This window comes from Kitasatospora sp. NPDC088779 (assembly GCF_040685395.1).
GTDB lineage: Bacteria > Actinomycetota > Actinomycetes > Streptomycetales > Streptomycetaceae > Kitasatospora.
This window is the reverse complement of sequence record NZ_JBFBHW010000057.1, coordinates 1-53,490: the sequence shown is the minus strand read 5'-3', so window position 1 is coordinate 53,490 and position 53,490 is coordinate 1. Positions and strand designations below refer to the sequence as shown.

Here is a 53,490-nt window from a genome sequence, read left to right as displayed (position 1 = left end):
GTCCAAGCACACCTACTCGAACTCCTCGGCATAGACGAAACCCGACCCCGCTGGCTGGAGACCTAAAACCCCATGTGCGAAGTCCGGGCCTAGACTGGCGGTGGATCCCCTGGTCCGCCCCGACCGGCGGCCCCCGCGCGGGAGGTTCCCCATGCGCCAGCGGTACAGCTTCCACTTCGACCAGGCCGGGCACTCGGTCACCGTCAACGTCCGCTCCGGCTGGATCACCGAGACCGAGTTGCTGGTGGACGGCAAGGAGTGCGCCTTCCACCGCGTCCACGGGCACGGCGTCTACCCGCTGACGCTCGCCGCCCAGCTCGCCGAGGAGCCGCCGCTGCCGCTCTCGGTGCGGCTGGACCGCACGGGCGCGGCCGAGCACCCGTACTCCTGCGTCCTGGAGGTCGCGGGAGCCGAGCACCCGATGCCGGAGCGCGCGGCGCGCTGAGCCCTCCGCCCGCCCGCTACAGGCGCTGCGCCACGATCTCCTCGATCGCTTTCCGGGCCCGCTCGGCGTCCTCGGCGACCAGGCCGATCCTGGTCCGGCGGTCGAGCACGTCGGCGGCGTCCAACGCGCCCTCGTGCGTGACGGCGTAGGCGACCTCGGCACGCGTCACGTCCAGGCCTTCCGCGATCGGCGTCAACTCCCCGGCGGCCACCACCTCCTGGGACGATCCGCCGTGGCGGGCGAGCAGCGAGCCGGGCACGGCGCCCGCCGGGAGCGGGCGGCTGTCCCGGTGGGCCGGGGCGCCGACCAGCGGCAGGCGGGCCGTCCAGCAGGCCCGGGCCGGCAGGCCGCGCAGCCGCACGGCGGCGTCCACCGCGTCCTCGGCCATCCGCCGGTAGGTGGTGAGCTTGCCGCCGACCACCGTGACCAGCCCGGACGGCGACTCCAGCACCGCGTGCTCCCGGGAGATGTCGGCGGTGCTGCCGCCCCCGGTGTCGATCAGCGGCCGCAGCCCCGCGTACGCGCCGCGCACGTCCGCCCTGGTCAGCGCGGTGCTCAGGGCGGCGTTGACGGTGTCGAGCAGGAAGGCGAGCTCCCCCTCGGCGGGCTGCGGCTCGTCCGGGATCGGACCGGGCGCGTCCTCGTCGGTCAGCCCGATCGCCACCCGGCCGAGTTGCTGGGGCAGCGCGAAGACGAAGCGGCTGGTCGAACCGGGCACCGGCACGGTGAGCGCCGCGGTCGGGTGGCCGAGCGCGGCGGCGTCCACCAGGAGGTGGGTGCCCCGGCTGGGGCGCAGCCTGATCGACGGGTCCACCTCGCCCGCCCAGACGCCGGTGGCGTTGACCACCGCGCCGGCTTCGACGGTCAGCGACTGCCCGGTGACGGTGTCGGTGAGCCGGGCGCAGCTGCCGGTCACGGACTCCGCCCGCACCCTGGTCAGCACGGTGGCGCCGTACTGCGCCGCGGTTCGCGCCAGCGCCACCACCAGCCGGGCGTCGTCGACGAGTTGGCCGTCGTGCGCGACCAGCGCGCCGGACAGCCCGGCGGTCCGCACGCCCGGCACCAGCTGCCGCGTCCGCGCGGCGCCGATCCGGCGCACCCGGGGCAGCAGCGCGCCCGGCGTCCCGGCGCCGATCCGCAGCGCGTCCCCGGCGTGGAAGCCCACCCGGATCAGCGAGGCCTGCCCGGGGCGCAGCAACCCCGGGAGCAGCGGCACCAGTTGGGGCAGCGCGCGGATCAGGTGCGGGGCGGTGCGGGTCATCAGCACGCCGCGCTCGATCGCGCTCTCCCGGGCCACCCCGATCCGTCCGGAGGCGAGGTAGCGCAGGCCGCCGTGCACCAGCTTGGAGCTCCAGCGGCTGGTGCCGAACGCCAGGTCGCGGGACTCGACCAGCACCGTGCGCAGCCCGCGCGAGGCGGCGTCCAGGGCCACCCCGGCACCGGTGACGCCGCCGCCGATCACCAGCAGGTCGACCCGCGGGCGGTCCCCCAGCGCTTCGAGTTCCGCCTGGCGCCGGCCGGCGTCGAGTCGGCTGGAGCCGGCGAAGGGAGCGGCGGAGTGAGCGGCGGAGGATCCGGCGGGCGTCGAGGTCATGGCGCGAGGTATCCGTTCAGTGCTCTGGTCAGTTCGCGCCGCCAGGCGGCCTCCGACAGCAGGGAGGCGACCATGCGGTGCGACTGGACGGTGGACTGGGCGATCAGCAGGACCATGGCGGCCAGTTCGACCGGCTCCCCGGCCCGGATCGAACCGTGCGCCTGCCCCTGCTCGATGCCGGCCCGCAGCGCCTCCAGCAGGCCGCGCTGGCTGGTGCCGAGCCGCTCGACGACGTACTCCAGCAGCAGGTCGGAGTCGGAGGAGCGCAGCAGCGCGCCGAGCACCGGGTGGTCCCGCAGCCGGACGGCCACCTCGACGACCCCGTCGACGAAGGCCTCCCGGCCGATCGGGGCGCCGTCGCCCCCGAGCGTCAGGGCGACGCCCTCCCGGGTGGCCCGGATCTCCCGGGTGAGCAGGGCGCCGATCACCGCCCGGACGTCCGGCCAGCGCCGGTAGACGGTCGGCCGGCTGACCCCGGCGCGGCGGGCGATCTCCGCCAACTGCGTTCGGCGCACGCCGAGATGGACGATCAGGTCGGCGGCGGCGTCCAGGATCGCGTCGTCGGTGCTGCGCGCGGGACTGCCAGGGGACTCGGCGTTACTACTTGACATGATGTGTGAAACTGTAACGCATGGCACCTGAGACGCAAGCGGGACCGGCCGGCGCCGCGCTGCCGCTCCCCCCGATGAAGTGGGACGCCTGGGGCGACCCGGCCCTCGCCAAGGAGCTGTCCGCGGACATCAAGGGGCTGCTCGCCGCCGCCCTCGGCGTCACCGGCGACGCCGCCCCCGGACCGGCCGCCGACGAGGTCCTCCTGTACCCCTCGCGGATCACCGCCGACGACCTCAAGGCCCTCGCCGCCGCCGTCGGAGAGACCAACGTCAGCGCCGCCGACGCCGACCGGCTCCCCCGCGCCGGCGGCAAGTCCACCCCCGACCTGCTGCGCCGCCGCAGCCGCGCTCCCCAGGACGCGCCCGACGCCGTCGTGCTGCCCGGCGACGAGCAGGAGATCGCCGCCGTCCTCGCGCTCTGCGCCGAACGCCGCATCGCCGTCGTCCCGTTCGGCGGCGGCACCAGCGTCGTCGGCGGCCTCGACCCCGAACGCGGCGGCCTCACCGCCGTCATCTCGCTCGGCCTGCGCCGCCTCGACCGGCTCCACGACCTCGACGAGACCTCCGGTGAGGCCGTCCTCGGCGCCGGCCTCACCGGCCCCGCCGCCGAGGCCCTGCTCGCCGAGCGCGGCTACGAACTCGGCCACTACCCGCAGAGCTTCCGCTACGCCACCCTCGGCGGCTTCGCCGCCACCCGTTCCTCCGGCCAGGACTCGGCCGGCCACGGGCGCTTCGACGAGATGGTCCGCGGCCTGCGCGTCGTCACCCCCGCCGGGGTGCTCGACCTCGGCCGCGCCCCCGCCTCCGCCGCCGGCCCCGACCTGCGCGAACTCTTCCTCGGCTCCGAAGGCACCCTCGGCGTCATCACCGCCGTCCGGCTCCGCGTCCACCCGCTGCCCGCCGTCAAGGCCTACGAGGCCTGGAGCCTGCCCGACTTCGCCACCGGCAGTGCCGCCCTGCGCGCCGTCGAGCAGGCCGGCACCGGCCCCACCGTCATCCGGCTCTCCGACGAGGCCGAGACGATGGTCAACCTCGCCATGACCGAGCAGATCGGCGGCGCCCCCGCCGTCACCGGCTGCCTCGCCGTCACCGTCTTCGAAGGCACCGCCGAACAGGTCGCCACCCGCCACCGGCTCACCCGCGACACCCTGCTCGCCGCCGGCGCCACCTCCCTCGGCGAAGCCCCCGCCCGGGCCTGGGAACACGGCCGCTTCAACGCCCCCTACCTGCGGGACTCCCTGCTCAGCGCCGGCGCCCTCTGCGAAACCCTGGAGACCGCGGCCAGTTGGAGCCGGCTCCCGCGGCTGCGGACCGCCGTCACCGAGGCCCTCACCGCCGCCCTGCCCGGCGCCCTCGTCCTCTGCCACGTCTCGCACGTCTACCCGACCGGCGCCTCGCTCTACTTCACCGTCGTCGCCGCCCTCGGCGAGGACCCGCTCGCCCGGTGGGCCGCCGCCAAGCGCGCCGCCGGCGACGCCATCGTCACCGCCGGCGGCACCATCACCCACCACCACGCCGTCGGCGCCGACCACCGGCCCTGGATGAGCGACGAGATCGGCGAGCTCGGCGTGCGCATCCTGCGCGCCGTCAAGGCCGAACTGGACCCGGCGGGCATCCTCAACCCCGGCAAGCTGATCCCGTGACCGGCGGTCCGCGAGCCATCAGGCGAGTGGCCGTCCTCAGCAACCCGGCGGCGGGCGCCGGCCACGCCGCGCCCGCCGCCCACCGGGCCGTCGCCCGTCTGCACGCCCTCGGCCTCCACGTCGACCGGCACGCCGGCCGCGACCCCGAGGACGCCGTCCGCCTCGCCCGCCGGGCCGTGGCGGACGGCGTCGACGCCGTCGTGGCCGTCGGCGGCGACGGCATGGTCAACCTCGCGCTCCAGGCCGTCGCCGGCACCGCCGTCCCGCTCGGCGTGATACCCGCCGGCACCGGCAACGACCACGCCCGCGCGTACGGCCTCCCGCTCGCCACCCCCGAAGCCGCCGCCGACGTCGTCGCCGCCGGACGCACCAGGACCGTCGACCTCGGCCTGGTCACCGCCGCCGACGGCACCACCCGCTGGTACGGCTCCGTCCTCGCCACCGGCTTCGACTCGCTGGTCAGCGACCGCGCCAACCGCCTGCGCTGGCCCCGCGGCCGGATGCGCTACAACCTGGCCATCCTCGCGGAGTTCGCCAACCTGCGCCCGCTGCCCTTCCGCATCACCCTCGCCGACGGCACCGTCATCGAACGCGACCTCACCCTGGCCGCCGTCGGCAACACCCGCAGCTACGGCGGCGGCATGCTCATCTGCCCCGACGCCCTCCCCGACGACGGGCTCCTCGACCTCACCCTCGTCGCCGCCATGCCCCGTCTGCGCATCGCCCGCTTCTTCCCCACCCTCTTCAAGGGCACCCACACCGCCCACCCCGAAGTCACCACCCACCGCACCGCATCCCTGCGGATCGACTCCCCCGCCATCACCGCCTACGCCGACGGCGAGTTCATCGCGGCCCTCCCCGTCGACGTGAGCGCCGCGCCCGGCGCCCTCCACCTCCTGGTGCCGTGACCCACCCGCCTCCCCGCCGGAGCCACGGGCCTCACCCGGCCAGGCGGCGGCGCCAGAGGAGGGGGCGGATCTCCATCGCGCGGGAGGGGTCGGCGTTCCAACGGGCGGGCAGGCCGGCGTCGGTGAGCGCGGCGGCCACCTCGTGGCCGATGGCGGTGGTGGTCAGCGGGGAGGCGTCGAAGCCGCCGTAGCGGAGGGTGAGGCCGTGGCCGGCGGCGGCGGAGTCGGTGGCCTGGGTGTGGAAGTAGACGTAGCCGCGGGCGTCCGGTGCCCCGGCGGCGGCGATCTCGGCGTCGCCGCAGGAACCGCAGCAGCTGAAGTGCTCCCGGGCGGTGATGCCGGCCTCCTCCAGGGCGGCGAAGGCCCGGGTGAGGCGTTCCGGGTCGGTCTCGCCGATCCAGCCGGTCTGCTCGCCGACGCGCTCCAGCCAGAGCCGGTCGGCCAGTTGCTCGGCCTGGTCGCGGGAGAGCGGGCGGTGGTCGCCGGAGACCAGGTGGTCCTCGGCGAGTTCGGCGAGCTCGGCGCGGGTGGTGTAGCCGCCGGCCAGGGTGAGGCGCAGCCGGTCGTGCAACTGCCGCAGGTCGTCGGCGGGCACGTCGAGCGGCGGGGCGGGCTCCGGCTGCGGGCCCAGGTCGAGCGGCTGCCAGTCCAGGCCGTCGCCCCAGCCCGGCTCGTGCTGCGCCCAGCCCGTCATCGCGGCGATGACCGCCTCGGGACCGTCGGTGCGCACCTCGAAGTGCCGGGCGGCGGAGCCGTCGCGGTGTTCGAGCGTGTACTCGCCGCCTTCGGCGTGCCACACCTGGATGAAGACGTCCGGCAGGTCCGGTATCCGCTGGGCGACCAGGAAGCGGTCGCCCTTCGCGCCGATCCGCCGCACCAACCGCGCCAACTCGGCCGCCTCCACCCGGAGGTGGCGCGTCCCGTCGTTCTCCTGCACCCCGATCGCCAGCATGTGGATCACCCAACCACACGCCACTGACAACGGCGCCGAGCCCCGGGACGCGCCCGCCGTCGGCCCGTTCTCGGCCCGCGGTCGGCCCGCCGTCAGCCCGCCGTTCAGCCCGCCCGCTGCTCGCGGCGGAGGCGGAACAGCACGTTGGGACGCAGCGGGCCCTCGGGGGCGGTCGGGTCATCGAAGTCGTCGGCGGGGTCGGACGTCATGCCGAGGCGGCGCATGACGGCCTGCGAGCGGTGGTTGGTCGCGGTGGTGACGGCGAGGATCTCGGGGAGGCCGAGGGTGTCGAAGCCGTGGGCGAGGACGGTGCGGGCCGCCTCGGTGGCGTAGCCGTGGCCCCAGGCGGCGCGGGCGAGGCGCCAGCCGATCTCGACGCCGGTGAAGGACAGGCCCTCGTCGACCTCGTCGAGGCCCGCCAGGCCGACGAACTCGCCGGTGGCGCGCACCTCGACGGCCAGCCAGCCGTATCCGCGCGCCGCGCTCTCGGCCTCGAAGCGCGCCACCGAGGCGTCGCACTGCTCGCGGGTGAGGACGTCCCCGAGGTGCTCGCGGACTTCGGGGTCGGCGTTCATCGCGGCCCAGGGTGCGAGGTCGGTGTCCCGCCAGGGGCGCAGGAGAAGGCGGTCGGTGCGCAGTTCGGTCATGCGGGCCAGCCAACGCCGACCGCGCCTGCCGGGGCAACCCGTTTTCCGCACCCCCCACCCCGCACCCCCGTACCCCCGGCCCCGGAGCGCACCCGCCGGGAGGCGCGCCGTGCTCAGACGCCCGGGGTCGCGACGATCCGGCCGGCGTCGATCGCGGCGACCAGTTCGGCGTGGTCGAGCGCCGTCTGGTCGGCGTACCGGACGGAGAAGTCGGCGATCGCCTCGGCGAAGGCGTCCGCGCCGCCCAGGTAGCCGGCGATGGCGAGGCGGTCGCCGGTGCGCGCGTGGGCGCGGGCGAGGGTGCGGCCGCACAGGTCGGCGTAGGCGCGCAGGCCGGACGGGGTGAGGTCGGCGACCTCGACCGAGCCCTTCATGTCGCGCAGTTGGCGGCCGTAGAAGTGGCGCCCGGCGGGGCCGGTGGTCCAGCCGAGGAAGATGTCGCTGGCGGCCTGCATGAGGTGCTGGCCGGTGACGACGCGGCGCCCGCCGTGGTGGACGGAGACCTCGGCGTCGACCCGGGTGGGCGGCAGGTGGTCCTCCAGGACGGACCGTCCGGCCTCCTTGAGCTGGAGGAACAGCGGGTCCCGGGTGTCCCGGCCCTCCAGCAGGACGATGTAGCAGCGGGTGCCGACGCTGCCGACACCGACGACCTTCATCGCCGCGTCGACGAAGCGGTAGCGGTCGAGGAGGACGCGACGGTCCTCGGCGAGGGTGGCCCGGTAGTCGCTGAACACCTTGCCGATGTCGAGCAGTTCGTTCTTCTTCAGCGGTTCGATGAGCGGTGGCGCGCTGATGATGCGCCGCTGCCCGTCGCGTTCCTCGGTGAGCTTGCCGAAGGCGTGCAGGCTGGTGCGGCGGCGGGCCTGGGCGAGGTCGGCCTCGGCCTGCTTGCGCTGCCGGGGTTTGCGGAGCGGCGCCAGCAGGTCGCCCGCGTCGATCCGGGAGTACCAGACGTCGAGTTCGCCGAGCCCGGCGAGGCGGCGCATGGCGGTGGCGTAGCCCTGGACGGCGGTGCGGGCGGCGCGGTGGGCGCGGTCCTCGTCCTGTCCGTGGTCGCGGGCGGCGACGGCGATGCTGGCGGCCAGCCGTTTGACGTCCCACTCGAAGGGGCCGGGGTGGGTCTCGTCGAAGTCGTTGACGTCGAAGAGCAGGGCGCGTTCCGGCGAGGCGAACAGACCGAAGTTCACCAGGTGGGCGTCGCCGCACAGTTGGACGGTGAGGCCGGTGTCGGGGACGGCGCCGAGGTCGGCGGCCATGACGGCGGCGGCGCCGCGCAGGTAGGCGAAGGGGGTGTCGGCCATCCGCCCGTAGCGGATCGGCAGCAGCCGGGCGACCCGGTCCTCGCCCTGGCGCACCAGTACCTCGACCGGGTCGGGCCGGTCGGCGGCGGGGATCCACCGCCCGTGGGCGGAGCGGGAGACGCGGTCGCGGGCGGCCCGGCCGTGCCGGCGGCGTTCGGCGGGGGTGGTCATGCGCGGCGGCTCCTCGGTCGGCGGGACAGCGGGACAGCGGGTCGGCGGGAGGACGAAACGGCGGGCGGCGGGCGGGGTACGTCTCCCCGCGACGCTAGGCCACGAGTGCCGGAGCGCGCACCGCGCGCCCTCCGACACTCGGCCGACCGGATGAAGCCGACCGGATGAAACCCCCAGGCCCTGCTCACTGCACGGTGAAGTCCGCCATCATCGCCATGTCCTCGTGCTCCAGGTTGTGGCAGTGCATCATGTACGTCCCCCGGTAGTCGGTGAAGCGCACCAGGACCTCGACCGCCTCGGCCGGACGCAGGTCGACGGTGTCCTTCCAGCCGCCGTCGTACGGGCCCGGGTCGCGACCGTTGCGGCTGAGCACCTGGAACTGGTTGAGGTGGACGTGGACGGGGTGGTGCAGGTCGGAGGTGAAGCGCCACCGCTCGGTGCTGCCGAGGGCGGGCCGGGCGAGGTCGTGGCCGGGCCGGTACAGGTCGCCGTTGATGGTCCAGCCGTAGCTGCCGCTGCGCCGGAAGATGAACTTGCGGGTGACGTCGACGGCGGAGGCGTCCAGTTCCTCGATCGTGGACAGCTTGTCGGGCACGGTCGAGTCGTCGCTGACCTTCTTGCCGGAGACGTCGAAGCGCATCACCTCCGCCGTGCGCCCGCTGCCGAAGAGGTTGAGCAGCCGCACCGAGGTGCCCGGGGCGTAGCGGGAGAAGTCGACGACGATGTCGAAGCGCTCGGCCGGGGCGATCTCCAGCACGTCGTGGGCGACCGGGGCGGCGAGCAGGCCGCCGTCGGAGCCGATCTGGACGAGGGCGTCGCCGCCGGAGGGCTGCGGGTCGAGCCGGAGCCGGTAGGGGCGGGCGTTGGAGGCGTTGAGCAGGCGCAGCCGGTAGCGGGCGCGGTCGACGTCGAGGCGGGGCCAGGGGGCGCCGTTGACGAGGATGACGTCGCCGAGGACGCCGTTCATGTAGTCGTCGGTGACGCCGGGCGAGGCGAGGTCCTCGTCCAGGGCGGGGTAGCGGAAGGAGCCGTCCCCGGCGAAGGAGCGGTCGGCGAGCATCAGCGGGAGGTCGCGGTCGCCGCGCGGCAGCGGCAGGGCGCTCTCCTCGTCGTCGTGGACGAGGTGGAAGCCGGCCAGGCCGCGCCAGACGCCGGGGCCGGTGAAGCCCATCCGGTGGTCGTGGTACCAGAGGGTGGCGGCGCGCTGCTTGCCCGGGTAGGTGTGGGTGCGCTCGCCCTCGGCGGTGCGCCCCGCCTCGTGGCCCATCCCCTGCATGCCGGGCATGTCGGACATCCCCGGCATGCCCGGCGCCCCCCGGCCCGCGCCGGAGGAGCCGACCGGCAGCAGCAGGTCGACGGGGTAGCCGTCGCTGTCGGCCGGGGTGTGGCCGCCGTGCAGGTGGACCACGGACGGCACCGGCAGCTCGTTGCGGTGCTTGACCACCGCCGCCCGGCCGGACCGGGTGACCACCGTCGGCCCGGGGAAGGTGCCGCCGTACGTCCAGGCCTCGGTCCTGACGCCGGGCAGGATCTCCAGCTCGGCGACCCGTTGGGTGATCTCGTAGTAGTCGGCCGTCGCGTCGGTGCGCACCGGCTGGAGCACCGTGGGCACCGGCAGCGGGACCTGGAACGGCTCGGGCAGGTCGAGGCCGCTGCTGAGCAGCCGGCCGGGGTGGCCCTCGGCGAACAGCCGGGCGGCGGCGGGGCCCGCGACGGCGGCCAGCGCGCCCGCGCCGAGGACGGAGGCGCCGACGCCCAGGAACCGGCGACGGTTCACTTGGACACCTCCAGCGGCCCGCCGGGGCGCGGCAGGCGTCCGCTGCCGTCCGGCTCGGGCAGGTGGTCCGCGCGGGCGGGCAGCGGCAGCCGCCAGGCGCCGACCAGCCCGAACAGGACCCCGCTGACCAGCAGCACCCCGAGGGTGACGTGCACGCTGATCGACCGCGCGTAGCCGGCCGCCATCTGGCCGACGACGGCGACGGTCAGCACGGCGGTGGTCCACAGCGGCCAGAGCGGGCCGCGGCCGGGCCGGCGCACCAGCGCGGCCACCACCAGTTGGCAGAGGACCACGGTGGCCAGCGTCATCGCGTTGCCCTCGTGGTCCTTGAGGGACTCGTAGGTGCCGTTGAGGAAGCTGCCGGCCAGCATGACCTGGAGCAGGGCCAGGACCGCCAGGGTGGTCGCGGTGGTGCGCAGCAGGATCAGCGGCCAGCGGGGCGCGGCGGCCGCGGGAGGACTGCTCATGTCGGGCTACTCTCTGCTTCGGCGGGTCGGGCGGGACGGGCGGGGCGGGCGAGAGCGTAGCTGATCCGACATCACGATCAGCTCCAATAAAGGGGTTTGGAGTTTCCCGGCTACCCCATTGCGCCTACTCGGCCCGGCTTTTGTCACCCGTACGAGCGAGGCTCTGGTGTGCCCGTCCAGCGATCCTCGAGCAGGTGCCGCGCATGCTCGAAGGGCCCCGTCCGGCGGTACCGGACGGGGCCCTTCGAGCATGCGCGGGCCTCCGCTACTGCCGGGCGGCGCCCAGTGCCACCGGGCGGGTGCGCAGCAGGGCCCGGGCGGGCAACCCGGTCGCGCCGAGGCAGAGCAGGACGGCTCCGGCGGCCAGCGGCAGGGCGAGCGCCGGCGGGATGTACGGGGAGGAGTTGGCGACGCCCCGGGCGATCGGGACGAGGGCGACCCAGGCGATCCCCCCGCCGATCACCAGGCCGGTCGCGGCGACCAGCAGCGCCTCCCAGCGCATCATGCCGCGCACCTGGCGCCGGGTGGTGCCGGCCAGCCGGAGCAGGGCGACCTCGCGGCGCCGGTCGAGGACGGTCATCACCAGGGTGTTGACGGCGGTGACGGCGGCGAACCCGCCGAGCACGCCGGCCATCACGGTGTTGGCCCAGGCGTTCAGCTCCATCATCTTGTCGGACTGGGCGACGAATCCGGCCCGGTCGGTCACGGTCGCCCCGCCGGGGCCCGCGAGGCCCGCCAGCGCGGCCGCCACCGCCGCGCGGTCGGCGCCCGGCGCGTCGGCGACCAGCACCTGGCTGTCGTACCCGGCGGTGACGTGCCCGGCGACGACCGCCCGGGGCAGCAGCACCTGGCCGAAGCCGAGCCCGCGGTCGTAGACGGCGACCACGGCGGGCTGCACCGGGGTGCCGTCGCCGAGCCGCAGCGGCACCCGGTCGCCGACCTTGACGTCCAGGGCGTCGGCCAGCGTGGCGTCCAGGGCGACGGTATCGGCGGCGCGGCCCAGGTCGGCGAGCGAACCGCTGCGCACGCCCAGGTCGAGCACCCGGGACAGCCGGGCCGGGTCGCCGTCGACGCCGAGCGCGGTGGCGGAGCCGAGCTGCATGTCGTGGGTGTACACGGCGGCGGTGCGCAGCACGCCGACCGCGGCGTCCACACCGGGCACCTTGGCGGCCCGCCCGGCGGTGCCCGCGGGCAGGCCGGGGCCGGTGGAGCCGATCACGTGGTCGGCGACGATGCCGTCCCGCACGTTCGCGCCGGTGGCGTGGCTGATGGTGCTCTGGAGGAACAGCAGGGTGCCGCAGAAGGCGGTGACCAGCACGATCGGGGTGATCGCGGAGGCCAGCCGGCGGGCGTTGGCGCGGGTGTTGTCGGCGGCCAGCGAGCCGGGGGCGCCGCCGGCCCGCAGCGGGGCGCCGAACACCGTGGCGGCGACCCGCGCCACCCAGGGGCCGAGCAGCGCGACGGCCAGCATGAAGCACATGACCACGCCGAGCGCGGTGTTGGCGGCGTTGATGCCGTCCAGGGCGGCCGCGAAGGCGGCGGCCACCACGCCGCCGGCGGCGAAGAGCAGCCCGATGACGGTCCGCACCTTGCCGGGGTGGCCCGGTTCGACGGCGGCCGCGCCGAGCGCCTGACCGGGGCGCAGCTTGGCGGGGCGGCGGGCGGCCAGGAATCCGGCGGTCAGCGCGGCGAGGGTGCAGATGAGGACGGCGGCGAGCATCGGCAGCGGGCCGACGTCCAGCCGCACGCCCTGCGGCACGGCGCCGCGCGAGGTCAGTTCGTCGAACCACCAGCGGGCCAGGGCCAGTCCGGGCAGGATACCGAGCGCCCCGGCGACCGGCGCGACCAGCATCGCCTCGGTGGCGATGGTGCGGCGGATCTGCCGCGGGGTGGCGCCGATGGCGCGCAGGAGGGCGAACTCGCGGGCGCGCTGGCCGGTGGCCAGGGCGACGGTGCTCATCACGACGAAGATCGCGGTCATGGTGGCGTAGCCGCCGAAGCTGCCGCCGAGCCCTATCAGCAGGGTGCGGGCCTCGCCGATGGCGGGCTGTTCGACGGTGCCGCGGCCGTCACCGGTGAAGACCTTGGCGCCGCCGCTCTCGGCCTTGGCCTCAAGGCCGAGGGCCGGGGTGCCGGCGGCCTTGGCGTCCGCGGCCCGGGTGTCCGCGGCCTTGGCACCGAGGGCCTGGGCGTCGAGGGCCTGGCGGACCTGCGCGACCAGCGCGGCGCGGTCCACGCCCTCGCGCGGCTGGACGGCGATCGCGTCGATCCGGCCGGGGTGGCCGGAGAGGCGGTCGGCGGTGGCGTCGGCGAACCAGGCGGTGGGGCCGGCCGGTTGGGCGGCGGCCAGGCCGGAGATCCGGTAGTCGCCGGTGCCGCCGGGGGCGGTGAGGGTGAGCTTCGCGCCGGGCGCGAGGTGGGCGGCGCGCGCCGTGTCGGCGTCCAGCACCACCTCGTCGGCGCCGGGCGCACGGCCCTCGACCAGCTGGTCGGCGGGGCCGGCGATGCCGAGCGCGGCGAAGCCCCGGCCGGTCAGGGCGGGGGTGCCGGTGCCGGCCGGCAGCGGGAAGGCGCTGTCCGGGCGGGCGGCGGCGACCCCGGGCAGTGCGGCGATCCGGCCCACCAGGGCGGCGTCCGTCCGGGCCCGCTCGGGGGTGGTCTGCTCCCTGGTCTCGGTGTCGCGGCCGACCTTGGCGGTGATCCGCACCACCGGGTCGGCCGCGACCACCACCGGGGCGCCCGCGTACCGCTGCGGTGCGACGCTCGCGGTCACACCGGTCTGCAGCAGCACGCCGCAGGCCACCACCACGGCGGCGCCCAGCAGCAGGGCGACCAGGGTGCCCACGAAGGAGGCGGGTCGAAAGCGCACCGAGGCGCGCGCCAGTCCGTTGCTCATGCCCCTGCCCCGTTCCACTCGTCGATCGGTCCACGCCGCCCGTTCACGCCGCGACCCCCACCGGGCGGGCGGTGAGCGAGACCATCCGGTCGGCGACGGCCTGCGCCTGCGGGTGGTGCAGCTCGTCGACGAGCGCGCCGCCGGCCAGGAACAGCGCCCGGTCGGCGAACGAGGCCGCCACCGGGTCGTGGGTCACCATGACCACCGTCGCGCCCAGGTCGTCCACGGCGCGCCGCAGCAGGCCCAGCACCTCGTGCGCGGTGCGGGTGTCCAGCGCGCCGGTCGGCTCGTCGGCGAACACCACGTCCGGGTCGGTGATCAGCGCGCGGGCGATCGCCACCCGCTGCTGCTGGCCGCCGGAGAGCTGGCCGGGCCGCCGCTTGGCGTGCTCACCGAGGCCGACCTGGGCCAGCAGCTCCCGGGCCCGGGCGCGGTCCTGGCGCTCGCCGGCCAGCCGCTGCGGGAGCAGCACGTTCTGCTCCACCGTCAGCGAGGGCAGCAGGTTGAAGGACTGGAAGACGAAGCCGATCCGGCTGCGGCGCAGCTTGGTGAGCCGGTCCTCGCTCAGCCGGGTGATGTCCTCGCCGCCGAGGCGGATCTCCCCCTGGTCGGGCTTGTCCAGGCCCGCCGCGCACTGCAGGAAGGTCGACTTGCCGGAGCCGGACGGGCCCATCACGGCGGTGAAGCTGCCCCGGGCCAGCGCCAGGTCGATCCCGCGCAGCGCGTGCACGGTCTCGCCGCCGCGGCCGTAGGTGCGGCGCACCCCGCGCAGCTCGATCGCCGGACGGGCGCCCTGCTCGGGGTACGGGCCGCCGCCGTACGCCCCCGTCGCGTACGGGCCGGCGGCGTACGGTCCGGCGGCGTACGGCTCGGTCGATGGGCGGTCGTGGCGGCGTGCCATGGGTGGGCCTTCCCTCGGGGATCGTCGGTGGTCGTCGACGGGTTCCACGCTAGAAAAGGCCAGGCCGGCGGACCATGGAGGCCGCTGGCGGACCGGGGGTGGGGATATCCCCACCCCCCTCCGGGGGCCTGCGGGCCCGCGCCGGGCGGGCTCACACCGGGTCGGCGGTGATCTCCCCGTAGGCGGTGGCGAGTTCGGCGAGCACGGGGTGCGCCGGGTCGAAGGCCGTACCGTCGACCGCTGCCAGCGGCCGGACGCCGACGCCCGCGTTCGCCGCGAACGCCGCCGTGTAGCGGCCCAGCCCGGACGCGTCCACCCGCTCGCGCGACTGCGGCCCGCCGTACGCGTCGGCCAGCAGCGCGGCGGTCACCCCGGGCAGGCTCGGGCCGTCCGGCCAGACCAGTCGGCGGCCGTCGAGGAAGCCGACGTTCCAGGTGGCGCCCTCGACCACCCCGCCGCCGCCCGGATCCACCAGCAACACGTCGTCGTAGCCATCGAGTTGGGCCCGCCTGCGGTGGTGGACCAGGCCGAACAGGCCGACGTGCTTCACCTCCGGCAGCTCCCGCCGGTACCCGACCGTGCGCACCCGCAGCGGGCCCGGCGCCGCTGCCGCCGCCGGGCGGGTGGTCAGCAGCAGCCGGGGCACCGCCGGGGCGCCGGGGCGTTCCAGGCCGAGCGCCGGGTCGTACACCGTCACCCGGACGATCACCGGCGCGCCGTCGGCGGGCAGCACCGCGCGGATCCGCTCCCGCACCGCCTCCCGGTCCAACTCGGCGGCGAACAGCACCCGGCAGTCCCGGACCAGCCGGTCCAGGTGCAGCGCCAGGCCCCGGACCCGGCCCGCCTCGGCGCGCAGCGTGGTGAAGTGCCCGTAGTTCAGCAGCCCCAGTGCGGCCAGCCGCGCCGGGTCGGCCGGCGCGCCGTCGATCTCGATCTCAGCCATCCCCCGAGTCTGCCAGCCCCGGCGCCGCCGCCACCGGGGCCTCCGCTCTCGGCGCCGGCGCCGGTGCCGGGGACTGGGACTGGGACTGGGTCGGGGGCGGGGGCGGGGTTTCAGACGCCGCCACCGCCGGGCGGTACGGACTGACCACCTGGCGGCCCGCCGCCAGGGCCAGCTGCTCGAAGTGCTCGATCTTGTAGGCCAGCCCCTCCGGCTCCCCGGCGTCCGACCACCGCCACGCCTCCGCCCACCACTGCGGGCCGCGCACCAGCGGCCGGCCCGCGAGCGCCAGGTGCAGCGCCAGCGTCGAACGCGCGTACTCGTGCACCCAGCCGTCGGCCGCCCGGTAGTCGGGCGTCTCGTCCAGCCGCAGCCAGCGACCCTCGCAGCCGGCAGCGAGCATCGGCACCCAGCCCCACCCCCGGTCCGCGACCAGCAGGTGCAGCCAGCCTCCCTCCTCGCACACCCGGTACGGCGGGAGCTGCGGCATCCGGGCCAGGGCCAGCGAACGCTTCCAGCCGACCACCCAGAGGCCGCGGCGCAGGTAGTAGCGGACGGCGTGCTGCCAGGCCCAGTGCGCCTCCAGCCGGAAGCCGGGCAGGCCCTCCGCGGCGGACGCCGCGTACACCTCGTCCAGCGCCCCGGCGGCCAGCCCCCGGCCACGCGCCTCCGGGATCAAGTAGAGGGAGGAGACGGCGAGTTGGCCGGGTCCCTTGGTCCAGTTGTCCACCGCCACCGTGCCGGCCGCGGCTCCGTCCTCGTCCAGCACCCAGTAGCGGCGCCGGTACAGCTCGCCGCCGGGCCACTCCCGGCCGCTCTCCCCCAGCCGCTCGCGCCACCGGCGCTCGGCCTCCGGCGTCAGCTCGTCCGGGGCCACCAGCTCCCCCAGCTCACCTTCCACCAGGGACGCCAAGTCCCAGAGGGCGAACCGCCGTTCGTCCCCCTCGGCGACCGCCCGCAGCCGCGGCCCCGCCGCCAGCCGGTCCTGCGCCCGCTCCACTGCCGCATCCCACGACCTCACCACGCCGACACGATAGCGGGAGCGCGGGCACTTTCCGTAATCCGACGAACACCGAACGTCAGATCGGATGCGAAGGTCGCCGGGCGACGGCCCCGACGGATGGTAGGGGAAACCCGACCAGAGGACTCGACCTGACCGTGATGACCAGGCTGACCTGCGACGATGCAATGAACGGGTGATGAATCGGCACGACTCCCCAGACCGGCGACACGCCGCCGCGTGGTGCGGCGGATGGCTCCTCGCGGCCGGATGGGCCGGGGCCTTCCCGCTGCTCTCCGACCTCGGCCCGCACCGCACCTGGGGCACCTGCGCCGCCGTCGGCTACCTGCTGGCGGCGCTCGCCGCCCTCCTGCCGACGCGCCGGGGCCGGCCGCTGTCCATCGCCCTCGCACTCACCGGGGCCGTCGCCGTGCCGCTGCTCGCCCTCGTGCTGACCAGCCGGGGGCAGAGCGAGGTCGGGGTGATCGAACGCTCCGGGGCCCTGCTGCTGCACACCGGAACGCCGTACCTCGCCGAGCCCCGGACGGTGGCCGAGTACACCCCGTACCTGCCCGGAATGGCGATCCTCGGACTCCCCCGGGCCCTGCTCGACGGACTGCCGCTCGGCGGCCTGTCACTCGACGGCCTGTCACTCGGCGGTCTGCCGCTCGCCCGGGTGGCGGGCGACGCACGGCTCTGGTGCGCGGCCGCGTTCCTCGCCTGCCTGCTGCGCTCCGCGCCCGCCGGGCGGCGGACCGCCCTCCCCACGCCGACCACCCCACCCCTCGGCCCGCGGACCGCCCTCGCCGCGCTGACCGCCTCGCCCGTCGTCGCGCTGCCGCTCTGCGTCAGCGGCGTCGACCTGCCGATGACCGGCCTCTGCTGGCTCGCCCTCACCCTCGCCGCCCGACGGCGCCCCGCCCCCGCCGGACTGGCCCTCGCCGCCGCCTGCTCGCTCAAGTGGACGGCCTGGCCGGCCGTCGCCGTGGTCACCGCGCTGCTCGCCGCCACCGCCGGACGGCGCCCCGCCCTGCGCGCCGCCGCCGTCGCGGTGGGCGGCACGGCCCTGCTCGTCCTGCCCGGCGCCCTGCGCTCGCCCGGGCCGATGCTCCACCAGGTGTTCGCCTTCCCCACCGGCCGCGGCGACCTGCCCACCCCCGCCGCCAGCCCGCTGCCCGGACGGCTGCTCGCCGACCTCGGCCCGCCCGGCTGGTACGCGGCCGTCGGCCTGCTGCTGCTCGCCGCAGCCGCCCTCGCGGCCTCCCTGCTCACCCACCCGCCCCGGCACGCGGCGGACGCCGCCGACCGGCTCGCCCTCGGGCTCGCCCTGGCCTTCCTGCTCGCCCCCGCCGGGCGGTTCGGCTACCTCGCGCTGCCGGTCCTCCTCGTCCTGCTCGCCCGGGTCCTCCCGCCGGCCCTCCCCGTCTCCCCCGCTCCGAGCCCCTCCCCGACGCCTCCTCCGATCCCTTCCCCGGCCGCTTCTCCGACACCGAACCGAGGTCCCACCCGCCCATGGGCAGCACACTCATCGTCACGAACGACTTCCCGCCCCGCCAAGGCGGCATCGAAACCTTCGTCCACGCCCTGGCCACCCGGCTGCCCCACTCCGACGTCGTGGTCTACACCTCCGCCGAACCGGGCGCCGATCGGCACGACGCCGCTCTCCCCTTCCCGGTGATCCGCGACCGGGCCCGCACCCTGCTGCCCACCGCCCGGGCCACCCGCCGCGCCGCCGAGATCGCCCGTGCCCACGGCTGCGACCGGGTCTGGTTCGGCGCCGCCGCCCCGCTCGCCGCGATGACCCCAGGCCTGCTCCGCCAGGCCGACGGCATCCGCCGCACCGTCGCCACCACCCACGGCCACGAGATCTGGTGGGCCCGCACCCCCGGCGCCCGCCGCCTGCTGCGCCGGATAGGCCGCAGCGTCGACGTCGTCACCTACCTCGGCGAGTACACCCGCGCCCGGATCGCCCCCGCCCTCGGCCCGGACGCCCGGCTGGCGCGCCTCGTCCCCGGCGTGGACCCGGACCGCTTCCGGCCCGGTGCCGAGGGCGCCCGGCGGGCCCGCACCGGGCCGGTGATCCTCTGCGTCGCCCGGCTCGTCCCGCGCAAGGGGCAGGACGTCCTGATCCGGGCCCTGTCGGCGATCCGCCGGGCCGTCCCCGGCGCCGTCCTCGTCCTCGTCGGCCAGGGCCCGTACGAGGACCGTCTGCGCGCGCTCGCCCACCGGTGCACCGAGCCCGGCAGCGTCGAATTCGCCGGCGGTCTCGACCACGCGGCCACCGCCGCCCACTACGCCGAGGCCGACGTCTTCGCCATGCCGTGCCGCACCCGCCGGGCCGGCCTCGAAGCCGAAGGCCTCGGCATCGTCTACCTGGAAGCGGCCGCCGCCGCCCTGCCCGTCGTCGCCGGCCGCTCCGGCGGCGCCCCCGACGCCGTCCTCGACGGCGTCACCGGCACCGTCGTCGACGGGCGCGACCCGGCCGACGTGGCCGCCGCCCTCACCCGCCTCCTCCTCGCCCCGCCGGCGGACCGCGCCCGGATGGGCGCCGCCGGCCGCGACTGGGCCGCCACCCACTGGTCCTGGACCGCCTCCGCCCACCGCCTCGCCCACCTGCTCGACCCCACCCGGTCCGTCACCGGCGCTCCCGCCGAGCTCCCCTGACACTTTCGGACCCGCCAACGCCGTTTTTTTCAATGGGAGTTCGAGCAGAAGTGACACCCACTCACCAACATGCGGGCGATCATCGAGTCAGGGGGGGTGAAGGCTTCAGAATCCGCCCGCAGGATGCGCCTTCAGCGCGCGAAGTCCCGTACGCGCAGCGGGCGCACCCTTTTTCATCATATGAATATTTGCCTTCCGTTTTTCAATCCGACCGAATGGTGGAAACCCCAGGAGTAGAGCCGGAATCACGAGGAGGTGGGCACCATGGTGGAGGTCGAACGATTGCTGGCCGACTGCCTCCGGGACGCTCGCGACATTCCGTGGGGAACGGTACCGGTCGATTCCGCGGGCCCCGAGTACGAGACCGCGCGCCGCGCGTTCCTGACGGCCGGGCTGTCCGCGCTGCGCGACGACCGGCCCGAGGACGGCTGGGTGCAGATCAACCTCGCGCCGGGCCCGGCCACTTGGCACCGGACGTACCGCGCCGTCGCAGACACGGCCCGCGACCTGATCTCCGCCGGCGCGGCGCGCTCCTTCTTCTTCATGCACAAACCGCCCGGCCTCCGGGTCCGGTTCGAGGCGGGCCGGTCCGATGTCGGGGCACTGCGCGAGGAACTGACGCGCCGCTTCCGCGCGGTGGACGGACAGCCGCAACCGCCGCTGTGCGGGCGGTACGAGCCGGAGACCTACCTCTTCGGCGGCCCGCGATCGATGCGGCACGTCCACGACCTGTTCACGGTGGATTCCCTGGCCTGGCTCGATCACCACGACACCGTCGCGGCACCGGGCCGACCGGAGGCGGTCGCGGACTGGCGGTTGTCCCTGTACCTCCTCGGTGAACTCCTCGACGGCCTCGGCATCGTCGGCTGGGAGCACCGCGGGGTCTGGCAGGTGCTCCAGGACGACGCCGGCCGCAGGCTGGGCACCGAGCCCGACGAGGACACCCGGCGCGCCGCCGCGGGCATCCTCGCGGCCTGGCGAGCCGGCGGACGGAGCCTGCTCGATCCGCTGCCGCCGCAACGGCGGGCGGCGGTCGAGGTGCACGGGGACGCCGTGCGCCGGGCCGCCGAGGGCTGGCGTACCGGCTACTTCGAGTCCGGTGAAGCGGTGATCGGCCCGCGCCGCGCCGCCGCCCACTACGTCGTCTTCCACTGGAACCGGGGGCGGTTCTCCCTGGCCCGGCAGAGCCTGCTGACCCACGCGCTCACCGGTGACGGGAGGTCCTGACGTGGACGAGGACCGGGAACTGGGCGCTGCGGCGCTGCTCCGCGTGGCCGGCATGCCCTTGGCAGCGTGGGCGGCGGCGGGCAACCCGGAGCTGTTCGCACAGGTCGCCGACCACGCCCGACGGGACGAACGGCGGGCGGAGCACGCCCGCCGACTGGCCGAGCAGCTGGGCATCGTGGTCGTGCCGCACCCCGCCCTCACCGCCGCCGACCGCCGCGCCGTGCTGGCCGTGCGCCGTCGGCTGCACTCCGGCGCCGCACCGGGCCCGGCCGACTGCGGGCTGCTGGGGCGGCTGCCCGCCGCCGGCGGCCTCGTCGCGGACGCCGCACGGCTGTCCGGCGAAGCCGAGTCCGCGGCCGTCGCCCTGCGGCGGCTGGAGGCCGCGGTGGCGGCCGAGCGCGAGCGCGTGGGCGCCCTGGGCTGGTCCCTGGTGTGCGCGTCGCCCGTCATGCGGGCCTTCCTGGACGAGGTGGAGCCCGGAGCGGCCGCAGACGTGGCCGGCCGGCTGGCCGCGGGCGAGTCCTGGAGCGGGAAGCGGCTGCGCAAACGGGCGGCATACGTGTGGCGGGCGCTCGGTCGGGCCGCGGCGAAGACCACCCCGCGCGGCTGGGTCGGCCAGGTCACCCTGCTGCCGGTCACCCCGACGGGCGCGAACGGCGGCGGGAACGGCGGCGGGAACGATGACGGGAACGGCGGCGGGGCCGACGGCACCCTGCTGCGGCTCGTCCCGCCGGGCACGACCCTCGGCGAGGTGGCGGCCCAGGCCGTGGAGAACGTCCACGGGGTGCGGGCCCGGCTCGGCGCCCTGGACCTGCGGGCGGCGGACCCGGCCACGGTACTGGCCCTGGCTCCGCTGCACTTCCCCCAGCCGGCGGGCACCGCACCGGGCGCCGGCGTCCTGCGCTGCTGGGTGACCGACCCGCACGACCGGGGTCGGTTGCGGCAGGTCGACCTGCGGCGCTCCCTCCCCCTGGATCACGTGCTGGCTCAACTGGCCGGCGGCCCTCGCCCGTTGGGCGACCTCGAAGCGGCTCTGCTGGGCACGGCGACGACCGTCGCAGCGGCGGCCGGGGCGGCGGCTTCCGCCCCCACGGTGCTGCGCGGCTTCCTCGCGCACCTGCTCGGACTCGGCGTGCTCCAGGCCTGCGCGGCCCCGCGCCGCCGCACCACGGGCTGGCTCGCCGCCGAGGACGTCCACGCGCGCGGCACCCTTCCGCAACCGGCGCCTCCTCCGACACCTGCACCGAGCGCCAATTCCGCCGCACCCGCGCCCATACCCGCCCCCGCCCCCGCCCCCGCGTCGGCGCTCCGCACCACCGGCTCCGCCGCCCCCGCCGACGACTCCCGGCCGTGGTTCACCGACTCCTACCGCACCATAGCCTCGGCCGTCTCCGGAGCGGCCGCCCGCCAGGTGCAGCAGGGCCTCGGCACCGCCGCCCGCGTGGCGTGGCTGCGGGAGGCCGACCGGCTCGCGGGGCCGGACCCGCACCGGCTGCCGGCCGAGCTCGCGGAGCTCACCGAACGGCCGTGCCCGCTCGGCGAGATCCTCGCGCGCCACCTGCCCGACGGCAGCTGCCCGCCGCCGCCTCAGCCCCCGCGCCGGTACGCGGGCTGGCACCCCGCCGAGACCTCCGGGTCCGGCTACGCCGGGCTGCTGGCCCACCTGTCCGCCCGGGCCGGCAGCGGACCGGTGGACCTGGACGACGACCTGCTGGACATCCTCGGGGCGCCCCCGGCCGCGACCGCGCTGCCACCCTGGCCCCTGGACTGCCTGCTGCGTCCGCTGCCGGGCCCCGGACCGGTCGCGGTACTGGAGACCGCCTCACCGGCGGGCGTGCTGGACGCCCGGTTCGCCGACGCGCTCCACACCCTGCACGGCGGCTACGACAACCTCCGGAGCTACCGGGCCTTCCTCGCCTCCGTCGAGCGGCTGTCCGGGGCCCGCTTCGTCGAACTGCTGGTGCCGCCGCTGGCCGGACGCGCCGCCAACGCCGTACGGCGGCCGGTCATCACCGGCTGGTGGACGGGCGATCCCGATCCCCTGCCGTACCAGGGAGCGGACGGCCTGACGGCCCGCTACCTGCCGCTGGAGCGCATCACCCTGCGACGGGTCGGCCCGCGGATCATCGCCGAGGCCGACGGGTGCCGGCTGCTGCCCGTCCACCACGCCACCCGTACGCCCCTGCCCCCGTACGACGTCCTGGTCCGGCTGCTGCTGGCCGCCGGCCACCCGGCGGGCTCGCGCCTGATCCGCCTGGACGGCCTGGCCGAGGCGTTCCCCGACACGGACCGACTGCCCCGGGTGACCGTCGGCGGCGGCGCCCTGGTCATCAGCCCCGCGGTCTGGCGCGTGCCGCCGGCCCAGCTGTGGCGGCCCGGCGACGGCGACCTGACCAAGGTGCGCGCCCTCGCCGCCCTCGGGCGCTCCGCCGGACTGCCGCGCTTCGCGTTCGTCCGGGCCGTACCCCAGCCGAAACCGGTGCCCGTGGACTTCGCGGCGCTGACCGCCGTCGCCCTGCTGGAGCGGATCTGCGCGCGCCACCCCGGTGCGGACCTGCTGGTCGAGGAGATGCTTCCCGACCCGGGCGGCCTGCTGCTCCACGACCCCGTGCACGGCGGTGCCGCCGTCGCCGCCCAACTGCTGCTCAGACTTCCGTTCGACCAGGGCGCCGAGGAACTCGCGGAGCCCGCCGCCGCCGCACTGCGCGGCGAACCCGACGTCCCCGGTGCGCCCGCCCCTCGCGGGCGGGCCACCGGGGCGGTCTCCACCCATCACCGCTCCTGAAGGAGGACAACCATGCCCGACATCACGGCGCTCACCGACCTCGACGCCCTCATCGGCGACCTGGACGCGCGCATCACCGAGACCACCCTGCCGACCCCCGAGGCCAGCAGCGGCGGCTGCAGCGGCGTCTGCACCGTCCTGATCTGCGACACGGTGCTGCTCTGTAGCGGCGTGTTCTGCTGATCTCCCGTCAGGCCGTCCGAGGGCACGCCCTCGGACGGCCACCCGGACAGCGGCCCCTGACGGCCGCCACCACCGGCACTCCGCCCGGCCCCTCCAGGCCGGGCGGAGTGCCGACCCGTCGTTCCCGAGGAGCCACCGTGCCGCAGCACACCGCGAACGCCGAGGACACCGGCACCGCCGTCACCGGACTCGCCGTCCGGCTCCTCGACGCCTGGTCCGCCCGGCCCCGCGAGAGCCCGGCGGTCGCCGAGCACCCCTCCGATCCGGGCATCCCCGTCCTGGCCGCCCTGCTGCACACCACCGGGGGGCCGGAGGCCGAACGGTCCGCGGCCCGTGCCGTGGCGGTGTGGGCCCGCACCGCCGGCCAGGGGCCGGGCCACTGCGGGCTGTACGACGGCGGACTGGCCGGAACGCTGGCGGGCCTGCGGCTGGGAGCCCGGGTGCTCCCGGGGCTGCATCCGGTCGCCGACCGGCTCCGCGACCACCTGGTCCGCACCGCGCCGGCCCTCACCTGGCGCTGCGAACAGGTCGCCTTCCCGGACTACGACCTCATCGTCGGCCCCTCCGGCACCCTGCTCGCCCTGAGCACGGGCACCCGCCCGACACCGGCCCAACTCGGCCCGTACGCCGACCACCTGGCCCGGCTGTGCGACGCCGACGAGTTGCCCCGGCTGCGGACGGGGCAGTACGCCGGCCACCCGCACCTGGGCTGGCTCGACGGACGGATCAACACCGGCACGGGCCACGGCGCCGCAGGAGTCGTCGTCGCACTCACCGCAGCCGTACGCCACCTCGGACCGCACCCCGACCTGACGCCCGCCCTGCGCCGCGCGACCGGGTGGCTGATGCGGCAGTCCTTCGACGACGCCCGCTCCATCCGCACCTGGGACGGCGCCGGGCTCGACGGCCCGCCGCCCGCCGGAGCGCGCGCCCGCCAGGCCTGGTGCTACGGCACCCCCGGAGTGTCCTGGGCGCTGTGGGACGCGGCCGACGCGACGGGCGACCGGGAGGCGGCCACCTGGGCCGCAGCGGCCTTCAGCACGCTCGCCGAACGGTACGACGACCGGTTCCACCTCTTCGGCGACCGCGCGAGCGACCTGCTGGCCCTGTGCCACGGCGCCTCGGGCGTGCTGGCGGTGGCCGACGCCTTCGCCCACCACGCCGGCCTGCCCGCCGCGACCGCGCTGAAGGCCCGTCTGCTCACCCACCTCAGGGCCCGCCTGCCCGAGGTGGAGGCCCTGGGCGCGGAGGGGATGGGCCTGCTCGGGGGCGCGGCCGGCCCGCTGTGCGCCCTGCTCACCGCAGGCCACGACGCCTCACGGGCCTGGCTGCCCTGTCTCGGTCTGCGCTGAGCCACCGACGCCTGTTGTCGGACCCGAGCCTGTTGTCGGACCCGCCCTACGCCTCCCGGAGGTGGGCCAGGACGGCGAGGACGCGGCGGTTGCCTTCGGTGGGGTCGAGGTCGAGCTTCATGAAGATGTTGCCGCAGTGTTTGACCACCGAGGCCTCGGTGATGGTGAGCCGGGTGGCGATGGCCTGGTTGTTGAGGCCCTCGGCCATGAGGGCGAGGACTTCGCGTTCGCGGGGGGTCAGGCGGGTGAGGGGGCGGTCGGCGGACTGCTGGCGCAGCAGGACGCGGACCACGTCGGGGTCGATGACGGTCTCGCCGGCGGCGACCCGGCGCAGGGCGTCGAGGAAGTCGGCGACGTCGCCGACGCGGTCCTTCAGGAGGTAGCCGAGGCCGGCGGGTTGGGCGCCGGCGGCGGCGAGCAGGCGCGTGGCGTACGGGGTGGCGACGTACTGGGAGAGCACCAGGACGGGCAGGCCCGGGTGGTGTTCGCGCAGGTCGAGGGCGGCGCGCAGGCCCTCGTCGGAGAAGTCGGGCGGCATCCGGACGTCGGTGATGACGGCGTCGGGCCGTTCGGTGTCGACGGCGGCGGCGAGGGCGCGGGCGTCGCCGACGGCGGCGGTCACCCGGTGGCCGCCGAGGGTGAGGAGTTCGACGAGTCCGGCGCGCAGCAGGACGGCGTCCTCGGCGATCACGATCCGGAGCACGGGACCTCCAGCCGCAGCGTGGTCGGGCCGCCCGTCGGGCTGGTCACCATGAGCCGTCCTTTCAGGAGTGCCACCCGGTCGGCGAGTCCGCGCAGTCCGGCCCCGGCGGCCGGGTCCGCCCCGCCGTGACCGTCGTCGGTCACCTGGAGCACCAGCCGGCCGTCGGCGATGCGCCCGCTGACGGTGATCGCGGCGGCGCCGCTGTGCTTGGCGGCGTTGGTGAGCGCTTCGGTGACGGTGAAGTAGGCGGTGGTCTCGACGGGGGCGGGCAGCCGGCCGGGGAGGTCGAAGTCGGACCGGACCGGGATGGGGTGGCGCAGCGCGACCTCGGCGACGGCGGCGGCGAGGCCGTGGTCGGTGAGCACCTGGGGGTGGATGCCGCGGACCAGGCCGCGCAGTTGTTCCAGGGCCTGCCGGGCTTCGCCGCGGGCCCGGGCGACCAGGGCGGTGGCCCGGTCGCCGGACTGGGCGCTGCCGTCGCGCAGCGCGTGGTCGGCGAGGCCGAGGGTCATGCTGAGCGCGACGAGCTGCTGTTGGGCACCGTCGTGCAGGTCGCGTTCGATGCGGCGGCGTTCGGCTTCGAAGGCGTCGGCGAGCCGGGCCCGGGAGCGGGTGAGCTCGAGGACCTGTCGGCCGGTGTCCTCCTCGCGGGGCCCGAGCAGGAGGCGGGCGAGGGCCACCTGGGCGGCGGTCAGCAGGGCCCCGGCGTAGGCGCAGAGGAGGAGCCCGGCGAGCCCGGCGGCGCTGAACGGCAGGGCGGCGAGCGGCCCGGACACCGCCCTGCCGGGAATGATCATGACGGTTTCGGGAGCCAGCGCCCAGACGATCACCGGGGAGGCGACCAGGGCGCCGGAGAACAGCAGCGCGGCGCTGAAGCCGAGCGCGGCGGCGGCGAGGGCCGTGGCGGTGAGCGCGGTGTGGGCCAGTTCGCGCCAGGTGGCGCGCTCGCGCAGGCGGGTCCGCAGCCGGGCGCGGCGGCCGGCGCCGGGCAGCGGGCGGTGCGGGTCGGGCAGCGGTACCGGCTCGACCAGCCGCAGCCGTCGGCGTTCGAGGGCGGCGGCGGGGAGGCCCGCGAGGGCCAGGGCGAGGAGGACCGGCAGTCCGACCCCGACCACGGACAGGCCCAGACCGAGCACCAGCAGCACCGTCAGGGCAGCCAGCAGCAGCGGGCCGAGCAGCGCGCCGCCGAGCAGGTAGGCCCAGCAGCGCGGCACCCACGGGGTGACGGGGAAGTGCAGCGGGTGGGCTCGCAGCGCGGCCCAGACGGCCGTCGGCTGCTGCTCCTCCTCGTTCACCCGGTCACTCTAACGAACCCTCTGAACAGGCCTCGGGGCGTCAGGCGTGGAGACGGCGGAGCCGGCCGGGCGGAGTGCGGGCCGGGGGCGGGTCAGGGCGACGGCGGCGATCACCAGGACGCCGCCGGCCAGGGCGTTCCAGCCGACGGGCTCGGCGAGGAAGGCCGCGCCGAGGGCCGTGGACCACAGCGGCATGACGTAGGTGACGGCGGAGGCCACCGCGGTGCCGGCCGTGCGGACCAGCCCGAGGTTGAGCAGGTACGCGAGGCCGGTGCCGACCGCACCCAGCACCAGCAGGGCTCCGGCCGCGCCCGCCCCCGGCCAGTGCGGGGCGCCCGCGGCGAACGGCGCGACGGCGGCCAGCTCGGCGGTGGCGCAGGCGATCTGGACGGCTGAGAGGGTGACCACCGACTCCGGCCGGCCGGAGAGGAAGCGGCGCAGGTAGGTGAAGCCCGCGCCGTAGCAGCAGGCCGCGGCCAGGCAGGCGAGGCCGCCGGCGGCCTCGCCGGAGCCGATGCCGCGCCAGACCCCGAGCACGGTGAGCACGCCGACGAAGCCGAGGGCGAGTCCGGAGAGCCGACGGGCGCCGGGGCGGCGCTCCTCGGCGACGATGAGGACGGCGAACAGCAGGGTGAACAGCGGGGTGGTCGCGTTCATCACCCCGGCGAGGACGGAGCTGACCCGGGTCTCGCCGAACGAGAACAGCGTGAACGGCACGGTGTTGAGGAGCACCGCGACCACGGCGGAGTGCCCCCAGAGCGCGCGGTCGCGGGGGACGCGCTCGCGGCGCAGCACGAGGATCGCCCACAGCGTGACCGCCCCGAGGGCGCAGCGCCACAGCGCCACCCACAGCGGCGGCACCCCCGCCTCCACCGCCACCTTGATCAGCGCGAAGCTCGCGCCCCAGATCGCCGACAGCGCCACGAAGCCCGGCAACCAGCGCCGCACCCGGATCACCTCCACCTTCGTCCCGTTGGTTCCGTGTCGGGTTCCGTCCCGGTCCCGCCCAGGGTCCAGTCTCGGGTCCCGCCTCGGGTCCCGCCTCGGGTCCCGTCTGGACAGAGGGTGGCCCGGTGGCAGAGCATGAGTCCAACAAGTGGCAGTGCCGGATGGATGAGGAAGTCTCATGGCCTCGGAGGTCAACCTGGCCCAGCTGAGGGCACTGGTCGCGGTCGCCGACACCGGTGGGTTCGGCGCGGCCGCCGACGAACTGGGCATCAGCCAGTCCGCCGTCTCGCACGCCGTCGCCGCGCTGGAGCGGACCCTCGGCGCGCCCGTCCTGCTGCGCGGCACCCCGGCCCGGCCCACTCCCCTGGGCGAGCAGGTCCTCCCGCACGCCCGCACCGCCGTCGCCTCCGCAGCCGCCGTGCGCGCCATCGCCACCCGGCACTCCGGCGGCCCCGTCGGGACCGTGCGGCTCGCCGCGCCGACCACCGTCTGCCAGGCGCTGCTGCCCGGGCTGCTCCGGGACTGGAAGGCCGCCTACCCGCAGGTCACCGTCCGGGTCTTCGAGGGCGAGGACGACGAGCTCGCCACCTGGCTGGAGGCGGGCACCGTCGACGCCGCCGTCCTGGTCGACCCCGGGCCGCTCCCGCCCGGGGCGGTCGCGCTCGGGGCCGACTCCATGCACGCGCTGCTGCGCCGCGACCACCCGCTCGCCGGGCAGGAGGCCATCCATGTCGCCGACCTGGAGGACGACGACTTCCTGCTCTCCGAGGGCGGCTGCGAACGCCACATCCGCGAGGCCTTCCGCCGGGCCGGCACCCGCTTCACCCCCCGGCACCGCATCCGCGACCTCAACACGCTCATCGGCATGGTGCACGCGGGCGTCGGGGTCTCGGTGATGCCCGCGCTGGCGCTGACCATGCTCCCGGCCGACTGCGTGCTCGTCCCGATCCGGCCGGCCGTCCACCGCACGCTCACGCTCACCGGGCCGACCAGCCGGCCGTGGTCGCCGGCGGTCGGCGGACTGCTGGCGGCGGTGGGCGCCGCGCAGGGGGCGGGGGTCGCACAGGGAGCGGGGGCCGGGGCCCGCGTGGCGGCGCGCGCCTGACGGGGAGCCCGTCCGGCGCCCGGTCCACCGCCGGCGCCGGGCCCCGGCTTGACCATTTCGGGGTTGACCACCCTTCCCCGACAGGTCTATACCAGTGACAGCCTTCGGCAACTACCCCCTGCCGGAGGCCCGTTCGGTCTGCGCGCCACCCCCACCTCCGGCGTGAGCAGCCCCTCCCCCACTGCCGTCCCGCCTGGAAAGGCCCTCGATGGAACGCGCACTTCCCCCACACCCCGCCCCCCGGAACCCGCGCCGCCGCCCGCGCCGGGTCGCCGCCGCCGTGGCCGGGGTGCTCGGCCTGGTTGCCGGCGGCGCCGCCGCGCTCGCGAACACCGGCTCCGCCGCCGCCGACACCACGACCGGCCTCGGCAGCAACTGGTACGCCTCGGCGCCCTATCTGATGCCCGAGGACAACAGTCCGCCGGACGCCGCGGCGGTGATGGACGCCACCGGACAGAAGGCCTTCCAGCTGGCGTTCATCCTGGCCCAGGGCACCAGTTGTTCGCCGGCCTGGGGCGGCACCTCCTCGATCGACACCGACACCACCATGCCCGGCGTCATCCAGACCATCCGCGGCAAGGGCGGGGACGTCTCGGTGTCGGTCGGCGGGTACGGCGGCACCAAGCTCGGCCAGGTCTGCGGCACGCCGGAGGCGACCGCCGCCGGGTACCAGAAGGTGATCACCAAGTACCAGTTGAAGGCGATCGACTTCGACCTGGAGGAGCCGGAGTACGAGAACACCGCGGCGATCCACAACGAGATCGGCGCCGCCCGGATCCTCCAGCAGAACAACCCCGGCCTCTACATCTCGATCACCACCGCCGGGACCAACGCGGGGACGGGCTGGTTCGGCACGCAGATGCTGAACGAGGCCAAGTCGCAGGGCTTCACGCCGAACAACTACTCGATCATGCCGTTCGACGGCGGGTTCAACGGCGCCGCCGCGCAGACCGACGCGCTGGTGAAGTTCAACCAGATCCTCCAGACCACCTTCGGCTGGTCCGAGGCGACGGCCTACGCCCACGAGGGCGTGTCGATGATGAACGGCCGCACCGACGCCGCCGAGTACTTCCGGCAGGCGGACTTCCAGGCCGTGCTGGACTTCGCCACCGCGCACAACCTGGCCCGGTACACGTACTGGTCGGTCAACCGGGACCGGCAGTGCACGGGCCCGGTGGACCCGGGGCTGTCCGGCTCCTGCTCCAGCGTGGCGCAGAACGACTGGGACTTCACCAAGTACACCGTGAAGTTCGCCGGGGCGACGCCCCCCACCACCACCCCGCCCACCACCCCGCCCACCACCCCGCCGACGACTCCCCCGACCACCCCCGGGGCCTGCACCGACCCGGCGTGGAGCGCGAGCACCACGTACACCAGCGGCAGCAAGGTCTCGTACGGCGGCCACAAGTACCACGCCAAGTGGTGGACGCTGAACGAGGTGCCGAGCGCCAGCGGCCAGTGGGGCGTCTGGGGCGACGACGGTCCCTGCTGACACGGACCGACGGGCCGACGCCCGGGGCCCGACGCCCGGGGCCCGGGGATCTGCGCACCCCGGGCCCCGGGCAGGCCAGTTCGCGGCCGCGGTCAGTTCGCGGCCGCGGTCAGTTCGCGGCCGCGGTCAGTTCGCGGCCGCGGTCAGTTCGCGGCCGCGGTCAGTTCGCGGCCGCGAACCGCTCCCGCAGGTCGGCCAGCACCTGCGCCGCCTCCGGGAGGCCGGCGGCCTCGCAGCGGGCGATGCCCGCGGTCAGCCGGGCGACGGCCGCCCCGGTACGGCCGAGGTCGGCGCCCTCGATCAGCGCGGCCAGCCGGACGGCCTCGGCCCGGGACGTCCCGGCCCGCTCGTCGCCGCCCTCGTAGACCGCGATCGCCCGCTCGACCTCGGCCAGCGCCTCCTCGTGGCGCTCGGCCATGGCCAGGCAGCGCGCCCGCTCGTAGTGCGAACCGCCGCGCAGGTACCAGGGGTTGTACTCCTGACCGGCCTGCCCGGCGTGCTCCCCGGCGGCGTCCGCCTCGGCCAGCCGGGCCAGCGCCGACGCCAGCCCCTCCGGGCCCTCGGCGTGCATCGTCAGCCGGGCGAACTCGCGCAGTGTCGCGGCCAGTTGGTCGACCTGGGGGGCCTGGGCGTGGGCCGCGAGGGCGCGGTCGAGGGCGGCCTTCGCGGCCTCCCAGCGGTCCGCCCGGGCCAGCGCCAGCGCGGCCTCGCAGGCGACCATGGTGTGGGTGTCCTGCTCCTCCCAGCCGGCGACGGCGTCGGCCAGCCGCAGGTACTCCTCGGCGGCGTCCCGGTGCTCGTCCAGTTCGGTGAGGCCCCGGGCGAGGTCCAGCCGGGCCTGCGCGAGCATCCGCACGTCCAGCTCCGGCGCGGCGGCGTCCAGCAGCACCGACTCCAGCACCGCGACGGCGTCGGCCGTGCGGTCGGCGGCGCGCAGCACGTCGGCCAGCTGGAGGCGGGCCCGGGCGGCGTCCTCGGCCGCCTCCCGGCCCTTGCGGTCGAAGCGCGCGGCCGCCTCGGTGAGCGCCCGGACCGCGCCGCCGCGGTCGCCGGCCCCCATGGCCGCGTGGCCGAGCATCAGGTAGGTGGGCGCGTACGGGTAGGAGTCGTCGCCCCAGCGGGCGGCCTCGGCGAGCGCCCGGTGGAACACCTCGACGGCCTCGGCGGACTCGCCGCCCTGCAGCAGCACCTGGCCCAGCAGGCCGAGCACCCGCGGGGTGTGCCAGGGCAGTTCGGCCGCGTCCAACTCGCCGAGCACCTCGCGCAGTTCGGTGGTGGCCTCGGCCAGCCGGCCCTGCCGGGCGGCCGCGTCGGCCAGGTACTGGCGGGAGGTGGCGGCGCGGCGGGCGGAGCCCAGCTCCACGGCGGTGCGGTGGTAGCCGCCGGCCGCCGCCTCGAAGCGCTCGACGGCCTCGGCGGGCGGCTCGGGCAGCGCCTCGACCAGGTCGTGGTGGGCGGCGTAGGCGCGGACCTGCCACACGATCAGGTGGTCGTCGTCGGCCATCGCGCCGGCGGACCGCAGCTCCTCGGCCCGGCGCAGCACCTCGTCGAGCGCCGGCCAGTCGGCCACCGTGCCCTCGACTTCGCCGAGTTCCACGATCAGCGCGCGGGCCCGGACCATCAGGGCCTGACCGGGCAGCCCGGCCTGCTCGAACAGGTCGGCGGCGGCCAGCAGCCCGGCCCGGCCGTCGGCGTGCTCGTCCCGCTCCAGCGCCTGGTGGGCCCGCTGCTCGGCGAGTTCGGCGCGCAGCCGCCCGGGGCTGCCGACCGCGGTGCCCTCGGGGTGGGCGAAGCCGTCGGCGGCGGCGCGTTCGGCGATCCGCCGCCAGAGCCGGTCGGCGTCCGGGTGCCCGACGAGCTCCAGCTCGCGGGCCCGGACCACCAGGGCGGTGAAGTCCTCCGGCGCCGGCTCGACGGCCCGACGCGGTGCGGGCGCGAGCGCCGGGGCGGCGGCCAGCTCGGGCGCGGCGGCGGCGCGCACGCCGAGGGCCAGCGGCTCGGCCAGCAGCGGCTCGCGGGCCAGCCGGGCGCGCCGGTCGGCGCCGACCGCGTCGGTGCCGTTGCGGGCGTCGAAGCGGGCGGCGAGCGCGTCGGCCTCGGCGCGCACGTGGGCGAGCAGCGTGTCCGCCGTCCAGGAGGTGCCGGGCGGGCCGCTGACGGCGAGCCCGCCGTGGCCGCCCCGGGCCAGGACGGCGAGCAGCACCTCGACGCCGGTGAGGAAGGACAGCAGCCCGGACGGCTCGCCGGCCACCGCGAACAGGTCGCGGTTCTCGGCGAGCAGTTCCAGGCCGCGCGGCTCGTTGCCGGACAGCGCGCAGAACTCGACATGGCGGCCGACGGCGCGCGCCATCGAGGCCTTGCCGCGCGCGGCGCGGTAGCCGGTCAGGTGACTGGAGCGGGCCTCGTCCAGACGGCCCCGGCGCAGCAGCGGGAGCAGGGCCGCGGCCTGGCTGAGGGCGGGCTCCTGCTCGCAGCTGCTCCGGCCGTCGAGGACCGGCTGCAGGACCTCCAGCGCCCGGGCGTCGTCGCCCGCGTCCGCGAAGTGCTCGGCGCGCGCCCGGGTCTCGCAGGCGTGGCAGTCGCTCAGCTCGGAGCGCGGGCGGGCCGTCCACAGCTCGTAGGCGTCCTGGCGGCCGGTGCCGGTCTGCGCGGCCAGGTGGTAGCGCTGGGCGTAGTACGGCTGGAGGTCGAAGCCGGCCGCCCGGTAGCGGTCGCGCAGTTCGGTGTGCCAGCGCCGCAGGGCCGGCAGCGGCACGTCCGGGTTGCCCAGGAGCGCGCCGGCCACCCACTTGAAGCGCCAGAACACCTGCTGGCGGGCCCACTCGCCGAAGCCGTCCGGGTCGGCGTCCCACAGCTTGAGGAGGCGGGCGAAGACGACCGGGCTCTTGCTGCGCTCGCCGTCGTACTCGTACGCCTCCATCAGCTCCAGCAGTGCCATCGAGCGCGCCCCGGTGTCGTCGAACTGCTCGGCGGCGTCGACGAGTTCCTCGGCCGCGACGGTCCGCTGGCGGCCGTACGGGCGGGCGTCGTTCTCGCGCAGCGCGGCCATCACCGCGTCGGGGGTGTCCAGCATCAGGCCTCCTTCGGGTCGGTGCGGTCCGGGCCGGCCGACTCGTGGCCGAGCATGGCGTGGTCGAGCAGGCTGATGAACGAGCGGTTGAGCAGGGCGCTCTCACTGGCCTTGAGCGGGCGGCGGGTCATCAGCACGGCCTGCCCGTACAGCGCCTCGACGGCGGTGACGGCCAGCTCGCGGTTGGTGACCGTCGCGGCGCGGCGCACCAGCGGGTTGAGGTGGTTGAGCACCAGTTGGGCGCGGGGCGCCTCGGCGCGCAGCGAGCCCAGGATGTCCGCCCACAGGCCGTCGGCCTCCTCGGCGAGCTGGGCGCGGCTGCGCTCGTGCCGGGCCTCCCGGTTGTCCAGCAGCAGCGCGGGCGCGTTGGTCGGGTGGAAGCTGCGCAGGGCGACGTCGCAGTCGAAGCGGCCGACCACCTCGCGGGCGACGGCGAGGAAGGCGTTCGCGGCGAGCTCGGCGGCCGGGTCGACGGTGTCCAGGTGCGCGGTGACGGTGCCCGGGTCGAGGTCGGAGACCGAGACGCCGGGACGGATCTCGGGCAGCCGGTGCACCAGGTCGCGGTCGTAGGTGTAGCCGCCGTTGACCACGCCGAGGCCGGCGGCGCCGGCGATCGGGGCGACCTGGCGGAACTCCTCGACCGTGCGGGTCACCAGCACCACCGGGTGGCTGCGGGTGAACTCGTCCAGGGTGACGTTGCCGTCGGTGGTCTCGAACGGCAGCCACGGCAGCATCATCCGCAGCAACTCGTCGTCGTAACGGGCGAGTTCCTTGACGGCCAGGTGGTGCACGGACAGGAAGCGGTGCAGCAGCGCCGGATCGCTCGCGGACAGGCCGGTCAGCCAGTCGCGGATCCGGACGCCCAGCGCGTCGCGGACGGCGGCCAGCGTCTCGTCCGCGTACAGGCCCTCGCGGGAGGCGGTCGGGCGCAGGCCGTCGGTGTCCACCACGCAGCGGACGAAGAACGCCCAGTCCGGCAGCAGTTCGGCGGCCTGGTCGGACAGCAGCATGCCCTTGAGGTGCACCCGGTGGCCCGAACGGCGGGACGGCGGGGCCGCGTCCGGCAGCACGTAGGCGACGCCGCGCAGGCCGACCAGCGGCAGGTCCAGGTCGATGGTGTCGAGCGGGGTGAAGTCGAAGGCTGCGCGGCAGTACTCGGTCAGCGCGTCGCGCCGGGCCAGCGGCGAGCCGTGCCGCTCGGCCCACGGCGGGGTGCGGTTCACCCGGTGCTCGGTGCCGTTCGCGTCCACCACCGTGACGTCGTGGCGCAGCAGGCTGCCGAAGTCCCGGGCCAGCGCGAGGACACGGCCCGACCGCGTCCACTCGGCGGCGTCGGCGCGGGGGACCAGCGTCACGGTGGTGCCCGGCTCCGGCTTGGCCGCGGCGGGCAGGGTGCGGATCGTGTAGCGGCCGTCGGAGCCGCCGCGCCACTCGATCACCGGCGCGTCCGGGGTGGCGGCGGAGCGGGTCACCACGGTGATCTCGTCGGCGACCACGAAGCAGGCCAGCAGGCCGATGCCGAACTGGCCGATGAAGTCGCCGCGGGCCTGGGCCAGCCCGGCGCCGTCCAGCCGGCCGTCGGCGTCGCGCTTCGAACTGCGGCCGATGGTGGCGAGGAAGGTGTGGACGTCCGCCTCGGTCAGGCCGACGCCGGTGTCGGTGACGCTCAGCTCGTCGTCGGCGCGCACGACGATCCGGGCCGGCGCCTGCGGATCGAGGGCGCGGCGGGCGGAGATCGCGTCCACCGCGTTCTGCAGCAGCTCGCGCAGGTACACCCGCGGGCTGGAGTAGAGGTGGTGGGAGAGCAGGTCCACCAGGCCGCGCAGGTCCACCTGGAAGGTGTGCGCGCTCGCCGCGTTGTCGGGCGTCGGGTTCTCGGATGGGGACACCGGGGGCTCTTTCGATCGCGGGGCGGGTGACGGAGGTTCTGGGGGGCCGGGGCGTCAGTACGCGCAGCGGTCCCGGTGGGAGGCGAACGCCTTGAGCGGATCACCGGACAGGAAGTGCCAGGGCGACTCGGTGACGGCGCCGTCCAAGGCCTCGAACAGCAGGCGCGCGGTCTTGCGCTGGCCGGCCAGCGAGAAGGCCATCGCGAAGGCGTTGAAGGAACCCTGCCAGCCGCGGACCGGCGTGAAGTCCGGGTGCAGCACGGAGCGGAAGGCCGCCTCCTGCAAGTCGGCCACCACCTCCGCACTGGCCAGGTAGGCGCGGTCCTCACCGTCCGGGAGGTCCAGCCAGCGCTCCAGGTGCGCCAGCACGACCAGCTCGCCGAGCTGGCTGCCCTCCGGCGCCGCGAGCATCGAGGACCGGGCGAAGGCGTGCATCTCCTCGTGCGAGCCGCCCCACTTGGCGCACAGCTGCTGGAGGCGCTGGCGGTGCGAGGCCGGATGCCCGGGAGCACGGCGCACGGCGGCCTCGAAGCGGCAGGTCGCGACCTCCGCCGGGAGCGAGGCGCCGCGGGCGCTGATCTGCAGGAAGTACCAGGGGGCGAGCCAGGACGGCTCGCGCTCGGCGACCTCCAGCAGCTGCTCCTCGGCGACGTCCAGCCGCTCGTGGAACACCTTCCACTGCTTCTCGGACACGTGCTTCGCCCGGGCGCCCGTCCGGGCCTCCCAGGCCCAGGTGACGTGCCGGGCACCGGACAGCAGCAGCGCCGACGTGTCCTCGGGCCGGTCGGCGAGGGCCCGGGCCGTCCACTCCTCGACCCGGGGCACCTCGGCGATCGCACCGACCCGCCCGGTCAGATCGGCGCCGTCCCCGACGGCGGCCAGCGCGGGGCCCAGGGCCGCCCAGTCACCGGCGGCGGCCTGGCCGAGCATCAGGCGCAGCGACTCGTCCCCGAGCGCCGGATCCAGCCGCGGCGCCGCAACGGCCGCCACGGGCGCGGACCCGACGGCCCGTCGCACCCTCCCGCGCCAGCCCGCCCCGCTCTGCGCGGCCTCCTCGCCGGAGCGGCGTCGGAACAGCGGCATGTGTGGCCCCCTCGAACATCATCGGCATCTTTCGCATGGCCGCACGACGGCCACCCCAGATGAGTAGATATCACGGCCGACCGACATCCGTTTCCCCAGCCCAGGGGCGGTCCCGGTCCGGCCCGCGCGGGGACCGCCCCACGGCCCGCCGACCGGGGCGAACGGCCGGGGCCGACGGCCGGGGTGAGGGCACGTCGAACGGGGTGAGGGCACGTCGAGGGCGGCGGCGCCGTCCGGTCCGGCGCCGTCCGGTCCGGCGCCGAGCGCAAGCGGCCCCGGCGCCTCCTCGGCCCGGGGCTTCGCTTCGCTTCGCGTACGCGGCGGCCGTCAGGCCAGTCCGAGCCCGGCGTCCGGGGTCCTGCCCGCCTGGGCCTGCTCGATCCGCTTGACCAGCATCGCCCCGAACCGCCGGGCGGCAGCCACGTCGGCCGGCCCGCCCTCGGTGGTCACGCTGGCGACGACGGTGCCCGAGCGCAGCACGATGCCGATGCCCTCACCCTCGCCCAGCTGGCCCTGGAAGACCTGGCTCTCGCTGCCCAGCACCGGGGAGTCGACCTTGCGGAACGGCCCGGCTCCGTAGGAGGCGTAGGACTCCTTGAGCTTGCCCTTGGCGGCGTCGCGGTTCGGCAGCGTCTCGACGATGAAGCGGGCGACCAGATCCCCCGAGGAGAACCGGACGGAACCGCTGAGCGGCTTGCCGGTGCACGGCACCGACGCGGTGCAGGTGGTGGCGTGGTCGATGGTGTCGACCTTGCGCTTCTCCTCCTCCCAGCCCGCCATCGCCTTCGCGTCCGGCAGCACCTGCCCGACGAGCTTGTCGTCCAGCAGCACCGCCTCCAGGTCCGCCCCGGGCGTCGCCGCACCGGCCGGCGGAGCGGAGGCCCCGGCGCCGCCGCCTCCGGTCGTCGGCGCCGAGGCCGCACCCGAGGCCGCACCCGCCCCCGTCGCGGCAGCAGACGCGGACGCCGACGCCGGGACCGAAGCCCCTGCACCGCTCTCACCGCCCGCCGGACCCGTCGCGCTCGCCACCGCGCTCGCCGCCCCCGCCGCGCCCTTGGCCGCGTCCGAGCCCGCCGGGGAACTCCCCGTAGAACCCGACGAGCACCCGGCCAGCACCCCCATCAACGCCCCGGCCGCCACTGCGGCAGCCACCCTCCGACCAGCCATCCCCATCCCCATCGCCCGCTCCCTCCGGATGTCCGTGACCCATCAAGATAGCCGCCGCCCCCGGCCCACCCGCGTCCGGGTGCACCCGAGCCGATCAAGGACGGAGCGGGGGCGTGAACGGCGGCGGGGCGGTGACCGTACTGGTCACCGCCCCGCCGCCGGGACTGCCGGAACTACCTGAACTACCTGAGGATCAGACCGCCGGGGCCGGGTAGGTCGGGAACTCGACGCCCGAGACGTACTGGACGACCCGGATGACCTGGCAGGAGTAGCCGAACTCGTTGTCGTACCACAGGTAGAGGATCGCGTTGTCGCCCTCGACCTTGGTGGCGCCGGCGTCGACGATCGAGGCGTGGCGCGAGCCGATGAAGTCGCTGGAGACCGCGTCCGGGGAGTCGGTGTAGTCGATCTGGCGCTTCAGCGGCGAGGTCAGCGAGACGTCGCGCAGGTAGTCGAGGACCTCCTCGCGGTTGGTCTCGCGGGCCAGCTGCAGGTTGAGGATGGCGATCGAGACGTCCGGCACGGGGACGCGGATCGAGCTGCCGGTGATCTTCGCCTGGAGGTCCGGGAGGGCCTTGGCGACGGCCGAGGCGGCGCCGGTCTCGGTGATCACCATGTTGAGCGGTGCCGAGCGGCCGCGACGGTCGGCCTTGTGGTAGTTGTCCAGCAGGTTCTGGTCGTTGGTGAACGAGTGGACGGTCTCCACGTGCCCGCGCAGCACGCCGTACTCGTCGTCCATCGCCTTCAGCGGCGGGACGATGGCGTTGGTGGTGCAGGAGGCGCAGGACAGGATCTGCTCGTCGGGCTTGATCGTGTCGTGGTTGACGCCGTGGACGATGTTCGGGACGTCGCCCTTGCCCGGCGCGGTCAGCACGACCTTGGCGATGCCGGGGCGCAGGTGCTTGGACAGGCCCTCCCGGTCGCGCCAGCGGCCGGTGTTGTCGATCAGGATGGCGTCCTTGATCCCGTACTCCGTGTAGTCGACCTTGGTCGGGTCGTCGGAGTAGATCACGGTGATCTCGTTGCCGTTGGCGATGATCTTGTTGTTCGCCTCGTCGACGGTGATCGTGCCCTGGAACTGGCCGTGGATGGAGTCCCGGCGCAGCAGCGAGGCGCGCTTGACCAGGTCGTCGCCGCCGCTGTCGCGCACGACGATGGCCTTCAGGCGCAGGCCGTTGCCGGAGGCCTTCTCGATCAGCAGGCGGGCGACCAGGCGGCCGATCCGGCCGAAGCCGTAGAGGACGACGTCGCGGGCGTCGCGGCGCTCCAGCTTGTTCTCGCCGGTGGCGCCGGAGACGGCCCGGGCGGTGAACTCCTCGACCGACAGGCCGTGGTCGTCGGCCCGGTAGGTCGCGGCGAGCATGCCGATGTCGATCTGCGAGGGGCCGAGGTCCAGGGTGGTCAGCGCACTCAGGAAGGGCATCGTCTCGGTGACCGAGAGCTCCTCGCCGGCTATCTGGCGGGCGAAGCGGTGCGTCTTCAGGATGCTGACCACCGACTTGTTCACCAGGGACCTGCTGTGCAGCAGGACGGTCACGTCCCGCTCGCGGTGCAGTCGCCCGATGATCGGGATCATCGACTCCGCGATCTCCTCGCGGTTCTTCCAGTCCGTGAACACGTCGTCGTTGACAGTCACAAGTCCATCTTTCGAGCTGAGGGTGTTGCGCACATGGTAGCTTCGCCCGCCCCCACCCCTTCGGCCGGTCCCTCCCCCCGCCTGCCCGGCCGCGCCCCGCCCGCACCCGCACGCCTCGGACCTGCACCTTCACCCCGGCCCGGCCCGGCCGCCCCGCCCGTCACACCGACCAGGCCTCGCCCCGAAGGTGATCACCGCCACCTCCGCGCCGGGTCCCCGTGCCCCGCCGCGCTGTCACCCACCACGTCGGGGCACAGGCCTACCGGGGCTGGCACCAGTCAGCCGGACGCTGTCGGCAGCACGGCCAGGACCGCCGCCTTCTCATGCCCTGGCGCCTTCCTGTCCCTGAGGTTGTTGGCAATGATCGTTGGAATCAGCGTGGTGTCGAGCTCGAGCGACCGAAGGGTGTAGACGTCGTTCCCGCCCTCCCGGCTGGTGACGATGTCGAGGCCGAGCTCCCGTAGTTCGCGGGTTCGGCGTTCGGTGTGGACCGCTTCCCTGGTCACGACGCGCAGGAGCGCAGCGGTCACCGGCTGCCCCAGCCGCCGCAGGAGCGTCGCGAACAGCTCCTCGTGGGTACGGCTGCCGTACGGGACAGTCAGGTACCTCTCAGGAATCCGTCCCCCGTACTCCTCCGCCATCCGCTCGGCCAGCTGCGCGCGGAGGTCCCTGAAGGTGGCGCACTTCGCGGGCAGGTCGGTCCGTGCCAGGGCCTGCATGGACTCGGCCAGCAGGCGCTTGGCGTAGAGGTAGGCGTCGAGGAGGTTCTGCGCATCGGCATCGTCCTGCTTCAGTAGACCGACGACGCCTTCGACCGCGAGGAGGGTGTCCGGCCTGAGCTGGTGCCAGTCGGCCGCAGGGTCGGGATGCTGGTTGGGCACGTTCAACTTCCTATCGTTTCGCCGCAGCCGTGATCGAGCTGTCGGGTGGATAGCGGAGGATGTGCACATCCTCCCCGGCGTCTTCGACGGCTTCAAGGTCGTCGAGCCATTCGCGGAGGAACTGCTCGCCCTTCTGGTCGGCGCGGTTGGCCCGCATGAACCTGACCTCGCTACCGATCTTCACCCTGGGGTCGCGAACGACGCCCCCCCTGGCGCCTAGTGAGTCCTGCAGACTCAGGCCGGCGGCGAAGCGGCGGATGTCGGAAACGAAGTCCAGGACGATCACCTTCTCCTTCCCGGGGGCAAGACGCAGCCCTCGGCCGAGCTGCTGAACGAAGATCCGCCGGCTGTGGGTGACCCGCTGGAAGACGACGATGTTCACGTCCGGGACGTCCACACCCTCGTTCAGGACGTCAACCGCGCACAGGACACCGGTGCGGCCGTCAGTGAAGTCCCACAGGATGCGGTTCCGAGTGGCCGCGTCCACCGCCTTGCCCTGCGCCGTCCGGGAGGCGATCACCTCTGCGCTGGTAAACCCGAGCGCGTTGATCCGGCCCGCCATCCGCTCGGCGTGATCGATAGTCCCGCAGAAGACGATGCCCCTCGGGTTCTCCTGCTCGGCCCACGCCTCGGAGAGGCGGTCGACGACTGCGTCGTCCCACTCGTCGATGAAGACTGTACGGTTGATCCCCCGAGGGGTGAGCGCGAGGGCGGTTTCGGCGAGCCCGGCCGCCAGCCCGTCCCAGTCGATGTTGTCGGTGAACATCCGGTAGTCGACGTTGGCAAGGTATCCCTCGCGGAGTCCGCGCACCATGTCGATGTCCACGACCGGATAGTCGAACCAGGTGCGCAGGGACTTCCCGTCGGGGCGCCAGGGCGTCGCGGTCATCCCGAGGAGGAACGCGCCACCATCGGCGGCCGACAGCTCGCCGAGCACCGCGTCGTAGGCGGTGGTCCCGAGGTGGTGGCACTCATCGACGACGACCAGGCCGAACTCGGGCAGGCCTCGCCCTGACTTGACGGCGGTGGCGACGCTGTCCACACAGGCGAACACGACGTCCAGGTCGTTGAGCGCGTCCCGATCCGGACGCTCGTAGCCGTTCCATACCCCGGTGGCCGCCGAGGCTGGAAGCAGCGGCCAGAATGCGCGCTCGAGCTGGTAGACGAGCTCGTTCCGGTGCGCCAGGACCAGCGTCCTCGTGCCGGGCCGCAGAGCCCGGGCACGCCGGTGGAACTCGGCTGCCACGTAGGTCTTGCCGAGCCCCGTCGCGAGCACGATGAGCGCGCTGCGGGCCCCGTTCACCAGCTCGTCCATCAGCCCGTCGACGGCCCGTTCCTGGTAGGCGCGAAGCTGGAAGCGATCCGGGTTCCGGAGCGCCGGCGGAGCTTCCGGGACGCGCTCGGCCTGCCGCTGGAGCGCGCGCCGGTCCCACAGTTGCAGGGGAATCCCCTTCCCGGCGAGCTGCTCGTGCTGGGCCCTGACCGAGGCTTCGAACCCGTTCAGGCTGACGACCACAGGGATGTCCGCGTCATAGCGCCGACAGGCGTCGACGGTCTGGGCGATGACCTCGGGCCCCACCGGAGACCGCCAACGCTTCATCTGGAACAACCAGCGCCGCCCGTTGAGGCTGCCGACCACATCGGCTCCGCCGTCGCCGGAGGCCCCGGCGAGCTGGACCCCCGAGTAGCCGCGGGCCATGATGAGGCGCTGCACGACCCGTTCGAAGGACTGCCATCCGGTCCCGGCCAGGTTGAGGTCGGTGACGATGCGCTGGGTCATGCGAACTTTCCGGCCAGGAAGTCGACGGCTGCCCGCGCCCGGACGACGATAAGCCGCTCCGGCTGGTCGTAGCGAAGGTACGAAGCGCAGTCCTCAAGGCAGCGCAGGTACTTGACCTTGAGGTCTTCCTGCAGCTTCCGGGCGATCACCAGTCCCGCCTCGCTCTCGCTGGGCCACGGGTCCTCCCAGACCAGGCCGTTGAACCAGCCCTCCGCGTGACGGGCGAAGAAAGCGGTGACCGTTTCGCGGTCGCAGTAGCGGAGGTATCCGCCAGTGGCCTTGAGGCGTCCGAGCTCCGTGAGCTCCGCCCCGGACTTGATCATGGAGTCGGCGAGCGCCATCTGTTGAGCGTCGTCGAGCTCGTCGTAGAAGCTGTCCGCGTACGGCGCTCTCAGGATCCGCTCCGTGATCTGGTCGAACAGCGACTTGATCGCGGTCCGGACACCGTCGGCACTGTCTGTCACCGCATCGCCCCACCCCTTCCTGAGGACTTCTGCAGTGAGCACCGCCACGGTGTGCCCGGGTCGGCTCTGCAGGTTGCGGTGGAGGGAGTGGAGGAACTGGGCGGCCTCGGTCGCGATCAGAAACTCCGGCCGCAGCCCCATCGCCGTGAACACCGCATGGGTCGGGTCGATGTAGATGGTGATCTGCCGCGTGTCCGCGCACGTGACAAGGGGGACCGAGGCCTGCCCGAAGGCCGGGAGGATCGGCCGGTGCGTCGTACGCACCCGGACGTTCAGTGGACTGCTCGTCTTCCCGTCTGCCAGCACGACGGCGAGCTGGTCCGCGCCGAGCTCCTCGGCGTCAGAGGACACCGAGTCCAGTGCCGCCGGGCTCGCGGGGTGGGCCGCGTCCTTGACGTGCCCGCACGCCTCGCAGCGCTCAGCGCCCGCCTTGTTCTCCTTCGCGCAGAAGGTGCACTTCCACGGCAGCTGTACCTTTGGCACCTGGGACGTGCCGCAGTGCGGGCACACCGTCGCCGAGCGCAGTATCTGCTTACCGCATCCGGCGTCCAGGCACGGCTTGCCGTCGAACACCTGGCCACAGCCACCACACTCCTCGGCCGTCGGCGTGTTCTGGAAACCGCACTCCGGGCACTCAGGGAGTACCTGGATCGGCGGCTCTCCAGCCGTCTCAACGAGCTCCCACCACTTCACGTCGTCGTAGTAGCCAGGCAGCCGGTCGAGGAAGCGCCGGTAGTAGTCCTCCTCGACGCTCCGGGGGATCCGGTCGGCCTTGCCCTTGGCGGGGTTGTACTGGCCCATGTACATGTCGCCGCGGCCGAAGTTACGGACCTTGCGGTAACCCTGGAAGAGCAGCGACACCGGCGAGTCGTTCACCCCTCCGTCGGTCCAGTTGTTCGGCAGAAGCGAGCCTCCACGCAGGAAGCCGACGGCCTCCTGCCACTCGTCGGAAGCCTGCTGGAAGTGCTGCTTCTGGAAATCCACCGGCACCTGGTCGAGGTGGACCTCGCCGACGATCCTGCCGTACTGCTGGTCCACTGGGTACTCACGCTCGGCGCGCCCGGTGGTTTCATCGGAGAACTCGAAGAATGCCGCCTTCTCCGCCTGTCGGATGGCCCGCCCGTTACGGATCAGGTCGATCCCGAAGTCATTCTGGTCGTCGAAGCGCTGGATACCTACCCACCCATGCACCCGGTGGTTTATTTCCCGGCTCTCCACTGCTCCGCAGCGCGGGCAGGCCTCGTGCTCGCCGAAGTCGGTACCATCATGGAGGCAGCGCCGCGCGCTGCTGATCACCTGGTCGAAGCTGATCCGGGCGGGAATCTTGCCGTGGGCCCTCCGCTCGACGAAGCGCTCCGGAGACCAGACGCAGTGCTCGAAGGGCTGGCAGCGCTCGTTGTTGACGGTGATGACCACCGGATTGGCCGCGCCCGGCCGCAGCAGGGTGGCGTACCGGCGCCCAAGCCGACTGCGCAGCGTCTTCTTCGACATCCTTGCGAGCTCACGGATGAATCCGCTGTTGGCGTCCCCGTCGGGCCACCAGCCCCGGATCTCCACCACGGTTCCGTGGCGCAGGCCCGCCGGCTTCTCGATCTGCTCGGCCTCCGCGGAGAAGGTCTGGGACTGCATGAGCTCGGGCAGATCGAGCGTGACCTGGACCGCGTGGTCGTCCTCGTCACGCGCGGAGATCACCCGTGTGATGCGCCCGAGCTTCCCGGTGGCGATGTTGAAGCCCATACCGAAGAGGCCGAGGGTGTCGAAGTGGTTCTTGGAGGTGTAGCCGGCCCGCATCGAATTGGCGATCTGCTCCTCGGTAAGGCCCGGTCCGGTGTCGCGCACGCGGATCATCCCTTCGCCCCGTGCGACCTCGGCAGACCCGGGGACCTCGATGATCACCTGGCGGACTGCCGAGGGAGTGCCCGAGGTGGCGGCGGTCCGGAAGGAGTCGACGGCGTTGTCGATGAGCTCGCTGAGCGCGTCGATAGGGAGGATCGGGGTGCGGGTGAGCGCCACGAGCACCCGGGGATTGGGGGTGATGTCGATCTGCTTGTGCGCCATCGTCTGGTCGGCTCCGTGTCCAAGGTTGAGTAGTCGGCCCGCGTCACGGCGCATCGGCCTGTGACGAGCCTCGGGGCAGGTACGTCAGTCAGGCCCTCAGCTGCACCTGGCGCGCGGCCAGCCGTTGCAGCGGCAGACGGTCGGTCTCGCCAAGCTCACGCACCAACTGCACGAACCACGGGGCCACCCAGGTATCGCTGCGGTAGGGCCACTCGCCCTGCGCGAGTGCCGTTCCTGGGTGCCACTCGGGTGCTGGGCGGACCTCCGACCGAATTGCCGCGCAGACATCCACCAGCGGCTCGCCGTCGGAGGGGACACGGAATCCGAGTTCGGCCGTCACCCCGATCAGCCACCACTGGAAGTGGCGGCGCTGGTCCGACACTGCAAGCTGCCTGGCCATCCGGGTCGTGAGACCCGATGCCCGGTATGCCTCGACAGCCAGTCCGTCCGGCGGCGTGACGGTGTGGGCACTGCCGTCCGTGACCTCAGGGGGGTCCTCGACAGTACGCTGCGCCACCGCCTCCGCAGCCCGGTCGATCTCGTCGTAAGTGGCACTGGTGAGCTCCATGCTCGGTGCGAGGAACTCCTCGATGCCTTGGAAGAACTGCCTCGGCTGTTCCATGCAAAGCTCCGCACCAGTCCGCTGCCGCAGCTCGACAAAGAGCTGCGGCCACGGACGCTTCGTACCGTCGTCGAGCTTCTCGTACCAGTCCTCCTTCGCATCAGCCGATACGAACAGGACGCGGTTCACCTCTGGTGCGGCCGCCTTATCCAGGATCTCAGCCCAGATGAAATAATCGCCGACCTGGTCCAGCGGATTTCCCTTCCCTCGGTCAGCGAATCCCGGCGGAATCTTGTTCGGGAAGCGGAACGCGAGGGCTTCTTCAAGCCGCTGCTGCTGTACCGGGTACGCCGTGGGAGGGGCGATGCGGTCGCCGAACAGGGCTGCCACCTTCGGGAGGACGGGATCATCCGACTTGATCGCGGCAGGCTTGAGGTCGTGCCCGGACTTCAGCTGCTTGACATGCTCCTTTAGCAGGTCCTGCCAGTCGCGCAGCAGCGCCTTCACGGCCGGCTCATTGATCGTCTCGTCCAGGCAGGTCCGCGCAGCGTCGTCGTTGGCGTACTTCAGCAGCAGGCGCTTCACGTGCGCACTGGCGTCCAGTACAGCCTGGCGGGCCCTCTGCAGATGCTGGTCCACCTCCGAGGCCGCCCCACGGAGCTCCTTGTCGCGTTCGACGAGCACCCGGTGCCTGCCGCGGACGAACTCCTGGCCGACCTGATACGGCAGCCACAGGCGGGCGGAGATCTGCTCCAGCGCAGCCAGGACCTGGTTTCGCACCACAGGGTTGTACTCGTACAGGCTGAGGATCACGTTGGTGTCGAGCACAACGAGGGCACCCTCGAAGAACGCCTTCCGATCCGCCGCCGCCAAGCCACTGTCAGGGAGGATCCAGGAACGGAACTGCTCCACCAGCGGTAGATCTGCCTGGCCCACGCGTCCTCATTCCCTCCCCAACTGCGGGCTCACCATCCTGTCGACACGGGCGGAACCCGTCAAGACGCAATTACGGAGCGGAGTCGCCCTGATAGTTCCTACCCGCCCTACCGTTGCGTGGCAGGCCCCCTCCGCCCCAGGCGATCCACGCTGGAGGAACAGGACCAGACGACGCCTCGCGCTAGTTTCCGCCATCGGATACCTGACCCGCCTGAGTCCGGCGTTTTGGGCTGTGTCAGTGCTGTCGCCTACGCTTCTGGTTCTGCTGGTGACACCAGTCCCAGGATGGCCCGCAGGCACGGCCCAACCGGCTTCCGGGCACGTGCCGACACGGCTGTCGCCAACAGCGGCAGCGGGTAGTCGGCTGCTACTGGCAAAGGAACACGTCGGCGTCCGCCTCAGTGCGGCGCCACCGAGAGGAGGTCTCATGGCATCTGAGCGCCTTGAGGTGGTCGAGATCTGTGCCGGCGCGGGCGGGCAGTCCCTAGGCCTGCACAATGCCGGATTCACGCACAAGCTCGCCCTCGAACTCGACCAGAACGCCGCGGCGACCCTCCGCCACAACCTCGCGCGGCTCATCGAGGCCGAAGGCACCAGCGAGGAGGACGCCAAGCGAGAAGCGGACGCCATCGTCAAGGTCGGGGACGTGGCCGACACATCGCTCTGGGACCCCGGGGCACACAAGGACGTCGACCTTCTCGCAGGAGGCGTCCCCTGCCCGCCATTCAGCATCGCCGGCAACCAACTCGGCGCGACCGACGAGCGGGACCTGTTTGCCTGGGCAGTGCACCTGTGCAGGGACATCCAGCCGAAGGCACTGCTCCTGGAGAACGTCAAGGGCCTGAGCGGCAACCGGTTCTCCGCCTACCGCCAGCACATCCTCGAACTCCTCCACGACGCCGGGTACGTCGGGGAGTGGCGCCTGTTGGAGGCCCACCAGTTCGGCGTCTCCCAGCTGCGGCCACGGTTCGTCCTGATCGCCCTCCAGAAGGAGTTCGCCGAGTACTTCCACTGGCCTGAGCCTTCCAAGGTGAAGGCTCCCACTGTCGGCGAACTTCTCAAGGACCTCATGGGGGCGAACGGCTGGGCCGAGGAGCACGTGGAGGCCTGGGTCGGGAAGGCCTCAGCCATCGCGCCCACCATCGTCGGCGGCTCCAAGAAGCACGGCGGCGCCGACCTCGGCCCGACCCGGGCCAAAGCCGCTTGGCTCGAGCTCGGGGTCGATGCGATGGGCGTCGCCGACGCCGCCCCGGACTCCGGGAAGGACGGCAGCCACCTGCCCCGCCTGACCACGAAGATGGTCTCCCGGATCCAAGGCTGGTACGGCGAGAAGTACTACTGGGAGTTCCAGGGCCGTAAGACCACTGTCTACCGCCAGATCGGCAACGCCTTCCCACCGCCCGTCGCGGAGGCCCTCGGTAGGGCGATCGCGAGCGCTCTGCGCCAAGAGAAGAAGCGCTCCGACTCTGTCGAGTGGGTCCGCCCCGACCTCGACCCGGTCTATCTGCTGCTCCGCCACCATCCGGACAGGTCCCTCACCGCCCAGAAGATGGCCGACCTCATCATGAAGTCCGGCGGGAAGAGGCTCCCCCTGCCGGAGATCGAGCGGCGCATCGCCCACATCGAGCGTGACTTTCACGTAGAGAAGACGGCCCGCAACTCCGGCGAGCTGGCTTACCGGCTCGGCGAGTTCAGGGCCTTCGTCGGCCAGCAGGACCATGCACGGCACGACTACTTCGCCCAGCACCGGGGCAAGGTCAGCTGACGGCGTCTCCTGCGCGCCGGTGCCGGACGCTCTCGACCACGGCCGGCGCGCAGGCCTCCGCCGCCTCGTGCTCCCAGAAGCGCAGGACGAGCCAGCCCTCAGCCGCGAGCCGGACATCGGTATCCCGGTCACGCTGGACGTTGCGGCCGATCTTCTCGCGCCAGTAGTCCGGGTTCGTCTTGGGGGGGACGAAGTGCTCCGGACACCCATGCCAGAAGCAGCCGTCGACGAACACCGCGACACGGGCCGGGCGGAACACCATGTCGGCACTGCGCCGCATGCCCTGCAGCGGCTTCGCTGCTACCCGGTACCGGAGCCCGGCTGCGTGGACGAGCCGCCTGAGCGCGAGCTCCGGCTGGGTGTCCCGGCTGCGGTTGCCCACCATGCTCCGCCGGTTGGCCGCCGACGATGCCCAGGACCCGGGCGGCGGGGTCCATGCCTGCGGCGTCTCCACTGATGTGCCACTGGCCACGGCATCGGCTCCTGCTACTCGGGGGACAGGGACTCCGCGACCGGCGCCCGACACTGCGGGCACGGCGCGGTCCACGGTCCTCGACATTGCTCCATTTACCAGGTAGCCCCCAGCCTAGTGCGACACCTCGGGGCGTCTACCCCCTTCGGATCTTTCCGTACACATCGCCCCGCTCCGGCGTTGGAGCACGCACGGAGCAACGGCACAGACTGGGGCGGTCTGTGCGTCCGCGGGCTCCTCTTCTTCGGGCACCGTAAGGACGATCCGCAGATCGCACTGGTCACATGGCCTCGGGGCTCCAAGGAAAGGGCGGGTTCACCTCCGTACGGGTCGCGCCAGCACCCGAGCCACGCGATGATGACCGGCCTGCAGCTCTGATCCAGGGCGCGTACCGGGTGGCCATCGGCGGTGGCTATGGAAGAGTACGTGGGTTCCTGAGCTGTAGCAGAGGAGGAAACAAGAGTCCGGAGTTCGGAAGGAGGAGCCTCGCCCACGGCGGATTTGCCGGGGGTGCGGGGTGGTGGGGTAATGGAAGCGACCCGTGCTTGAGCGTTCCGCGAACGACCCGGGAGCAGCCATGACAGACGGTCCCGAGCCCATCAGTGCCGAGGCCCTGCGCGCCGTGCAGGAGGAGTTGGCCGAGCTGCGCGGCGAGCGGGCGAAAGTGGTGGGGACGCTGCGCGGGGAGGACGTCGGCGACCGGGCGGACGCGGCGGACGAGTTGCAGCGGGCCGACGACGTCGCCCGGCTGGACGAGCGGATCGCCGAGCTGGAGGCCCGGGTCCGCGAGGGGGCCGCCGCCGGGCCGCCGTCCACGGAGGTGGTGGGGGTGGGCTCCACCGTCACCGTGCGGTTCGCGGACGGGGTGGAGGAGACCGTCGAGGTGGCGGAGCTCGCCGAGGTGCGGGAGGAGACCCTGGTGACCGCAGACAGCCCGCTCGGGCGGGCGCTGCTCGGGCGGCATGCCGGGGAGACCGTGAACTACGAGGCGCCGAACGGCGCGGCGAGCGCGGTCGTGCTGTCGGTCGGCGGACGGAGGGCTTCGTGAACTCCCCCGACGGCCGCGCGCGGGACGACTCCGCGCAGAACCACGCCGCCCGGAACCGCCCCGCCCGGGACGAGCCGGCCGTGGGCCCCGACCCCGTCGGGCCGCCGCAGTTCGCGCCGTACCACCACCCGGCCGCCGGCTGGGGTGCCGCGAAGAGCGTGACGCGCTTCCTGGTGAAGGAGGGCGCGTACGTGGACGGGCCCCGGGCGATCATGCGGATGAACCACGAGAACACCGGGTTCGACTGCCCCGGGTGCGCCTGGCCGGACGACACCAAGGGCCTGCACCTGGACATCTGCGAGAACGGCATCAAGCACGTCACCTGGGAGATGACCCGCAAGCGGGTCGGCCGCGAGTTCTTCGCCGCCCACTCGGTGACCGAGCTGTCCGGGTGGAGCGACTTCGCGCTGGAGGACCAGGGCCGCCTCACCGAGCCGATGGTGTACGACGCCGCCTCGGACCACTACGTCCCGATCAGCTGGAAGGACGCCTTCGAGCTGGTCGGCCGCACCCTGCGCGAGCTGGACGACCCGAACCGGGCCGCCTTCTACACCTCCGGCCGGCTCGGCAACGAGGCCACCTTCCTCTACCAGCTGATGGCCCGCGAACTGGGCACCAACAACCTGCCGGACTGCTCCAACATGTGCCACGAGGCCAGCGGACGCGCCCTCCAGGCCTCGCTGGGCACCGGGAAGGGCACGGTCGACCTCAAGGACTGGGAGGTCACCGACGCGCTGTTCATCATGGGCGTCAACGCCGCCTCCAACGCGCCCCGGATGCTCACCGCCCTCGCCGACGCGCACCTCCGCGGCGCGCAGATCGTGCACATCAACCCGCTGATCGAGGCGGCCGCGACCCGCACCATCGTCCCGCACGACTTCGTGGACATGGCGCTGTTCAAGTCCACGAAGACCAGCACGCTGAACCTCCAGCCGCGCATCGGCGGCGACATGGCACTGGTGCGCGGCATGGCCAAGGCGATCCTGGAGCAGGCCACGGCCGACCCCCGGGCCCTGGACCGGCAGTTCATCGAGCGCCACACCACCGGGTTCGAGGCCTACCGCGCGCTGTGCGGGGCCACCTCCTGGGAGGAGATCGAGCGGCAGAGCGGGCTCGGCCGGGCCGAGGTCCTCAAGGCCGCCCGGGTCTACCGCGACGCCGACCGCTCCATCGTCAGCTGGTGCCTGGGCGTCACCCAGCACGAGCACGGCGTGGACACCGTGCGGGAGATCGTCAACCTCCTGCTGCTGCGCGGCAACCTGGGCCGCGAGGGCGCCGGCCCGTCGCCGGTGCGCGGGCACAGCAACGTCCAGGGCAACCGCACCTGCGGCATCGACCACCGCCCCTCACCCGAGTTCCTGGACCGCCTCGCCGAGGCCTGCGGGATCGACCCGCCACGCGCGCACGGCCTGGACACCGTCTCCGCCATCGAGGCGATGCGGCGCGGCGAGGTGACGGTCTTCGTCGCCATGGGCGGCAACTTCGCGCTCGCCGCGCCCGACACGCCCTACACCCACGAGGCGCTGCGCGGCTGCGAGTTGACCGTCCAGGTGAGCACCAAGCTGAACCGCAGCCACCTGGTGCACGGCCGCCGGGCGCTGATCCTGCCGTGCCTGGGCCGCACCGAGAAGGACCACCAGCGCGGCGGGGTGCAGAGCACCTCGGTCGAGGACTCGATGAGCATGGTGCACCTGTCCGTCGGCATGAAGCGCCCGGCCTCCCCGCACCTGCTGTCCGAGCCCGCCATCGTCGCCGGGATGGCCCGCGCGGCGCTGCCGGACAGCGGGACACCGTGGGAGTGGTACATCGAGGACTACGACCGCATCCGCGACACCATGTCCCGGGCCCTGGACGGCTTCGAGGACTTCAACCGCCGGGTGCGGCTGCCCCTCGGGTTCCGGATCAAGCAGCCGGCCCGCGAACTGGTCTTCCTCACCCCCTCCGGGCGGGCCGAGTTCTCCACCGCCCCGCTGCCCGACGTCGTCCCCGCCCCGGGCACCCTGGCGCTGGGCACCATGCGCTCCCACGACCAGTGGAACACCACGATCTACTCCGACAACGACCGCTACCGGGGCGTGCGGAACCTGCGCACGCTGGTCTTCCTGAACACCGACGACATGCGCGAGCGCGGCATCGCCGAGTTCGATCCGGTCGACATCACCAGCACCGCGAAGGACGGCAGCACCCGCACCCTGAACGGCTACCTCGCGATCCCGTACGACATCCCGCGCGGCTGCGCGGCGGGCTACATGCCCGAGATGAACGTGCTGTGCGCGATCGCCGACCACAGCACCCAGAGCGACCAGCCGATCATGAAGCACCTCAAGGTCACCGTCACCAAGGCGTAGGAACCGAGGACGGCGCCCACTCCTGAACGCCCACTCCTGAACGCCTACTCCGACGGCTGCGGCGTCCAGCGGTGCAGGCCCTTGCGGTCGTAGTACCGGGTCATCCCGAAGCCGAAGGCCAGGGCGAGCAGCACGCCGACCGCGATCATGGTCCAGCCCCGGGCCAGGCCCGCGTCCGCCCGGGCGTCGAAGAACAGGATCGCCCGGATGCCGTCGCTGAGCTGGCGCATCGGCTCGAAGACGCTGAGGAAGCGGTAGAAGCCGGGCACCGCCTGGAGCGGGATGGTCGCCCCCGAGGAGGGCAGCGCCAGCGCGATGAAGACGAACATGGACACCAGCTGCCCGATCCCGCCGAACGCCGCGTTGATCGCCTGGACCCCGAGGCCGACGGCGAGGCTGGCGCAGTAGGCGAAGACCCAGAGCAGCGCCTGGTGCGGGGCGTCCATGCCGAGGACGGTGACCGAGCAGAGCATCACCAGGGTGGTGGTGAGCAGCATGATGCCGGCCGTCATGACCATCTTCAGCAGCAGAGTCTGGGTGCGGGTGATCGGGACGGTCGGGCGCCGGGTGTGCCAGGGGCCGAGCTCGCTGTCGCTGTAGCCAAGCGCGGTGTCGACGCCGTTGTGGATGATGTTGCCGCCGATGAAGCCGGTCAGCACGGCCAGCAGGGTGTAGTAGAAGGCGCTCAGGCCGAGCCCGCTGTGGGCGCCGATCGGGTGGCCGACCCGGGTGGTGACGGCGAGCGGGTCGGCGAGCAGCAGCCGCGCGGTGGCGCTGGTGCCCGTGCCGGAGCCGGAGCCGGCGGAACCGGACGGCGGCGCGGCCGCGGTCAGCTCCTTGCCGAGCGCCAGCGAGGCCTGGTGGGCGGCGGACTGGGTGATCTGGGAGGCCAGCGAGGAGCCGAGGCTGCCGAGGCCGGGGTTGGTGAGCACCGTCAGGGTGGGCCGTTCGGTGGCCCGGCCGGTGGTCAGTGCCGCCACGTCGGCGGTGAACGCCTGCGGGACGAGCAGCGCGCCGTAGACCTTCCCGGTGGAGAGCTGGTCCATCGCCTCGGCCTGGTCGACCTGGCGCCAGTCGACGGTGCTGCCGGGCGTCCCGGCGACGATCTCCCGGCTGAGCCGCGCGCCCAGGGTCTCCGCCCGGCCCGGCGGCGGCGGGCCCTGATCCGCGTTCACCAGGGCGATCGGGAGCCGGTGCAGGTGCCCGGTCGGGTTGAGGATGCCGCCCATGTAGAGCAGCGAGAGCACCACGGCCAGCAGGCCGCACAGGATGCTCGGGACGAGCCACAGCTTCGCGTGGCGGGCGAGCACGAGGGCCCGCGCCTGCCGGGGACCACCCTGGGAGCCTGCGGACGCCATGCCACCCCTCGGATTCGGGCGCAACCTGGTGCTGCTGCCGATGCGGTGGGAAGTCGTTCCGTGGCGGCCCGGCGGCAAAACCCCACGTCACCCGATCCGCCCCGCCGCCCCCCGCCACCCCCCGCCGCGCCTCGGCCGGGACGACCGGAGACAGAAGGTAAAGGTTCTACCAAGTACGCAAGTATCGGCCTCCGCGCGGTCTATGCTTCTGGAGGTTTGAAGAAGGCACCTCGTTCGGTGAGGCTTCTTCACGGACACAGGCCACTGATCCGACGACGTCGAGAGACGCCCAGGGTTAGGACAGATCTTCCCGACCTAAGGGTTGATCCGAAGTGGCTTCCGGCCCGACCGGGCTGGACACGCCGTGGAGTGCCAAAGCTCTGACGAGTTGGGGTGAACCGGCGGTCGCTTCGCGCGCCGGCGAACTCCTTGCCGCGTCGATCACACGCACCACGGGGTGCGTCGACCGGGAGGAGGCGAGAGACATGGATTGCAGTAGTCCGGGCCACAGTTGCCCCTACCCCCGCCTGTCCTCGCACACTCCCGGCACGCGGTAACGACCCTCCCTGCGAACATTTCTGACGGTACATCACCTCAACACCCGGCTTCGCCGTGCCCGAACGGGCCCGCACCGCCGGGTGGCGATGCGCCGCGCCCGTCCGCAGGGGGATCGCCGCCGTGCGCCCCCGATCGCCCCGCCTGCCCCGGGGCCCACGGGAGGATCGTCATGACCACCAACGCCACGCTCAACTCCAAGGTCCCCGCCCCGCGTTCAGCGGTACTGGACGACGCCCACGTCGGCGACATCAAGGGTGCGCTCGGCACCATCCGGCTCGACGACACCACGCCGCGCCACGGCCTGTCCGCAAGACTCAAGACCCTGCTCGCCATCGTGGGCCCCGGCCTGATCGTGATGGTCGGCGACAACGACGCGGGCGCCTTCTCGACGTACGGGCAGGCGGGGCA

39 protein-coding genes, 1 pseudogene and 1 riboswitch are annotated in these 53,490 nt (G+C 74.0%); of the genes and pseudogenes, 15 read left to right on the top strand and 25 right to left on the bottom strand.

Features of this window, described 5'->3' with window-relative positions:
- Window positions 1-151 precede the first annotated feature (151 nt).
- Window positions 152-445, top strand: a complete 294-nt coding sequence (locus AB0P03_RS34795) for a hypothetical protein (protein WP_063349769.1) — start codon at window positions 152-154, stop codon at window positions 443-445.
- Window positions 446-461: 16 nt separating this feature from the next.
- Here AB0P03_RS34795 and AB0P03_RS34790 read toward each other — a convergent pair whose 3' ends face one another.
- Both AB0P03_RS34790 and AB0P03_RS34785 read right to left on the bottom strand, forming a co-directional pair.
- Entirely contained in the window at window positions 462-2,039 is a 1,578-nt protein-coding gene (locus AB0P03_RS34790) for a glycerol-3-phosphate dehydrogenase/oxidase (protein ID WP_363632577.1), read from the bottom strand.
- Window positions 2,036-2,650: a TetR/AcrR family transcriptional regulator gene (locus AB0P03_RS34785; RefSeq protein ID WP_363579644.1), complete on the bottom strand. Its 615-nt coding sequence runs from the start codon at window positions 2,648-2,650 to the stop codon at window positions 2,036-2,038. Before AB0P03_RS34785 ends, AB0P03_RS34790 begins: the two co-directional genes overlap by 4 nt.
- Window positions 2,651-2,724: 74 nt before the next feature.
- Here AB0P03_RS34785 and AB0P03_RS34780 point away from each other — a divergent pair, with 74 nt between their 5' ends.
- Window positions 2,725-4,293, top strand: coding sequence for an FAD-binding oxidoreductase (locus AB0P03_RS34780; RefSeq protein WP_363632582.1), 1,569 nt, complete (start codon window positions 2,725-2,727; stop codon window positions 4,291-4,293).
- Window positions 4,290-5,201, top strand: a complete 912-nt coding sequence (locus AB0P03_RS34775; RefSeq protein ID WP_363632576.1) for a diacylglycerol kinase — start codon at window positions 4,290-4,292, stop codon at window positions 5,199-5,201. Before AB0P03_RS34780 ends, AB0P03_RS34775 begins: the two co-directional genes overlap by 4 nt.
- A gap of 31 nt (window positions 5,202-5,232) precedes the next feature.
- On the opposite strand, the gene AB0P03_RS34770 is transcribed toward AB0P03_RS34775, so the two are convergent.
- The 9 genes from AB0P03_RS34770 to AB0P03_RS34730 all read right to left on the bottom strand — a co-directional run bounded on the left by AB0P03_RS34770 (window position 5,233) and on the right by AB0P03_RS34730 (window position 16,277).
- Window positions 5,233-6,153: a hypothetical protein gene (locus tag AB0P03_RS34770; RefSeq protein WP_363579677.1), complete on the bottom strand. Its 921-nt coding sequence runs from the start codon at window positions 6,151-6,153 to the stop codon at window positions 5,233-5,235.
- A 104-nt stretch (window positions 6,154-6,257) separates the two neighbouring features.
- Window positions 6,258-6,800: a GNAT family N-acetyltransferase gene (locus AB0P03_RS34765; protein ID WP_363579646.1), complete on the bottom strand. Its 543-nt coding sequence runs from the start codon at window positions 6,798-6,800 to the stop codon at window positions 6,258-6,260.
- Window positions 6,801-6,913: 113 nt separating this feature from the next.
- A complete protein-coding gene (locus tag AB0P03_RS34760; RefSeq protein WP_363632574.1) occupies window positions 6,914-8,272 on the bottom strand; it encodes a DUF2252 domain-containing protein in 1,359 nt (452 codons plus the stop codon).
- Between the two features lie 184 nt (window positions 8,273-8,456).
- Complete coding sequence (locus AB0P03_RS34755; RefSeq protein ID WP_363632572.1) at window positions 8,457-10,049, bottom strand: multicopper oxidase domain-containing protein; 1,593 nt, start codon at window positions 10,047-10,049, stop codon at window positions 8,457-8,459.
- Window positions 10,046-10,516: a hypothetical protein gene (locus tag AB0P03_RS34750; RefSeq protein WP_363632571.1), complete on the bottom strand. Its 471-nt coding sequence runs from the start codon at window positions 10,514-10,516 to the stop codon at window positions 10,046-10,048. The genes AB0P03_RS34755 and AB0P03_RS34750 overlap by 4 nt, the downstream gene beginning before the upstream one ends.
- A gap of 265 nt (window positions 10,517-10,781) precedes the next feature.
- Window positions 10,782-13,412: an FtsX-like permease family protein gene (locus AB0P03_RS34745; RefSeq protein ID WP_363632570.1), complete on the bottom strand. Its 2,631-nt coding sequence runs from the start codon at window positions 13,410-13,412 to the stop codon at window positions 10,782-10,784.
- A gap of 43 nt (window positions 13,413-13,455) precedes the next feature.
- The gene (locus AB0P03_RS34740) at window positions 13,456-14,313 is read right to left on the bottom strand and encodes an ABC transporter ATP-binding protein (protein WP_363588284.1); all 858 of its coding nucleotides are present in this window, start codon (window positions 14,311-14,313) and stop codon (window positions 13,456-13,458) included.
- Window positions 14,314-14,464: 151 nt separating this feature from the next.
- On the bottom strand, window positions 14,465-15,256 hold the full coding sequence (locus AB0P03_RS34735) for an aminotransferase class IV (RefSeq protein WP_363632569.1): 792 nt from the start codon (window positions 15,254-15,256) through the stop codon (window positions 14,465-14,467).
- Window positions 15,249-16,277 (bottom strand): GNAT family N-acetyltransferase, encoded by a 1,029-nt coding sequence (locus AB0P03_RS34730; protein WP_363632567.1) that lies wholly within the window; start codon window positions 16,275-16,277, stop codon window positions 15,249-15,251. Before AB0P03_RS34730 ends, AB0P03_RS34735 begins: the two co-directional genes overlap by 8 nt.
- A 175-nt stretch (window positions 16,278-16,452) precedes the next feature.
- On the opposite strand from AB0P03_RS34730, the gene AB0P03_RS34725 reads away from it, so the two are divergent.
- From AB0P03_RS34725 to AB0P03_RS34700, 6 genes are all read left to right on the top strand, one after another.
- A complete protein-coding gene (locus tag AB0P03_RS34725) occupies window positions 16,453-17,931 on the top strand; it encodes a hypothetical protein (protein ID WP_363632566.1) in 1,479 nt (492 codons plus the stop codon).
- Complete coding sequence (locus AB0P03_RS34720) at window positions 17,868-18,917, top strand: glycosyltransferase family 4 protein (RefSeq protein WP_363632564.1); 1,050 nt, start codon at window positions 17,868-17,870, stop codon at window positions 18,915-18,917. Before AB0P03_RS34725 ends, AB0P03_RS34720 begins: the two co-directional genes overlap by 64 nt.
- A 264-nt stretch (window positions 18,918-19,181) precedes the next feature.
- The gene (locus AB0P03_RS34715) at window positions 19,182-20,144 is read left to right on the top strand and encodes a thiopeptide-type bacteriocin biosynthesis protein (RefSeq protein ID WP_363632563.1); all 963 of its coding nucleotides are present in this window, start codon (window positions 19,182-19,184) and stop codon (window positions 20,142-20,144) included.
- A gap of 1 nt (window position 20,145) precedes the next feature.
- On the top strand, window positions 20,146-22,929 hold the full coding sequence (locus tag AB0P03_RS34710) for a lantibiotic dehydratase (protein WP_363632561.1): 2,784 nt from the start codon (window positions 20,146-20,148) through the stop codon (window positions 22,927-22,929).
- Between the two features lie 12 nt (window positions 22,930-22,941).
- Window positions 22,942-23,112, top strand: a complete 171-nt coding sequence (locus tag AB0P03_RS34705; protein WP_363588297.1) for a hypothetical protein — start codon at window positions 22,942-22,944, stop codon at window positions 23,110-23,112.
- 137 nt (window positions 23,113-23,249) lie between these two features.
- Window positions 23,250-24,464 (top strand): lanthionine synthetase LanC family protein, encoded by a 1,215-nt coding sequence (locus AB0P03_RS34700; protein ID WP_363632559.1) that lies wholly within the window; start codon window positions 23,250-23,252, stop codon window positions 24,462-24,464.
- A 46-nt stretch (window positions 24,465-24,510) separates the two neighbouring features.
- On the opposite strand, the gene AB0P03_RS34695 is transcribed toward AB0P03_RS34700, so the two are convergent.
- From AB0P03_RS34695 to AB0P03_RS34685, 3 genes are read right to left on the bottom strand one after another with little or no spacing between them, the layout of a single operon-like run.
- Window positions 24,511-25,167 (bottom strand): response regulator transcription factor, encoded by a 657-nt coding sequence (locus AB0P03_RS34695; protein WP_363632557.1) that lies wholly within the window; start codon window positions 25,165-25,167, stop codon window positions 24,511-24,513.
- Window positions 25,152-26,462: a sensor domain-containing protein gene (locus AB0P03_RS34690; protein WP_363588303.1), complete on the bottom strand. Its 1,311-nt coding sequence runs from the start codon at window positions 26,460-26,462 to the stop codon at window positions 25,152-25,154. The genes AB0P03_RS34695 and AB0P03_RS34690 overlap by 16 nt, the downstream gene beginning before the upstream one ends.
- Before the next feature lie 9 nt (window positions 26,463-26,471).
- Window positions 26,472-27,410 carry a DMT family transporter gene (locus AB0P03_RS34685; RefSeq protein WP_363632556.1) on the bottom strand — a complete coding sequence of 313 codons (939 nt, stop codon included), beginning with the start codon at window positions 27,408-27,410 and terminating at the stop codon, window positions 26,472-26,474.
- 178 nt (window positions 27,411-27,588) lie between these two features.
- Between AB0P03_RS34685 and AB0P03_RS34680 the strand changes: the two genes are divergently transcribed.
- Together AB0P03_RS34680 and AB0P03_RS34675 are read left to right on the top strand one after the other, a co-directional pair.
- Window positions 27,589-28,515 (top strand): LysR substrate-binding domain-containing protein, encoded by a 927-nt coding sequence (locus AB0P03_RS34680; RefSeq protein WP_363632553.1) that lies wholly within the window; start codon window positions 27,589-27,591, stop codon window positions 28,513-28,515.
- A 208-nt stretch (window positions 28,516-28,723) separates the two neighbouring features.
- Window positions 28,724-30,007, top strand: coding sequence for a carbohydrate-binding protein (locus tag AB0P03_RS34675; RefSeq protein WP_363632552.1), 1,284 nt, complete (start codon window positions 28,724-28,726; stop codon window positions 30,005-30,007).
- A gap of 160 nt (window positions 30,008-30,167) precedes the next feature.
- Here AB0P03_RS34675 and AB0P03_RS34670 read toward each other — a convergent pair whose 3' ends face one another.
- The 9 genes from AB0P03_RS34670 to AB0P03_RS34630 all read right to left on the bottom strand — a co-directional run bounded on the left by AB0P03_RS34670 (window position 30,168) and on the right by AB0P03_RS34630 (window position 45,533).
- Entirely contained in the window at window positions 30,168-33,080 is a 2,913-nt protein-coding gene (locus AB0P03_RS34670) for a hypothetical protein (RefSeq protein WP_363632550.1), read from the bottom strand.
- On the bottom strand, window positions 33,080-34,966 hold the full coding sequence (locus AB0P03_RS34665; protein WP_363588313.1) for an HSP90 family protein: 1,887 nt from the start codon (window positions 34,964-34,966) through the stop codon (window positions 33,080-33,082). The genes AB0P03_RS34670 and AB0P03_RS34665 overlap by 1 nt, the downstream gene beginning before the upstream one ends.
- A 54-nt stretch (window positions 34,967-35,020) precedes the next feature.
- On the bottom strand, window positions 35,021-36,049 hold the full coding sequence (locus AB0P03_RS34660) for a hypothetical protein (protein ID WP_363588315.1): 1,029 nt from the start codon (window positions 36,047-36,049) through the stop codon (window positions 35,021-35,023).
- Window positions 36,050-36,376: 327 nt separating this feature from the next.
- A complete protein-coding gene (locus tag AB0P03_RS34655; protein ID WP_363632548.1) occupies window positions 36,377-36,880 on the bottom strand; it encodes a hypothetical protein in 504 nt (167 codons plus the stop codon).
- Window positions 36,881-37,409: 529 nt separating this feature from the next.
- Window positions 37,410-38,852 carry a glyceraldehyde-3-phosphate dehydrogenase gene (locus AB0P03_RS34650; RefSeq protein ID WP_363588319.1) on the bottom strand — a complete coding sequence of 481 codons (1,443 nt, stop codon included), beginning with the start codon at window positions 38,850-38,852 and terminating at the stop codon, window positions 37,410-37,412.
- 278 nt (window positions 38,853-39,130) lie between these two features.
- On the bottom strand, window positions 39,131-39,739 hold the full coding sequence (locus AB0P03_RS34645) for a hypothetical protein (protein ID WP_363632547.1): 609 nt from the start codon (window positions 39,737-39,739) through the stop codon (window positions 39,131-39,133).
- A 4-nt stretch (window positions 39,740-39,743) separates the two neighbouring features.
- On the bottom strand, window positions 39,744-41,513 hold the full coding sequence (locus AB0P03_RS34640; protein ID WP_363632545.1) for a DEAD/DEAH box helicase family protein: 1,770 nt from the start codon (window positions 41,511-41,513) through the stop codon (window positions 39,744-39,746).
- Entirely contained in the window at window positions 41,510-44,035 is a 2,526-nt protein-coding gene (locus tag AB0P03_RS34635) for an ATP-binding protein (RefSeq protein WP_363632544.1), read from the bottom strand. Before AB0P03_RS34635 ends, AB0P03_RS34640 begins: the two co-directional genes overlap by 4 nt.
- A gap of 88 nt (window positions 44,036-44,123) precedes the next feature.
- Window positions 44,124-45,533: a PIN-like domain-containing protein gene (locus AB0P03_RS34630; protein WP_363632542.1), complete on the bottom strand. Its 1,410-nt coding sequence runs from the start codon at window positions 45,531-45,533 to the stop codon at window positions 44,124-44,126.
- Between the two features lie 427 nt (window positions 45,534-45,960).
- On the opposite strand from AB0P03_RS34630, the gene dcm reads away from it, so the two are divergent.
- On the top strand, window positions 45,961-47,298 hold the full coding sequence (dcm, locus tag AB0P03_RS34625; protein ID WP_363632541.1) for a DNA (cytosine-5-)-methyltransferase: 1,338 nt from the start codon (window positions 45,961-45,963) through the stop codon (window positions 47,296-47,298).
- Here the strand turns inward: dcm and AB0P03_RS34620 are convergent.
- Entirely contained in the window at window positions 47,291-47,752 is a 462-nt protein-coding gene (locus tag AB0P03_RS34620; protein ID WP_363632580.1) for a very short patch repair endonuclease, read from the bottom strand. The genes dcm and AB0P03_RS34620 overlap by 8 nt on opposite strands.
- 595 nt (window positions 47,753-48,347) lie before the next feature.
- Here AB0P03_RS34620 and AB0P03_RS34615 point away from each other — a divergent pair.
- Both AB0P03_RS34615 and AB0P03_RS34610 read left to right on the top strand, forming a co-directional pair.
- Window positions 48,348-48,818 (top strand): GreA/GreB family elongation factor, encoded by a 471-nt coding sequence (locus tag AB0P03_RS34615; protein ID WP_363588321.1) that lies wholly within the window; start codon window positions 48,348-48,350, stop codon window positions 48,816-48,818.
- A gap of 80 nt (window positions 48,819-48,898) precedes the next feature.
- Window positions 48,899-51,166 (top strand): FdhF/YdeP family oxidoreductase, encoded by a 2,268-nt coding sequence (locus tag AB0P03_RS34610; protein WP_363632578.1) that lies wholly within the window; start codon window positions 48,899-48,901, stop codon window positions 51,164-51,166.
- A gap of 44 nt (window positions 51,167-51,210) precedes the next feature.
- Here the strand turns inward: AB0P03_RS34610 and AB0P03_RS34605 are convergent, their stop codons facing one another.
- On the bottom strand, window positions 51,211-52,524 hold the full coding sequence (locus tag AB0P03_RS34605; protein WP_363632540.1) for a DUF3533 domain-containing protein: 1,314 nt from the start codon (window positions 52,522-52,524) through the stop codon (window positions 51,211-51,213).
- A gap of 222 nt (window positions 52,525-52,746) precedes the next feature.
- Window positions 52,747-52,924, top strand: a riboswitch (M-box (ykoK) riboswitch).
- Between the two features lie 327 nt (window positions 52,925-53,251).
- On the opposite strand from AB0P03_RS34605, the pseudogene AB0P03_RS34600 reads away from it, so the two are divergent.
- Window positions 53,252-53,490, top strand: a pseudogene (locus AB0P03_RS34600) (manganese transporter); the annotation flags it as partial.

Bases quoted from the DNA above. Each gene is read 5' to 3' on its own strand.
- AB0P03_RS34795 (WP_063349769.1), top strand. From the start codon at position 152: ATGCGCCAGCGGTACAGCTTCCACTTCGACCAGGCCGGGCACTCGGTC.
- AB0P03_RS34790 (WP_363632577.1), bottom strand. From the start codon at position 2,039: ATGACCTCGACGCCCGCCGGATCCTCCGCCGCTCACTCCGCCGCTCCC.
- AB0P03_RS34785 (WP_363579644.1), bottom strand. From the start codon at position 2,650: ATGTCAAGTAGTAACGCCGAGTCCCCTGGCAGTCCCGCGCGCAGCACC.
- AB0P03_RS34780 (WP_363632582.1), top strand. From the start codon at position 2,725: ATGAAGTGGGACGCCTGGGGCGACCCGGCCCTCGCCAAGGAGCTGTCC.
- AB0P03_RS34770 (WP_363579677.1), bottom strand. From the start codon at position 6,153: ATGCTGGCGATCGGGGTGCAGGAGAACGACGGGACGCGCCACCTCCGG.
- AB0P03_RS34765 (WP_363579646.1), bottom strand. From the start codon at position 6,800: ATGACCGAACTGCGCACCGACCGCCTTCTCCTGCGCCCCTGGCGGGAC.
- AB0P03_RS34760 (WP_363632574.1), bottom strand. From the start codon at position 8,272: ATGACCACCCCCGCCGAACGCCGCCGGCACGGCCGGGCCGCCCGCGAC.
- AB0P03_RS34750 (WP_363632571.1), bottom strand. From the start codon at position 10,516: ATGAGCAGTCCTCCCGCGGCCGCCGCGCCCCGCTGGCCGCTGATCCTG.
- AB0P03_RS34745 (WP_363632570.1), bottom strand. From the start codon at position 13,412: ATGAGCAACGGACTGGCGCGCGCCTCGGTGCGCTTTCGACCCGCCTCC.
- AB0P03_RS34740 (WP_363588284.1), bottom strand. From the start codon at position 14,313: ATGGCACGCCGCCACGACCGCCCATCGACCGAGCCGTACGCCGCCGGA.
- AB0P03_RS34735 (WP_363632569.1), bottom strand. From the start codon at position 15,256: ATGGCTGAGATCGAGATCGACGGCGCGCCGGCCGACCCGGCGCGGCTG.
- AB0P03_RS34725 (WP_363632566.1), top strand. From the start codon at position 16,453: ATGAATCGGCACGACTCCCCAGACCGGCGACACGCCGCCGCGTGGTGC.
- AB0P03_RS34715 (WP_363632563.1), top strand. From the start codon at position 19,182: ATGGTGGAGGTCGAACGATTGCTGGCCGACTGCCTCCGGGACGCTCGC.
- AB0P03_RS34705 (WP_363588297.1), top strand. From the start codon at position 22,942: ATGCCCGACATCACGGCGCTCACCGACCTCGACGCCCTCATCGGCGAC.
- AB0P03_RS34680 (WP_363632553.1), top strand. From the start codon at position 27,589: ATGGCCTCGGAGGTCAACCTGGCCCAGCTGAGGGCACTGGTCGCGGTC.
- AB0P03_RS34675 (WP_363632552.1), top strand. From the start codon at position 28,724: ATGGAACGCGCACTTCCCCCACACCCCGCCCCCCGGAACCCGCGCCGC.
- AB0P03_RS34670 (WP_363632550.1), bottom strand. From the start codon at position 33,080: ATGCTGGACACCCCCGACGCGGTGATGGCCGCGCTGCGCGAGAACGAC.
- AB0P03_RS34660 (WP_363588315.1), bottom strand. From the start codon at position 36,049: ATGCCGCTGTTCCGACGCCGCTCCGGCGAGGAGGCCGCGCAGAGCGGG.
- AB0P03_RS34640 (WP_363632545.1), bottom strand. From the start codon at position 41,513: ATGACCCAGCGCATCGTCACCGACCTCAACCTGGCCGGGACCGGATGG.
- AB0P03_RS34635 (WP_363632544.1), bottom strand. From the start codon at position 44,035: ATGGCGCACAAGCAGATCGACATCACCCCCAATCCCCGGGTGCTCGTG.
- dcm (WP_363632541.1), top strand. From the start codon at position 45,961: ATGGCATCTGAGCGCCTTGAGGTGGTCGAGATCTGTGCCGGCGCGGGC.
- AB0P03_RS34615 (WP_363588321.1), top strand. From the start codon at position 48,348: ATGACAGACGGTCCCGAGCCCATCAGTGCCGAGGCCCTGCGCGCCGTG.
- AB0P03_RS34605 (WP_363632540.1), bottom strand. From the start codon at position 52,524: ATGGCGTCCGCAGGCTCCCAGGGTGGTCCCCGGCAGGCGCGGGCCCTC.